The organism is Enterobacter sp. KBR-315C3_2022 (assembly GCF_041399425.1).
In the GTDB taxonomy this organism is placed as follows: domain Bacteria; phylum Pseudomonadota; class Gammaproteobacteria; order Enterobacterales; family Enterobacteriaceae; genus Enterobacter.
On record NZ_JBGKEB010000028.1, the window covers coordinates 1 to 46,351 of the forward strand.

General features: G+C 56.4%; 41 protein-coding genes and 1 rRNA gene. 25 read left to right on the forward strand and 17 right to left on the reverse strand.

Annotated elements, in window-relative coordinates:
• Nucleotides 1-127: 127 nt before the first annotated feature.
• Complete coding sequence (gene zapE, locus AB8804_RS20550; protein ID WP_371189784.1) at nt 128-1,252, reverse strand: cell division protein ZapE; 1,125 nt, start codon at nt 1,250-1,252, stop codon at nt 128-130.
• Nucleotides 1,253-1,441: 189 nt separating this feature from the next.
• Between zapE and zapG the strand changes: the two genes are divergently transcribed.
• The 3 genes from zapG (at nt 1,442) to degS (ending at nt 4,539) form a co-directional block, all read left to right on the forward strand.
• The gene (gene zapG / locus AB8804_RS20555; protein WP_371189785.1) at nt 1,442-1,840 is read left to right on the forward strand and encodes a Z-ring associated protein ZapG; all 399 of its coding nucleotides are present in this window, start codon (nt 1,442-1,444) and stop codon (nt 1,838-1,840) included.
• A 171-nt stretch (nt 1,841-2,011) separates the two neighbouring features.
• A complete protein-coding gene (degQ, locus tag AB8804_RS20560) occupies nt 2,012-3,379 on the forward strand; it encodes a serine endoprotease DegQ (RefSeq protein WP_371189786.1) in 1,368 nt (455 codons plus the stop codon).
• A 92-nt stretch (nt 3,380-3,471) separates the two neighbouring features.
• On the forward strand, nt 3,472-4,539 hold the full coding sequence (degS, locus tag AB8804_RS20565) for an outer membrane-stress sensor serine endopeptidase DegS (protein WP_371189787.1): 1,068 nt from the start codon (nt 3,472-3,474) through the stop codon (nt 4,537-4,539).
• Between the two features lie 55 nt (nt 4,540-4,594).
• Here the strand turns inward: degS and mdh are convergent, their stop codons facing one another.
• On the reverse strand, nt 4,595-5,533 hold the full coding sequence (gene mdh, locus AB8804_RS20570; RefSeq protein ID WP_371189788.1) for a malate dehydrogenase: 939 nt from the start codon (nt 5,531-5,533) through the stop codon (nt 4,595-4,597).
• A gap of 396 nt (nt 5,534-5,929) precedes the next feature.
• Between mdh and argR the strand changes: the two genes are divergently transcribed.
• From argR to yhcN (AB8804_RS20585), 3 genes are all read left to right on the forward strand, one after another.
• Nucleotides 5,930-6,400, forward strand: a complete 471-nt coding sequence (gene argR, locus AB8804_RS20575) for a transcriptional regulator ArgR (protein ID WP_014171847.1) — start codon at nt 5,930-5,932, stop codon at nt 6,398-6,400.
• Between the two features lie 377 nt (nt 6,401-6,777).
• Nucleotides 6,778-7,041 (forward strand): peroxide/acid stress response protein YhcN, encoded by a 264-nt coding sequence (gene yhcN / locus AB8804_RS20580; protein WP_371189789.1) that lies wholly within the window; start codon nt 6,778-6,780, stop codon nt 7,039-7,041.
• A 107-nt stretch (nt 7,042-7,148) separates the two neighbouring features.
• A complete protein-coding gene (gene yhcN / locus AB8804_RS20585; RefSeq protein ID WP_371189790.1) occupies nt 7,149-7,415 on the forward strand; it encodes a peroxide/acid stress response protein YhcN in 267 nt (88 codons plus the stop codon).
• Nucleotides 7,416-7,477: 62 nt separating this feature from the next.
• Here yhcN (AB8804_RS20585) and AB8804_RS20590 read toward each other — a convergent pair whose 3' ends face one another.
• The 5 genes from AB8804_RS20590 to aaeX form a co-directional block, all read right to left on the reverse strand.
• Nucleotides 7,478-7,750 carry a barstar family protein gene (locus tag AB8804_RS20590; protein ID WP_371189791.1) on the reverse strand — a complete coding sequence of 91 codons (273 nt, stop codon included), beginning with the start codon at nt 7,748-7,750 and terminating at the stop codon, nt 7,478-7,480.
• A gap of 24 nt (nt 7,751-7,774) precedes the next feature.
• On the reverse strand, nt 7,775-9,229 hold the full coding sequence (locus AB8804_RS20595) for an NAD-dependent succinate-semialdehyde dehydrogenase (protein ID WP_371189792.1): 1,455 nt from the start codon (nt 9,227-9,229) through the stop codon (nt 7,775-7,777).
• Nucleotides 9,230-9,314: 85 nt separating this feature from the next.
• On the reverse strand, nt 9,315-11,282 hold the full coding sequence (gene aaeB, locus AB8804_RS20600) for a p-hydroxybenzoic acid efflux pump subunit AaeB (protein ID WP_371189793.1): 1,968 nt from the start codon (nt 11,280-11,282) through the stop codon (nt 9,315-9,317).
• Between the two features lie 5 nt (nt 11,283-11,287).
• On the reverse strand, nt 11,288-12,220 hold the full coding sequence (gene aaeA / locus AB8804_RS20605) for a p-hydroxybenzoic acid efflux pump subunit AaeA (protein WP_371189794.1): 933 nt from the start codon (nt 12,218-12,220) through the stop codon (nt 11,288-11,290).
• A gap of 7 nt (nt 12,221-12,227) precedes the next feature.
• Nucleotides 12,228-12,431 (reverse strand): p-hydroxybenzoic acid efflux pump operon protein AaeX, encoded by a 204-nt coding sequence (gene aaeX / locus AB8804_RS20610; protein ID WP_003860416.1) that lies wholly within the window; start codon nt 12,429-12,431, stop codon nt 12,228-12,230.
• A gap of 179 nt (nt 12,432-12,610) precedes the next feature.
• Between aaeX and aaeR the strand changes: the two genes are divergently transcribed.
• Both aaeR and AB8804_RS20620 read left to right on the forward strand, forming a co-directional pair.
• Nucleotides 12,611-13,537 (forward strand): HTH-type transcriptional activator AaeR, encoded by a 927-nt coding sequence (gene aaeR / locus AB8804_RS20615; protein ID WP_371189795.1) that lies wholly within the window; start codon nt 12,611-12,613, stop codon nt 13,535-13,537.
• 223 nt (nt 13,538-13,760) lie between these two features.
• On the forward strand, nt 13,761-14,375 hold the full coding sequence (locus AB8804_RS20620) for a YagU family protein (RefSeq protein WP_371189796.1): 615 nt from the start codon (nt 13,761-13,763) through the stop codon (nt 14,373-14,375).
• Between the two features lie 49 nt (nt 14,376-14,424).
• On the opposite strand, the gene tldD is transcribed toward AB8804_RS20620, so the two are convergent.
• The 8 genes from tldD to csrD all read right to left on the reverse strand — a co-directional run bounded on the left by tldD (nt 14,425) and on the right by csrD (nt 26,688).
• Nucleotides 14,425-15,870: a metalloprotease TldD gene (gene tldD, locus AB8804_RS20625; RefSeq protein ID WP_371189797.1), complete on the reverse strand. Its 1,446-nt coding sequence runs from the start codon at nt 15,868-15,870 to the stop codon at nt 14,425-14,427.
• Between the two features lie 83 nt (nt 15,871-15,953).
• Nucleotides 15,954-19,751: an AsmA2 domain-containing protein YhdP gene (gene yhdP, locus AB8804_RS20630; RefSeq protein ID WP_371189798.1), complete on the reverse strand. Its 3,798-nt coding sequence runs from the start codon at nt 19,749-19,751 to the stop codon at nt 15,954-15,956.
• A gap of 43 nt (nt 19,752-19,794) precedes the next feature.
• Complete coding sequence (gene rng / locus AB8804_RS20635) at nt 19,795-21,264, reverse strand: ribonuclease G (protein WP_371189799.1); 1,470 nt, start codon at nt 21,262-21,264, stop codon at nt 19,795-19,797.
• Nucleotides 21,254-21,847 carry a nucleoside triphosphate pyrophosphatase gene (locus tag AB8804_RS20640; protein ID WP_371189800.1) on the reverse strand — a complete coding sequence of 198 codons (594 nt, stop codon included), beginning with the start codon at nt 21,845-21,847 and terminating at the stop codon, nt 21,254-21,256. Before AB8804_RS20640 ends, rng begins: the two co-directional genes overlap by 11 nt.
• A gap of 9 nt (nt 21,848-21,856) precedes the next feature.
• A complete protein-coding gene (gene mreD, locus AB8804_RS20645) occupies nt 21,857-22,345 on the reverse strand; it encodes a rod shape-determining protein MreD (protein ID WP_371189801.1) in 489 nt (162 codons plus the stop codon).
• Nucleotides 22,345-23,361 (reverse strand): rod shape-determining protein MreC, encoded by a 1,017-nt coding sequence (mreC, locus tag AB8804_RS20650; RefSeq protein WP_297116838.1) that lies wholly within the window; start codon nt 23,359-23,361, stop codon nt 22,345-22,347. The genes mreD and mreC overlap by 1 nt, the downstream gene beginning before the upstream one ends.
• Before the next feature lie 61 nt (nt 23,362-23,422).
• Entirely contained in the window at nt 23,423-24,466 is a 1,044-nt protein-coding gene (gene mreB / locus AB8804_RS20655) for a rod shape-determining protein MreB (protein WP_000913396.1), read from the reverse strand.
• A 281-nt stretch (nt 24,467-24,747) separates the two neighbouring features.
• The gene (csrD, locus tag AB8804_RS20660; protein ID WP_371189802.1) at nt 24,748-26,688 is read right to left on the reverse strand and encodes an RNase E specificity factor CsrD; all 1,941 of its coding nucleotides are present in this window, start codon (nt 26,686-26,688) and stop codon (nt 24,748-24,750) included.
• A gap of 183 nt (nt 26,689-26,871) precedes the next feature.
• Here csrD and AB8804_RS20665 point away from each other — a divergent pair, with 183 nt between their 5' ends.
• The 14 genes from AB8804_RS20665 (at nt 26,872) to AB8804_RS20730 (ending at nt 39,807) form a co-directional block, all read left to right on the forward strand.
• Complete coding sequence (locus AB8804_RS20665; RefSeq protein ID WP_371189803.1) at nt 26,872-27,846, forward strand: MDR family oxidoreductase; 975 nt, start codon at nt 26,872-26,874, stop codon at nt 27,844-27,846.
• 77 nt (nt 27,847-27,923) lie between these two features.
• Complete coding sequence (gene msrP / locus AB8804_RS20670) at nt 27,924-28,925, forward strand: protein-methionine-sulfoxide reductase catalytic subunit MsrP (protein ID WP_371189804.1); 1,002 nt, start codon at nt 27,924-27,926, stop codon at nt 28,923-28,925.
• On the forward strand, nt 28,926-29,525 hold the full coding sequence (msrQ, locus tag AB8804_RS20675) for a protein-methionine-sulfoxide reductase heme-binding subunit MsrQ (RefSeq protein ID WP_371189805.1): 600 nt from the start codon (nt 28,926-28,928) through the stop codon (nt 29,523-29,525).
• 234 nt (nt 29,526-29,759) lie between these two features.
• Entirely contained in the window at nt 29,760-30,212 is a 453-nt protein-coding gene (gene aroQ / locus AB8804_RS20680; protein WP_371189806.1) for a type II 3-dehydroquinate dehydratase, read from the forward strand.
• A gap of 21 nt (nt 30,213-30,233) precedes the next feature.
• Entirely contained in the window at nt 30,234-30,701 is a 468-nt protein-coding gene (accB, locus tag AB8804_RS20685; RefSeq protein ID WP_371189807.1) for an acetyl-CoA carboxylase biotin carboxyl carrier protein, read from the forward strand.
• 10 nt (nt 30,702-30,711) lie between these two features.
• Complete coding sequence (accC, locus tag AB8804_RS20690; protein ID WP_334405006.1) at nt 30,712-32,061, forward strand: acetyl-CoA carboxylase biotin carboxylase subunit; 1,350 nt, start codon at nt 30,712-30,714, stop codon at nt 32,059-32,061.
• 108 nt (nt 32,062-32,169) lie between these two features.
• The gene (locus tag AB8804_RS20695) at nt 32,170-32,412 is read left to right on the forward strand and encodes a YhdT family protein (RefSeq protein WP_371189808.1); all 243 of its coding nucleotides are present in this window, start codon (nt 32,170-32,172) and stop codon (nt 32,410-32,412) included.
• Nucleotides 32,402-33,853, forward strand: coding sequence for a sodium/pantothenate symporter (gene panF, locus AB8804_RS20700; RefSeq protein ID WP_371189818.1), 1,452 nt, complete (start codon nt 32,402-32,404; stop codon nt 33,851-33,853). The genes AB8804_RS20695 and panF overlap by 11 nt, the downstream gene beginning before the upstream one ends.
• Nucleotides 33,854-33,864: 11 nt before the next feature.
• Nucleotides 33,865-34,746 (forward strand): 50S ribosomal protein L11 methyltransferase, encoded by an 882-nt coding sequence (gene prmA / locus AB8804_RS20705; RefSeq protein WP_371189809.1) that lies wholly within the window; start codon nt 33,865-33,867, stop codon nt 34,744-34,746.
• 137 nt (nt 34,747-34,883) lie between these two features.
• Complete coding sequence (locus tag AB8804_RS20710; protein WP_371189810.1) at nt 34,884-35,624, forward strand: carbonic anhydrase; 741 nt, start codon at nt 34,884-34,886, stop codon at nt 35,622-35,624.
• 330 nt (nt 35,625-35,954) lie between these two features.
• Nucleotides 35,955-36,920, forward strand: coding sequence for a tRNA dihydrouridine synthase DusB (gene dusB, locus AB8804_RS20715; RefSeq protein WP_371189811.1), 966 nt, complete (start codon nt 35,955-35,957; stop codon nt 36,918-36,920).
• A 23-nt stretch (nt 36,921-36,943) separates the two neighbouring features.
• Complete coding sequence (gene fis / locus AB8804_RS20720) at nt 36,944-37,240, forward strand: DNA-binding transcriptional regulator Fis (protein ID WP_000462905.1); 297 nt, start codon at nt 36,944-36,946, stop codon at nt 37,238-37,240.
• 177 nt (nt 37,241-37,417) lie between these two features.
• Nucleotides 37,418-37,582 (forward strand): DUF2556 family protein, encoded by a 165-nt coding sequence (locus AB8804_RS20725; RefSeq protein ID WP_371189812.1) that lies wholly within the window; start codon nt 37,418-37,420, stop codon nt 37,580-37,582.
• Nucleotides 37,583-37,722: 140 nt separating this feature from the next.
• Entirely contained in the window at nt 37,723-39,807 is a 2,085-nt protein-coding gene (locus tag AB8804_RS20730; RefSeq protein WP_371189813.1) for a putative bifunctional diguanylate cyclase/phosphodiesterase, read from the forward strand.
• Here the strand turns inward: AB8804_RS20730 and envR are convergent.
• A complete protein-coding gene (gene envR / locus AB8804_RS20735) occupies nt 39,802-40,449 on the reverse strand; it encodes an acrEF/envCD operon transcriptional regulator (protein ID WP_371189814.1) in 648 nt (215 codons plus the stop codon). The two genes, AB8804_RS20730 and envR, sit on opposite strands and share 6 nt — an antisense overlap.
• A 381-nt stretch (nt 40,450-40,830) precedes the next feature.
• Here envR and AB8804_RS20740 point away from each other — a divergent pair, with 381 nt between their 5' ends.
• From AB8804_RS20740 to AB8804_RS20750, 3 genes are all read left to right on the forward strand, one after another.
• Nucleotides 40,831-41,970 (forward strand): efflux RND transporter periplasmic adaptor subunit, encoded by a 1,140-nt coding sequence (locus AB8804_RS20740; protein ID WP_371189815.1) that lies wholly within the window; start codon nt 40,831-40,833, stop codon nt 41,968-41,970.
• Nucleotides 41,971-41,981: 11 nt separating this feature from the next.
• The gene (locus AB8804_RS20745) at nt 41,982-45,095 is read left to right on the forward strand and encodes an efflux RND transporter permease subunit (RefSeq protein ID WP_371189816.1); all 3,114 of its coding nucleotides are present in this window, start codon (nt 41,982-41,984) and stop codon (nt 45,093-45,095) included.
• A 263-nt stretch (nt 45,096-45,358) separates the two neighbouring features.
• Nucleotides 45,359-45,580 (forward strand): lipoprotein, encoded by a 222-nt coding sequence (locus tag AB8804_RS20750; RefSeq protein ID WP_008502867.1) that lies wholly within the window; start codon nt 45,359-45,361, stop codon nt 45,578-45,580.
• Nucleotides 45,581-46,238: 658 nt separating this feature from the next.
• On the opposite strand, the gene rrf is transcribed toward AB8804_RS20750, so the two are convergent.
• Nucleotides 46,239-46,351, reverse strand: a 5S ribosomal RNA gene (gene rrf, locus AB8804_RS20755); the annotation flags it as partial.

Sequence of the window (46,351 nt, forward strand, 5' to 3'; positions counted from 1 at the left end):
CCCGGAGAGTGAGGCGGCTGAATATAGGTAACGAGTTGAAAAGAGTGGGAAAGGAGTACAGTAATATGGTCATGGAGGTATGACCATATTACTGGGGATCCCTCAGCCCACGGGGAGAGGGTGGCATTTACGGCATATGCTCACGCTTAAGATACTCTTCGCTCTGCATCTCCTGCAGGCGCGACAGGCAGCGCTGAAACTCAAACTTCAGCCGCTCGCCCTGATAGATCTCATATAAAGGGACTTCCGCGCTCACGGCCAGCTTGACGTGGCGTTCGTAGAATTCATCCACCAGCGCGATAAACCGGCGCGCTTCGCTCTCCATCAGCTTTGTCATTACGGGCACGTCAAACAGCATAACCGTGTGGAAGAGGCGCGACAGCGCAATGTAATCGTGCTGGCTGCGGGCGTCTACACACAGCGTGGCAAAGGAAACGGCAAGCGTTTGATTCTCCGCGCCCAGCGTTTGCAGCGGTCGGTGGTTAATCTCCAGCACGGGCGCGTTTTCGCGCTTAGCGCCCGCCAGAGCCAGCCAGAGCTTATCCATCTGCGCCGTGGTCTGCTCGCTCAGCGGTGAAAGCCACAGGTGCGCCTGAGTGAGCGTGCGAAGACGATAATCGACGCCTGCGTCCACGTTCATGATGTCGCAGTGCTGCTTGATGGCGTCGATAGCGGGCAGGAAGCGCGCCCGCTGCAAGCCGTTGCGGTACAGCTCATCGGGCGGAATGTTTGAGGTCGCCACCAGCGTAATGCCGCGCGCGAACAGGGCTTTCATCAGGCCGCCGAGCAGCATCGCGTCGGTAATATCGGAGACAAAAAACTCGTCGAAACAGAGCACGTCCGTTTCGGCCTTGAACCTGTCGGCCACAATCTCCAGCGGATCGCTTGTCCCCTGCAGCGCCGTCAGCTCTTCGTGTAGGCGCAGCATAAAGCGGTGAAAGTGCAGCCGTTGTTTACGCGTTCCCGGCAGGCTTTGGTAGAACATGTCCATCAGCCAGGTTTTACCGCGTCCGACGCCGCCCCACATGTATAAGCCGCGAGCCGGGGCATGTATCTGCGGCTCTTTTTTGCCGAGCAGCCGACCGAACGCGGCCTTTAGCCCACCGCCGTGCGCGGCTTCTGCGGGCCTGGCGGTGAGTTCATGATAAAGGGTGTCCAGGCGGTTAACCGCTTCACGCTGAACGTCATCCGGCTGGTGTGAGCCCTCGTTCAGGGCGTGTTGGTATCGCGATGCGGGGGACAGTCTTTGCATAATCTTATTGTTATTCCTTCAATTAAACCTCACCAGCGGGCGTGACTGGTGAAAAAAAGGCCGTTCTACACTACGCGATGATACGTCAGGATTCCACTTCTGCGGAAATAGCGGTTATAGTGGCATTATCAGGCACAGGCAGGAGCCGAGCCAACACCCTACGGAATCACAAGACAACGGGAGAAGTTCATGACCTGGGAATATGCGCTAATCGGTTTAGTGGTCGGCATTATCATTGGTGCCGTGGCCATGCGTTTCGGTAATCGCAAATTGCGTCAGCAGCAGTCATTACAGTACGAACTGGAAAAAAACAAAGCTGAACTGGAAGAGTATCGTGAAGAGCTGGTCAGCCACTTTGCCCGTAGCGCCGAGCTGCTGGACAACATGGCGACGGACTATCGTCAGCTGTACCAGCACATGGCAAAAAGCTCCAGCAGCCTGCTGCCAGAGATGACGGCGGAATCCAACCCGTTCCGCAACCGCCTGGCTGACTCTGAGGCCAGCAACGATCAGGCTCCCGTCCAGATGCCGCGCGACTACTCCGACGGCGCGTCCGGCCTGCTGCGCGGTGGCGCAAAGCGCGATTGATCGCACAACCCGAATAAATTTTACGGGCGCAGCCAAAGCGCCCGTCCTTTCTTCCCGCCTCCAGCTATTATTTAGTCAAACACCTCATTGTTCACCGGTTGAAAATTCAATAACATCAAGATGTTTTTGGGGCCGTTCTTCTTTCATTCCAGGTTACGAGAGTCCGCATCGATGAAGAAAAAAAACCAGCTGTTAAGCGCGTTAGCGTTAAGTGTCGGGTTATCTCTCTCGGCGTCCTTCCCCGCTTCAGCGGCGCTGCCCTCGCAGATCCCCGGCCAGGCTGCCATTCCAAGCCTCGCGCCGATGCTGGAGAAAGTGCTGCCTGCCGTGGTGAGCGTGAAGGTAGAAGGCACGGCGCCGCAGAGCCAGCGCGTGCCGGAAGAGCTGAAAAAGTATTTCGGTGACGAGTCGCCGGACGCGCAGGCGCAGCCTTTCGAGGGGCTGGGGTCGGGCGTGATTATTGATGCGGCCAAGGGCTATATCCTGACGAACAACCACGTTATCAGCCAGGCGGATAAAATCAGCGTCCAGCTTAATGACGGACGGGAATTTGACGCGAAGCTGATCGGCGGCGATGACCAGAGCGACATCGCGCTGCTGCAGGTGCAAAACCCCAGCAAGCTGACCCAGATTGCCATCGCGGACTCCGACACGCTGCGCGTGGGCGATTTCGCCGTCGCGGTCGGTAACCCGTTTGGCCTGGGCCAGACCGCCACCTCCGGCATTGTCTCCGCGCTGGGCCGCAGCGGCCTGAACCTGGAAGGGCTGGAAAACTTTATTCAGACCGACGCGTCGATTAACCGCGGCAACTCCGGCGGCGCGCTGCTTAACCTCAACGGCGAGCTGATCGGCATTAATACCGCCATTCTCGCCCCCGGCGGTGGCAGCATCGGCATTGGCTTCGCCATCCCCAGCAACATGGCCAAAACCCTCTCTGCGCAGCTCATCCAGTTTGGCGAGGTCAAGCGCGGGCTGCTGGGCATCAAGGGGATGGAAATGAGCGCCGACATCGCCAAAGCCTTTAACGTCAACGTGCAGCGCGGGGCGTTTGTCAGCGAAGTGCTGCCAAACTCCGGCTCGGCAAAAGCGGGCGTGAAGTCCGGCGATGTGATTGTCAGCCTGAACGGCAAGCCGCTCAGCAGCTTTGCCGAGCTGCGTTCGCGTATTGCCACCACCGAGCCGGGTGCCAAAGTGAAGCTGGGCCTGATTCGCGACGGCAAGCCGCTGGACGTAGAAGTGACTCTGGACAAGAGCACCTCCTCTTCCGCCAGCGCCGAGCTGATCGCGCCGGCGCTGCAGGGAGCGAGGCTCAGCGACGGGCAGCTCAAGGATGGCACAAAGGGCATCCGCGTCGATACCGTTGAAAAGAGCAGCCCCGCCGCGCAGGCTGGCCTGCATCAGGAAGATGTGATTATCGGCGTGAACCGCACCCGCGTGCAGTCCATTGCGGAAATGCGCAAGGTGGTGGAAAGCAAACCGGCGGTCATTGCCCTGCAGATCATCCGCGGCAAAGACACGCTCTACATTTTACTGCGTTAAGCATTTGCGACGCCGGACATCACCGCTGCGTGTGATGTCCGGATAACTCATGCTATGCTGCAAACCGTTCCTTTATTTACGATACGCGCATCATGCTTTCAAAGCTCTTTCGTTCTGTAGCCATCGGTTTGATTGTCGCTGGCCTGCTCCTGGTGGTTGTACCGTCATTACGGCAGTTTAATAAGCTGTCGGCGCCGCAGTTTGACAGTACGGATGAAACGCCAGCAACCTATAATCAGGCGGTTCGCCGCGCCGCGCCCGCGGTGGTGAACGTCTATAACCGCGGGCTGAACAGCTCGGCCCATAATCAGTTGGAAATCCGCACGCTCGGGTCCGGCGTGATAATGGACGATCGCGGCTACATTATTACCAACAAGCACGTGATCAACGATGCTGACCAGATTATCGTCGCCCTGCAGGACGGTCGCGTGTTTGAGGCCCTGCTGGTCGGCTCAGACAGCCTGACCGACCTGGCGGTGCTCAAAATTAACGCCACGGGCGGCCTGCCGACCATTCCGATTAACCGCAAGCGCACGCCGCATATTGGCGACGTGGTATTGGCTATCGGCAACCCTTACAACCTTGGGCAAACCATCACTCAGGGGATCATCAGCGCCACCGGCCGCATCGGCCTGAACCCGTCGGGTCGGCAGAACTTCCTGCAAACCGATGCGTCGATCAACCACGGTAACTCCGGCGGCGCGCTGGTCAACTCGCTGGGCGAGCTGATGGGCATTAACACCCTCTCCTTCGATAAGAGCAACGACGGCGAAACCCCGGAAGGCATCGGTTTCGCCATTCCGTTCCAGCTGGCGACCAAAATCATGGATAAGCTTATCCGCGATGGCCGGGTGATCCGCGGCTATATCGGCATCGGCGGGCGTGAGATTGCGCCGATGCACACCCAGGGCGGCGGCATCGATCAGATTCAGGGGATTGTGGTCAACGAAGTGGCGGCAGGCGGGCCAGCGGCGAACGCGGGCATTCAGGTGAACGATGTGATCCTGTCCGTGAACGGCGTTCCGGCGGTATCGGCGCTGGAGACGATGGACCAGGTGGCGGAGATTCGCCCGGGCTCCATTATTCCTGTTGAAGTCATGCGTAACGATAAGAAGCTGACGATACAGGTCACGATTCAGGAATACCCGGCCACCAACTGATAAGCATAAAAAAACGGAGCGATAAGCTCCGTTTTTTTTGCCGGGGAAGTGCGTTTTACTTGCTAACGAACTCTTCGCCCAGGGTGATATCTTTCTTCAGCGTATCCAGCATGCCTTCCATCGCGTTTTGCTCAAACGCGCTCAGCGTGCCAATCGATTTACGCTCTTCGATACCGTTTTTGCCCAGCAGCAGAGGCTGAGAGAAGAAGCGGGCGTGCTCGCCGTCGCCTTCAACATAGGCGCATTCAACAACGCCCTTCTCGCCCTGCAGCGCGCGGACCAGAGACAGACCGAAACGTGCAGCCGCCTGGCCCATAGACAGGGTTGCTGAACCGCCACCCGCCTTCGCTTCCACCACTTCGGTGCCCGCGTTCTGAATACGCTTGGTGAGATCGGCCACTTCCTGCTCGGTGAAGCTGACGCCTGGGATCTGCGACAGCAGAGGCAGGATCGTCACGCCTGAGTGACCGCCGATGACCGGCACTTCAACGTCCGTTGGCAGTTTGCCTTTCAGCTCGGCAACGAAGGTGTTAGAGCGGATGATATCCAGCGTGGTCACGCCAAACAGTTTGTTCTTGTCGTAAACACCGGCTTTCTTCAGCACTTCTGCCGCGATAGCCACGGTGGTGTTCACCGGGTTGGTGATGATGCCTACGCAGGCTTTCGGACAGGTTTCCGCGATTTGCTGCACCAGGTTTTTCACGATGCCCGCGTTGACGTTAAACAGGTCTGAACGATCCATGCCAGGCTTACGCGCAACGCCCGCGGAGATCAGCACCACGTCAGCACCCTGCAGTGCAGGACGCGCATCTTCACCGGAGAAGCCTTTGATTTTCACAGCTGTCGGGATGTGGCTCAGATCAACCGCCACGCCTGGGGTGACCGGAGCAATATCGTACAGGGAGAGTTCTGAGCCTGAAGGCAGTTGGGTTTTCAGTAGTAGGGCAAGCGCCTGGCCGATACCACCAGCAGCGCCGAGGACTGCGACTTTCATCCTAAACTCCTTATTATGGTTAACTTAAGTATCTGTAAATCCGTTGCGGCGACCATAATTCAGCAGGTAAATAATTACAATTTTCGTAGCTAAAGAATTTGAGGTCGCGCGTCTTTCACCTTCGCCAGAAGACTATCGGGCTACGGCAGCAACGCATTAAGAGGGGGTTACAATACACCCTGCTACGCCACCAAAACAACATCATTTTGATAACATTTAATTTACTTTTGAGCTTATTTTCGCAGCGTGAGCCAGGCATGTTTTCTGATAACGAAATCTGATAAAATCTTTCCCTTTCATAACATTATTTCAGCCTAAGCGCTGGCAGATAATTTGCATAAAAATTCATCCACATGCATAATAATGTTGTTTCTTTCGTCATATTCCGGGTGACTTATGCGAAGCTCGTCTAAGCAAGAAGATTTAGTAAAGGCGTTTAAAGCGCTGCTCAAAGAAGAGATATTCAGTTCTCAGGGAGAAATTGTTCAGGCGTTGCAGGAACAAGGCTTCGATAACATCAACCAGTCGAAAGTCTCCCGCATGTTAACCAAGTTTGGCGCGGTACGTACCCGCAACGCCAAAATGGAGATGGTCTACTGTCTGCCTGCTGAGCTTGGCGTGCCGACCACCTCCAGCCCGCTGAAGAATCTGGTGCTGGACATCGACTACAACGATGCCGTTGTGGTTATCCATACCAGCCCCGGCGCCGCGCAGCTGATTGCACGCATGCTGGACTCTCTGGGTAAGCCGAAAGGCATTCTCGGCACGATTGCCGGTGACGATACGATCTTCACCACGCCGGCCAACGGTTTCTCCGTAAAAGATCTCTACGAAGCGATTCTGGATCTGTTCGAACAGGAACTGTAATCGCCCTCCCCGCGGCGCCCTGCTGCGGGGATCGTTCTGCTCCCCTCACGTTTTCCCCTGTTTTATCCCGCCTTTGACTTTAACAAATAGTGCTTTTTACTGCCCATTAACATTGATTTGGTGAATGCTAAATCAAAAAAAAGCACAAAAAATCAAAGTCTGTTATCTCTATGAATTTCTTATGCTTTCCTCGAAAATCTGTTCAAATATCACCCATTTTAATGCCTTTTAGTTATAAAGAACTCGTTTAATAAAACGTGATAACCCACGAAACAATTAGTCTGGTATTAATTTTTAGCGTGACTAGTGTATACTTGATTTTGTGATGAGGGTCACGTAACAAGACCCCACAACAAAATTCGACGAGGAAAAAAATCATGAAAATCAAATCAACTGTAGCAGCCCTGAGCATCCTGTCCGTCCTGTCATTCGGCGCTTTCGCCGCTGACACCATTAACGCCGACCAGGCGCAGTCCCGCGAAGCTATCGGCACCGTGTCTGTTGGCGCAGTCGGAACCTCTCCGATGGATATGCATGAAATGCTTAACAAAAAAGCGGAAGAGCAAGGTGCGTCTTCTTATCGCATCATTGAGGCGCGCACCGGCGACCACTGGCACGCTACCGCAGAGCTGTACAAATAAGTTTTTGTAATACCTAAGACATCGTTCTCCACTCAGCGGCACCAGGCATAAAAAAAGCAGTTTACCCCTCCCTGCCGTTGAGGAAACCCTATTCAGGAGTAAAGACTATGAACATGAAATTAATCATCGCAACCCTTGGCCTGGCTTCCGCTATATCATTCGGCGCCAGCGCCGCCGTCCAGCAGGTTAATACCGAGCAGGCACAGAATTTACAGCCGATGGGCAGCGTCTCCGTAACCTCTATTACGGGTTCACCTATGGATATTCGTCAGGAACTTGCTGCGAAAGCAGAAAAGGCCGGGGCGAGCAGCTATCGCGTTACCGAACTGAACCAGGGCGACCACTGGCACGCGACGGCACAACTGTACAAATAAACCCTCGTCGTATCTCAACATACGACTTGCCCCTGAGCTTCCCGGCTCAGGGGCTTTTTTATTTAATGGCGCGCGTTAAAGCGTAGCTGCCCCTCCAGCTCCTCTTCCGCTTCATCAAACAGTAAAACCAGCGCGCCAAAGCGTCTGCGAAGCTTGTCCGGCAGATGGATAAACTCGATCTCCAGCGGTAACGGCAATTGACTCCCGGTGACAACATCCCAGAGCGTATCCAGATTGGTGACGCTTTCCCGGTCCAGGTTGAACGCCTTGATAAACTCGCGGTAAAAGTCTTCCTGACTGTCGATTTCATCAAAATCAAACGTATAAATTTTCATTGCCAGCCACCCCGTCTTCACCCGTCATAATCCCCCGATATGCAGGGTCTTCACTTCAAGAAACTCTTCCAGCCCCAGCACGGAGCCCTCGCGCCCGAGGCCGGACTCTTTCACCCCGCCGAAGGGACCTAATTCCGTTGAGACCGCGCACTCGTTAATGCCGATCATGCCGCTCTCAATCGCCTGCGACACGCGGAACACGCGGGACAAATTCTGGGTATAGAAGTAGGCCGCCAGCCCATAAGGCGTGTTGTTGGCTCGCATAATCACCTCATCTTCTGAAGTGAAGCGGAAGCAGGCGGCGACCGGGCCAAAGGTCTCTTCCTCGGCGAGCTTCATGCCTTCGTGACAATCGCCCAGCACGGTTGGCATCCAGAAGTTTCCGCCGAGCGCGTGCGGCTTCCCGCCCGCCAGCACGGTCGCGCCTTTGGCCACCGCGTCTTCGACGTGCTCTTTAACCTTGCTGACCGCCGATGGCTCGATCAGCGGGCCTACCACCACGCCCTCTTCCAGGCCGTTGCCGACCTTCAGCGCGTTCACCGCATCGGCAAGCTGGTTCACAAATTTGTCGTAGACCGTTTCCTGGATGTAGAAGCGGTTCACGCTGACGCACACCTGCCCCGCGTTGCGGAACTTGTTGGCAATCGCCCCTTTCACCGCGGCATCGATATCCGCGTCCTCAAAGACGATATAGGGCGCGTTGCCGCCCAGCTCCATCGACACTTTCTTCATCGTGTCGGCGGCGTTGCGCATCAGCGTTTTCCCCACCGCCGTTGAGCCGGTGAACGAAATTTTCCGCACGTCGTGGCTGGCCATAATCGCGTCGCTGATCTCAGACGTGTTGCCCGCCACGGCGTTGAGCACGCCGTCCGGAACGCCAGCCTGCTTCGCCAGGGCGAGCAGCGCAAAGGCGCTGAGCGGAGTGTTGTTTGCCGGTTTAATCACGCCCGTACAGCCTGCGGCCAGCGCGGGCCCCAGCTTGCGGGTCAGCATCGCCATCGGGAAGTTCCAGGGGGTAATGGCCGCCACCACGCCCACGGGTTCGCGGGTCGCCAGAATGCGGGAGCCGGGCTTGACCGGCGGGATAATTTCGCCATTTGCGCGCTTGGCCTGCTCTGCAAACCACTGAATGAAGCTGGCGGCATACTCGACTTCGCCTTCCGCTTCTTTGAGGGGTTTGCCCTGCTCGGTGGTCATAAGCCGCCCGAGCCAGCTTTTGTTTTCGATAATCAGCTCGTACCAGCGATAAAGTATGGCTGAGCGCTCCTTGGCGGTTTTCGCGCGCCAGGCCGGGAAGGCTTTGGTTGCGGCGGCAATCGCCTCCTCGGTTTCAGCTTTGCCCGCCTTTGCGACCTGAGTGATTACCTCACCGGTCGCCGGGTTCAGCACGTCAAAGGTGGTATTGAGCGTTTTCCAGATGCCGTTAACGAAATATCCATTCTGAAAAAGAATAGCGTCCTGAAGATTCTGGGTAGTCATGTGTTCTCCCTTCCTGAAGTAAGAGCCTGCTCAAATAAGTATAGCCATAAAAAAACCGACGCTTTTGGCGTCGGTTCCTGGCATGTCAGCTCTCGGTAAGGGCACTTTGATAGCGATGGAGCATCAGCACCAGCCGATCTACCGGCTCGGTAACCTGCTTAGGCGCTTCCCATATCCGCAGTTTTTCCTGATAAACATCGAGCTCTTCCAGCAGCTGTTTAAAGTAGCGGCGCCGCTTGTCGTCGCTGGAGGCCGACAGGACATGGTCGGCTGTGCGGCGCAGCTGGCGATGGTACGACGACAGGTCGTCATTGATCGGCACCGGCGCGTTGCGCAGGCGCTGGTGCGCGATAATCATGGTCAGCGCCAGGCGGAACTTGGCAATATCGCCCGGGAATTTGTTGAGCAGTAAAAACAGCTGCTGATACAGCGCGGGCAGGTGGTTCTCTTTACGCCGCGCGGTATTGGTGGTCATGGACGAGACGGCAGCGGAAACGAACTGGTTTAGCAGCACGCGGCCGGTCCGGGCCTGCGAGTTATCGCGCACCAGCAGAATCACCATCATCGCCAGGAAGCAGCCCACCAGCTGGCCCAGCGCGCTGTCGAGGAACTGGCTGAAGTGAAACGTCATCGGGTTATCCAGCACGAGAATATTGATGGTGCTCGCCAGCGCCCCGAGCGATCCCAGGCGGCGTTTTTGCACTTCGATACCGATAAAGAACGCCATCACCGCGAGGCTAATGCAGAGCAGCAGCATGCTCTGCTGGGTCGACGGCAGGATCACCAGGAAATAGAGGGCCCCGATCGGCAGCGCGGCTATCGTCCCATACAGAAAATCGATGGCGACCATGCGCGGGTTCGGCAGGCGCATCGCCAGCGAGGTCACGACGGCAATCATCACCATCGCGCCGCTGCCGGACGTCCAGCCGGTCCAGAGCCAGAACAGCGTGCCGAGCATGCAGGCCAGCGTGGTGCGCCAGAAGTTGACCATCGCGTGGTGGCGCTCGGCCGACTCCGCTTTGATCACCACTTCGCCCCGCAGGACCTCTTCTTCCGCGCTGCTGATCTTCGCGTTGCCTATCACGCCGCGCTTAAGCAGCAGGTAACGCGTTGCGGCGCCCACCCAGGTGTAGATGGTGACGGGCGTGTCGCGCTCGCCCGTCCAGGCAATCACCCGGCGCATGCGCTTCAGCTGCTTGTGTACGTCCTGCACCGTCTCGACCGGCTCTTCAAAGAGCTCGCGAAAGGTGTCCGTGACCACTTCAGGCCGCGTGTTTTGGATCAGGTAGGTTTCGCACGCCTGGGTAATAAGGGTTAAGGCAACGGTGTTAATCGCCTTCAGGCGGCGGTTGGCGCGCGCCCAGCGGGAGGACTCCATGTTCAGGTTGCTGCGCATCCCTTCCAGCGCCTGCGTGCGTCGCACCAGGCCGCTCCAGGCCTTATCCACCTCTTCGGTGTCGCCGTGCTTAATGCACAGCTGCATCAGCTTGTACTGATCGACAATCATCGCATCCAGTTCGAGATCGACTTCCTGCTTAATGGAGCGCGGTGAGAAAAGCAGATCCGCCACGATGGCACAGACGATACCAATCACGATTTCGCTGCAGCGCTCCAGGGCAAACTGCGGCGCGAGCAGCGGTTCGGCCTGAATAGTAATGATGATAATCAGCGCGGTATAGCCGGAAAGCCCCCAGGCGTAGGAGTTTTCGACCTTTACCAGCGAAGAGATCCAGGTACAGAAGCCCGCCCAGATGCAGCACACCATCAGCATCAGCAGCGGCGTGCGGATCATCAGAATAATAATGGTGAGCGCGGCGATACAGCCGATAAAGGTCCCGACGATGCGCAGCATCCCGCGGTAGCGGATCGCGCCGGAATAGGGTTCGCCCCCCGCGGCGAACGCCGGACCGGCCGCCACGATCGCCGCCGTCAGCACCGCCCAGCGGGGCGTTTCCAGCTGAAAGTGAAAGCCGACGAACAGCGCCAGCACGATGGCGCACGCCAGCTTAACGGCAAAGCGCAGGTGCTGGCTGGCGATGGTAAAAATGCCCATAGCGATTAACCAAACTCGCGCAGGCGGTGGGCGAGCTTGCGGAAGAAGGAGTCCTGGCTGGCATCCCGGTCTTTCTCGCCGGTAATCACCACGGTTGCCGTTGTTCCCGCAGGCCACAGGTTGCCCTGCTGCTCGTCGAGGTGAATACGCACCGGCACGCGCTGCGCCAGGCGCACCCATTCCAGGTTGGAGTCGACCGTTGCCATCCCCTTGCTGTCGCTGCTGCTGCTGGAGTTAGTGACGCCAGCCGCCACGCTATCGACGGTGCCCTTAAAAACGCGGTTGCTGCCGAGCGGGGTAATTTCCGCGCGATAGCCCCGACGCACGCCTTCCAGCTTCGTTTCTTCCATATAGGCCAGCACGTAGAAGGAGTTTTGCTTCACCAGCGCCACCGCGGTGGAACCGCGCGTGATGAACTCGCCGGCGTAAACGTTCAGGTTGGTCACCCAGCCGTCAGACGGCGCGCGGATCACGGTACGCTCCAGATCCAGCTTCGCCAGGTCGCGCGTGGCCTCGGCTTTCGCCAGCTGGTGCAGCACGGTTTGCAGCACGTTATTTGACTGGTCGATCTCTTCGCGGGACATCGCCTGAATGCCCAGCTGGTTGCGGCGTCCGGCTTCACGGCGTTTTTCCGATGCCAGCGCCTGGTAGTACGCCACGTCCGCATTCGCCTCTTCCAGGGCTTTCTGATAGCGAGGCTGGTCGATGGTGAACAGCACCTGATCCTTTTTCACCAGCTGGTTATCGTGGACGTTGACGGCAGTGATAAGCCCGGCGACGTCGGGCGCTATCGCCACCACGTCCGCGCTGAAGCGCGCGTCGCGCGTCCACGGTGATTCGGTGTAGTAAACCCAGGCGCGGAAAATCGCGATGAACGCGAGAATGACGAGCGCCATGGTGATGGCAGTGCGGGAGATTTTTCTTGTTAGCGTTTTCACATCAACCTCAAACAAACATGCGCGATATCAGGTAAAACAGGCAGCAATAGAGCGCGGTATTGAACAATGCAGGGTGCCAGACGAAATCATAGATCCCGGTAGGGACCAGCACCTTGCGCACCAGCCAGAAGATCGCCAGTGATAAAAGAAGCTCGAAAAATATCGGTGGGAACGACAAACCGAACACCACGATAACGGGAAACAGACTCATGTTGACCTTGATTAGAGAGAGTGCAGGCTTCAGAATTTTTAAGCCAGCGCCACCGCGGAGGAGCAAGAAAAGCCGGGCGAGAGTGGCGCAGCGATTATGTAATTAATAATATATTAACGTAACTGTTATGCTGTTATCTATAATATGTGATCTAAATCACTTTTAAGCCAGAGTGAACAATGGAACGTTTAAAACGCATGTCGGTGTTCGCCAAAGTGGTTGAACAGGGCTCATTTACCGCCGCCGCCAGGCAGCTGCAGATGAGCGTTTCATCCATCAGCCAGACGGTATCGAAGCTGGAAGATGAGCTACAGGTTAAGCTGCTCAACCGCAGCACCCGCAGCATCGGGCTGACGGAAGCCGGAAAGATTTACTATCAGGGCTGCCGCCGCATGCTTCACGAGGTGCAGGACGTTCACGAGCAGCTCTACGCCTTTAACAACACGCCCATCGGCACCCTGCGCATCGGCTGTTCTTCAACTATGGCACAAAATGTTCTCGCCGCCATGACCGCCGACATGCTGAAAGAGTATCCCGGGCTCACCGTTAATCTGGTAACGGGCATTCCCGCACCGGACCTGATTGCCGACGGGCTGGACGTGGTGATCCGCGTGGGCGCCCTGCAGGATTCCAGCCTCTTCTCTCGCCGCCTGGGCAGCATGCCGATGGTGGTGTGCGCGTCCAAAAGCTATTTGGCGCAGTACGGCATTCCGGAGAAGCCTGCCGATTTGAGCAACCACTCGTGGCTGGAGTACAGCGTTCGCCCGGATAACGAGTTTGAGCTGATCGCCCCGGAAGGGCTGTCGACGAAGCTTCTGCCGGTAGGCCGGTTCGTCACGAACGATCCGATGACCATCTCCCGCTGGCTGGTCGCGGGCGCCGGGATCGCCTACGTGCCGCTGATGTGGGTGATCAACGAGATCAACAGCGGCGAGCTGGAGATCCTGTTCCCGCGCTACCAGTCGGATCCGCGTCCCGTTTACGCGCTGTATACCGAAAAAGACAAGCTGCCGCTGAAGGTGCAGGTCTGCATTAATTACCTGACGGAATATTTTGTCGACGTCGCCGAGCTGTTTCAGGGAATGCGGGGAAGACGAAAAGAATAACCGCAGACATCGCTAATCCGCGTCGATCTATTTCATCAATTTATCCTGAATAACCCACGCGGTTATTCAGGCTCGTCCCGGTAACTATCAAAGATGGCGAATTGACACCCTGCCGCCGCCGTGTTTATCGTATAACCGTCTGTTAATCAGATGGTTATATTTTTGTTAACGATACAATGACTAAAATATATTTTCAGGATTTTGTTTAGACAAGGAATACAGGATGAATCTATTTGAACGAACCGCCCCGGCGCGCAGGCGCTACGGGCTCGCCGCGTTTATTGGCCTGATCGCCGGTATCGTCTCTGCGTTTGTGAAATGGGGCGCAGAGGTTCCGCTTCCACCGCGCAGCCCCGCGGATTTATTTACCGGCGCCTGCGGCCCCGAGCAATTAATTCGCGCGGCAAGCCAAATCGACTGCTCGCGTAATTTTCTTAATCCGCCGTATATTTTCCTTCGCGACTGGCTGGGCGTCGTCGATCCTAACGCGGCCGTCTACACCTTTGCCGGACATATATTTAACTGGGTTGGCGTGACGCATATTATTTTCTCTATCGTCTTCGCCGTTGGCTATTGCGTTGTGGCAGAAGTCTTCCCAAAAATTAAGCTCTGGCAGGGCCTGCTGGCCGGTGCGTTAGCCCAGCTTTTCGTCCACATGATCTCCTTCCCTCTGATGGGGCTGACGCCACCGCTCTTTGAACTGCCGTGGTACGAGCATGTTTCGGAGATTGTCGGGCATCTGATCTGGTTCTGGTCGATCGAGATCATTCGTCGCGATCTGCGCAACCGCATCACCCACGAGCCGGATCCGGAGATCCCGCTGGGAAATCCACGCTAAAAAAAATGGCGCTACCCGAAGGTAGCGCCATTTTTCATCACCGTTCCGATCAGGCCGTGCCGCCCACCGTCAGGTTATCGACCTTCAGCGTCGGCTGGCCGACGCCAACCGGCAGGCTCTGCCCTTCTTTACCGCAGACGCCCACGCCGTTGTCCAGCTTCAGGTCGTTGCCGACCATCGAGATCTGCTGCATCGCTTCGATGCCGGAGCCGATCAGGGTTGCCCCTTTCACCGCTTTGGTGACTTTGCCCTTCTCGATCAGATAGGCCTCTGAGGTGGAGAAGACAAACTTGCCGGAGGTGATGTCCACCTGACCGCCGCCGAAGTTTGGCGCGAAGATACCGTAATCCACGGATTCAATAATCTCCTGCGGCGTCGATTGGCCCGGCAGCATATAGGTGTTGGTCATGCGCGGCATCGGCAGGTGCGCGTAGGATTCACGGCGACCGTTGCCGGTTGGCGCAACGCCCATCAGGCGCGCGTTGAGCTTGTCCTGCATGTAGCCTTTCAGCACGCCGTTTTCAATCAGCACGTTGTACTGGCCCGGCGTCCCTTCATCGTCGATAGAAATCGAGCCGCGGCGGTCGAGCATCGTGCCATCATCCACCACGGTGCACAGCTCGGAGGAGACAAGCTGCCCCATCTGGCCGCTGAATACGGAGGTGCCGCGACGGTTAAAATCGCCTTCCAGACCGTGACCGACCGCTTCGTGCAGCAGCACGCCCGGCCAGCCTGCGCCGAGCACCACCGGGAATGACCCCGCAGGCGCCGCAACCGCACCAAGATTCACCAGCGCCATGCGCACGGCTTCTTTTGCCCACGCGTCCGCGCGCGCTTCGCCGTCCACGTCACCCAGGAACCAGTCATAGCCAAAACGACCGCCGCCGCCGCTCGAGCCGCGCTCGCGCTTGCCGTTGTCATCCACCTGCACGCTGATAGACAGGCGCACCAGCGGGCGAACGTCTGCGGCCAGCGTGCCGTCGGTCGCGGCAACCAGAATCAGCTCATACACGCCGCTCAGGCTGGCAGACACTTCCTGCACGCGTTTGTCCGCGGCGCGGGCAACTTTGTCCACGCGGCGAAGAATGTCGAGCTTCTCTTCCCGGCTCATGCTCTGCAGGGGATCGATGCTGGTATACAGCGCCGAGTGCTGGATCTCGCCCAGGGTTTTCACCCGGCCATCGCCCGCGTCACGCACGATGGTACGCGCGGCCTGAGCGCTCTGCTCCAGGGCCGCAAGGCTGATTTGATCCGCATAGGCAAAGCCGGTTTTCTCGCCGCTAACGGCGCGCACGCCGACGCCCTGGTCGATGTTGTACGAGCCGTCCTTGATGATGCTGTCTTCTAAAACCCAGGATTCGTGATAGCTCGACTGGAAATAGAGATCGCCGTAGTCGAGACGGCGTTCGGTCAGTTGACCAAGAATGGAGAACAGGTCCTGATGGCTCAGGCCGTTCGCTGCGAGCAAATGTTCACTTACCAGGTTCAGACTCATCGTATTGCTACTCGTTCGTTGCCGCTTGGGCGGTAAAAAATTCATATTTATTGAGAGTGAGGCAATTACCCGCCCACGTCAAATCATTGCTGTGCATCTTTGCGCGGCTGGCGCAGGACTTCATTAATCTGCGGCTTATCGATCGGGCCGGTGATCCGGTAGCGCAGAATAGAGACCTTGCTCCACAGCGGACCCAGCACTTTGCTGGCAGCAAACACCGCCGCGCCGACGATCGGGTTCACCACAAATGCTGCCGCCACGCCCACGCTGGCGGAAATTTCCGGCGCGACCACGGCCTCCATGTCCAGCTCGCGGCGCACGAGGTTCACCGAGCCTTTCATGGCGATATCCGCTTCCAGGCCATCCACCAGCGTGTCGTCGGTGTGCAGAACGCCGTCCTTGATCCACGCCGTGCTGCGGATGGAGTCATAGTAAAAGCCTTCGCTGAAGGTATCGCTGAAGTCAAAGCGCAGCTTGCGCAGCAGCGCATCAAAACTCAGCAGGCGCAGGATCTGCCCGGCGCGCCCGGTACTCACGTCGGCAATTTCACCTTTGCCAAAGCGGGTTTTCAAAATACCGTTGAGCGAGGCTTCGTCCGGCTTCCACGGGGCGTCACGCCAGTGAAGATCGTAATCGACGTCAAATGACGAGCCCCGAAGCGGCGTGCTGATGCCAAAGAAGTTGGCCGCAGCGTCCAGCTTGTTGCCCTTGATGTCGCCCTTCAGCGAGGTGCGCTGCTGGCCCGGCGCGTTCACCCACTCGCCCTGCGCGGTCAAGCGGCCAAATCCGGTATCGACCAGCCCGCCGGTGAGGCTTAGCGTGTTGCCCTTGATTGCGAAATCGCCGTCGATACGACCGTATTTCTGTCCCCACAGCCAGCATTCGGCGCAGCGCAGCTGGAGATCGGGCCAGCCGCTGAAGTCGATGCGGGCGTTGTTCGACGGCGCTGCGCTCGCTGCGGCGGCAGTCGTCGTGGCGGCCGTTGGGTTGTAATAGAGATAGCGGATTGCCGCCTGCCACGGCGCGCGATCGCGCAGGGTGAGCGTTCCGTTAATCTCCCGCCCCTGGGCCTCCACTTTCGAGCCGTTCGCGGTTGGCTGCGAAACCAGGCTCAGGTTGTTCCATTTCTGCCCGCCCAGCGTCAGGGCTGGCGTACGCACGGTAATGGTTTTCGGGAACGCCGCGGCCTGGTCTACGTTCTGCCCGACGCCCTTCTCGAAGAGCGCCAGCCATTCGGCGCCGTCCAGCGGCGGAAGGTTCAGCTCGACGCCCGACCGATCCGGCAGCGGCGGCGTGGTGCGGCTGTCGGTGGTCCAGATGGCTCTGTCGAGCGTCAGCTTGCGGCCGAGCAGCCAGCGGCTGTTGAAGTGGTTCGTCGCACCGGCGCTGCCGGTCACGGCAAAGCCGTTCAGGTTGCCATCGACGTTCACCTTCACCGGCAGGGACTGCCCGGCGCTTTTCTCCAGCGGCGAGGGCAGCCTGCTGCTGATGTTTTTCAGATCGCCCGTAATATCGACGCTATAGCGTGCGCCAGCGTGATAGGGGAGCTCGATAGCCACCTTGCCGTTCCACGAGGCCGCGCCGCCAATGGCCGCCTCTATCGGCTTCGGCAGCACGTTCATTTTGGCAGGCTGCCAGTTCGCGTCCATATTCACCGCGACCTGATAGGCCTTTTCGCCCTCGTTGGTCGTGAAATCGACGTCGATCGGCTGGTTAAACCAGGTGGCCTTCAGCGGCTCGCTTTTCAGGTTGCCGTTTACGAAGCTGAACTGGCCGCTGAGGTTTTTCAGGGTGCTGTCCAGCGGCTTAACGTACAGGCTGTTGTTATTCAGACGGACGTCGCCTCTGGCGGTGGTCATTTCGCCGTCCAGCGGAATGTCGAGATGTAAGCGAGCATTCACATCGCCATCCAGCTGCAGCTGCTCGAGCGTGGCGGCCAGCGAGTCCTTCAGCGGGGTCTCTTCAAAGTACGGGCCTACGGCGTTGCCCGGGCCGTTGATATCCGCGTCAATCAGCAGCTTTTCTTTGGAGTAATCCGGGATATTTGCCGTCAGGCCGCTGGCCGTGACTCCGCCCAGCGCAACGCTGTCGGTCTTCATCCACAGGCCGTCATTGATGAAGTTCAGCTCCATATCGAGGTTTTTCAGCGCGGGCCAGTCGGGCTGGAAGGCGAACGTGGCGTTGCGCAGCGGCACCAGCACCTGGAACTGGCCTTCGTTATGCTTGTAGGGGAACAGGTGCGGGTTGCCGCCGTACACCAGCGTGGCGTTGTCCGCCTGGCCGCCCTGGATCGCGCCGCTCAGGTAATCCACCAGCGCTTTGCCCATCAGGTTTTCCGGGAAATAGCGCCAGGCCTGGGAGCCGTCGTCAGTGCTGATGCCGGCCAGAATGCCCAGCCACGGCGCTTCACCCTCAGGCTGCAAGTAGCGGAAATCCCCGCGCGCATGTACCGCTTTGGCCTTCACATCAAGATGGCGGCCGTCCAGCTGGAAACCTTTATCGTTTTTCAGCCAGTTCAGCTCCGCGCGGCCTTTTTCGATTTCAAGCGGCGCGCGGAATACCGTTTCGTACGGCATTTTGGCGTCGGTCATTTCGGCCGTCAGCCTGCCGTTTTCAACGCTTCCTTCGAGCTTGCCGCTAAAATGCTCGGCGCCGGGCAGGAGCTTCCACTGTTTCCACGCCAAATTTTGCCACGAGGCGAGAAAGCGGGTTTTTTCCGTCGCCTGCAGCGGGATATCCAGCCCCAGCGCGTCGATCTTGCCGGTCGGCTGCGTCGCCAGCCAGATATCGCCCAGCTGAGGCGAGATTTTGGCCGCCATGGAGCGCAGCCCTTCGATGGCGTTGAGGTCCAGATTGCTGGCGCGGATGCGCAGCTCGTCGCTGCGCGTGTTGTTCTTCCCGCCAACGTCCTGTTCCGGCATCCAGGCGAGCGTCAACGCGCCGCGCGGCCAGGGCTTACCGTCCATGCTGATGCGGGTGTCAGGAATGGCAAACTGCCAGCCCTCTTTCTGTTTGGTCACGTGGGCGGTGAGGTTATCAACGGAGAGCTGGTGCGGGTTATTCTCCCCCTTCCAGCTTGCGCCTCCCTGCTTGAGCCAGATGTCTCCGCTGGCAAATTCGCCGTTCGTCAGCGTCATCCAGCCTTCAAGGCTGAAGCGGGCGGTCTCCAGCTGCATATTCTTTTGCACCCAGTCGCCCAGCCACGGCTTCACGTCTACGTCGTCGGCCTGCAGCCACACCCTGCCGTTATTCAGCAGGCCGTTGTCGTCACGGAGATCCATGCGCACCTGCATCACCCCGTGCTGGCCGTTCAGGCTGGAGAGGTTAACCTGCCCCTCGGCGCGGTGGCGATCTTTGCCGTTAAGCCACGTCAGCTGTGGGATCGCCAGCTCCGCACGCTCGCCGGAGAGGGTAATAAAGCTGATTTCGCTGTCGCGCAGATCGAAGTGATCGAACTGGCGCAGGAAAAGATCGCTGATGCGGTTGGTTTCAAGATCCTGACCGTTATCACCGCCTTTTAGCGGCGTGTTGGTCACAAGCTGAAGCTGATAAAACGTGAGGTCGCGAAACTGCCAGCGCAGGTGCAGCAGGCTTTGCCAGACGTCCAGCGCCAGGGTAACGCGTTTAATTTTTAGATGGCCGCCGTCTTTCAGGCTGGCGTTGATATCCCGCGCGTCGAGCGTCGGGCCGAAGTTCTGCCAGCTGGCGCTGATTTGGCTGACGTCCACCGGCACGCCGGTGGCGGATTCGATTTTCGCCAGCACCTGAGGGCGCCAGCTGTCCAGATGCGGCAGCACGAGACGTAGCCCACTTACCAGCAGCGCGACGATAACGACAAGCGTTGCCCCTGTAAGCAATAAAATCCCCGGCAATCGCCTCACGCGTCTCTCCTTGTCAGCCTTTAATCTCGCAGCGAACTGCGTTTTACATCATGACGACGTCAAACTGCTCCTGGTTGTAGAGCGGCTCAATTTGTACTTTTACCTGTTTGCCGACAAAGATTTCCACTTCCGCCAGCGCGTGCGACTCTTCGCCCTTCAGCGCTTCCGCCACCGCAGGAGAAGCATAGACCAGGAAACGGTCGGAGTCGTAGGCGTGGTGAACGCGAACGATTTCACGCATGATTTCATAGCAGACGGTCTCTACCGTCTTTACCGTGCCGCGTCCGTGGCAGGTAGGGCACTCGTTACACAGCACGTGCTCCACGCTTTCGCGGGTGCGCTTGCGGGTCATTTCCACAAGGCCGAGCTGCGAGAAGCCGTTGATGCTGGTCTTCACGCGGTCTTTGCTTAGCGCCTGTTCCAGCGAGTGCAGCACGCGGCGGCGGTGATCTTCATTATTCATATCGATAAAGTCGATGATGATAATGCCGCCCAGATTGCGCAGGCGAAGCTGGCGCGCAATGGCCTGCGTCGCTTCGATGTTGGTGTTGAAAATGGTGTCGTCCAGATTGCGATGGCCGACGAATGCCCCGGTGTTGATGTCCACGGTGGTCATCGCTTCGGTCTGATCGATGATCAGATAGCCGCCGGATTTCAGCTCAACCTTACGCTCCAGCGCGCGCTGGATTTCGTTTTCGACATCAAAGAGATCGAAGATCGGCTGGCGGCCAGAGTAGTGCTCCAGCAGGCCGGGCATCTCCGGGATGTATTCAGCGGTAAACTCCAGCAGCGCCTCGTAGGTCAGGCGGGAGTCCACGCGAATGCGGTCGAGCTGCGCATCGGCAAAATCGCGCAGCACGCGCTGCGCCAGCGCCAGCTCGCCGTACAGCTGGTAGCGGGTCTGGTTGCGCTTTTTGCGCTCCATCACCTTGGTCCAGACGCGCTTCAGATAGGCGGCGTCAGACGCCAGATCCTCTTCGCTGATCCCTTCCGCCGCGGTGCGAATGATAAATCCGCCCTGCTCATCGCAGTACGCGCTCACTACCTTCTTCAGGCGCTCGCGCTCGTTTTCGCTTTCGATACGCTGCGACACGCCCACGTGGGAGGCGCCCGGCATGAAAACAAGGTAGCGGGAAGGCAGGGTGATGTCGGTGGTCAGGCGTGCGCCCTTGGTGCCGAGAGGATCTTTCACCACCTGCACCATCAGATCCTGGCCCTGGCGCACCAGCTCGGAGATATCGCGCACGGCGAACTGCTTTTGCTCTTCGCCCGCCACGCATTCGGTATGCGGCATGATATCGGAGGCATGTAAAAATGCCGCCTTATCGAGTCCAATATCTACAAAAGCCGCCTGCATACCCGGCAGTACCCGACTGACACGACCTTTGTAGATATTGCCTACTATTCCGCGCCGCGCTTCACGCTCAATATGAATTTCCTGAAGAATGCCACCGTCAATGTAGGCCACACGGGTTTCCGATGGCGTTACGTTTACCAACAATTCAGCCGTCATAATTATCCCTTCCCTCACGCAGTGAGTTAAAATTGCTCAGCAACTCATACGTTTCCACCAGCGGTAAGCCGACTACGGCGTGATAGCTGCCATTTATCTTCCTGACAAAACAGCCACCCAACCCTTGAATACCGTATGCACCTGCTTTATCCATTGGTTCGCCGCTGGCAATGTAAGCGGCGATCTCGTCATCGGTCAGCACTCTGAACGTCACGTCCGTCACCACCAGGCAGTCCAGCACGTTCTGGCTGTCCGCCAGCGCAACGGCCGTCATCACCTGGTGCGTTTGCCCGGACATGCTGCGCAGCATGCGCGCCGCGTGTTCGGCATCGTGCGGCTTCTCTAACACCTCACCGTTAAGAATAACGATGGTATCGGCTCCCAGCACCGGCAGATCGCGCGGCGTTTGCGCCACGCCTGCCTGCGCTTTCTCACGCGCAAGGCGGGAAACGTACTGCTGAGCGCTTTCGCCCTGCGCACGCTTCTCTTCAATGCCGGTGACGATACGTTCAAAAGACACCCCGAGCTGGGTCAGGAGTTCCTGACGGCGCGGAGAGCCGGAAGCAAGATACAAAGACGTCATAGAAACCTTTTATTGCACGGCAAACTGCTGGCGGATCTTACGCATCAGCAGGAACAGCCACGGCCAGAGCGCACCGTTAACTACACTACTCCAGAACACTTCCGGTCGGAAAGAGACGTTGATCACTAAAAACTCTGCCCAGAAAACAACGATATCGGCAGCAAGCGACAACAGCATCACCACCAGAGCCTGTTGCCAGAGCGCGAGGTTGCGAAAGAGCTGGAATTTGAGTGCGACGAGGTACGCAATAATGCTCATGGATAAGGCGCGAACGCCCAGCGTAGAGCCACTAATGAGATCCAGTATGGCACCCATCACAAAACCTGTGCCGACATTTACGCGGTGCGGCAGGGCAAGGATCCAGTAGAGCAGAATGAGCAGCACCCAGTTTGGCCGGAAAACGAGAAGGTCGTCCGGCCAGGGCATCACCTGCAGCAGCAGTGCAATAAGGAACGAGAGCCAGATGACCCAGCGTCCCTGGCTACGATAGCTGGCCACTACTGCCCTCCTGAAGAGAGCTGCGGCGGTGGCGGCGCATCCCGCGTCGGCTGCGTGATACCCGTAGCAGGAGCCGGAACCGGCGCCGGTGGCCCCATCGAGTCAGGCGGCGGAAGAACCTGCGGCATCATCTGCATCAGGCGCTCGTTGGCCACGCGATGCACGTCTTCCGGCGTCATCGGGTTCGTTCCGTTACGGTCCGCTCCCCACAGCAGCAGCAGGTAGCGAAGACGCTGCAGGCCAGCCGTTGGGCGCGCCTGAATCACGGTATACGCGCGCTGGGTATCGAGCTTAACAGAGGAAACCACCCCAACCGGATATCCTTCAGGGAAACGTCCACCCAGACCGGAGGTCACCAGCACGTCGCCCACGCGAATATCCGTGTTGGCAGGCAGATGCTCAAGCTGAAGATCGTCCGTGCAGCCGTTACCCGCCGCAATGACGCGGATGTCGTTACGCAGCACCTGGATAGGCAGCGCGTGGGTGGCATCGCAAATCAACAGCACGCGGCTGGTCAGTTTGGCAACCGCCACAACCTGGCCCACAACGCCTTTATCGCTGATGACGGGCTGACCTTCGTACACGCCGTTGACGCTGCCTTTGTCGATCACAACCTGATCGCTGTAGGGGTCATTGACGGTCGAGATCACCTGCGTAACCATTTTCTGCTCATCCTGACGCAGCGGTGAGCCAAGCAGTTCACGCAGGCGCGCGTTCTCCTGCTTGTATTGCCCCAGCATCAGCAGCTCGCTGTTTTTCAGCAGCAGCTCCTGGCGTAATGCCCGGTTTTCGAGTTCGAGCTGATCGCGTGAAGACAGCGTTTGAGAAACGGAGTCGAGCAGTTCACGGGGACCATTTGATACAAAGTAGAAAGGACTGACGGCGGTATCCATGTACGTTCTGATTTGGCTGAACGTACCGAGGCGGCTATCGGCAATAATGACGCCAAGCGCAACCAGAACCGCCAGGATAAGGCGAAACTGTAGCGATGGGCCACGGCTAAAAATTGGCTTCATAGGCTATGCGTATTCTCGCGTCAGAGAGAAAGGGTAGCGATGCGCTACCCTTTCACAATGACTACTCTTCGCTAAACAAGTCGCCGCCGTGCATGTCGATCATTTCCAGCGCCTTGCCACCACCGCGGGCGACGCAAGTCAGTGGATCTTCTGCAACTACGACAGGAATACCTGTCTCTTCCATTAACAGGCGGTCGAGGTTACGCAGCAGCGCGCCACCACCGGTCAGAACCATACCGCGCTCGGAGATATCGGACGCCAGCTCTGGTGGGCACTGTTCCAGCGCAACCATTACCGCGCTCACGATACCGGTCAGCGGCTCTTGCAGCGCTTCCAGAATTTCGTTGGAGTTCAGGGTGAAGCCGCGTGGAACGCCTTCTGCCAGGTTACGACCGCGAACTTCGATTTCGCGCACTTCATCGCCTGGGTAGGCAGAACCGATTTCATGCTTAATACGCTCTGCGGTGGCTTCACCGATCAGAGAGCCGTAGTTACGGCGAACATAATTGATGATGGCTTCGTCGAAGCGGTCGCCGCCGATACGCACCGAGGAGGAGTACACCACGCCGTTCAGGGAGATAACGGCGACTTCAGTGGTACCACCACCGATATCCACCACCATAGAACCGGTCGCTTCTGATACAGGCAGACCTGCACCAATTGCAGCAGCCATTGGCTCTTCAATCAGGAAGACTTCACGCGCGCCTGCGCCCTGAGCGGACTCACGGATAGCGCGGCGTTCAACCTGGGTTGCACCAACCGGCACGCACACCAGCACGCGCGGGCTTGGGCGCATGAAGCTGTTGCTGTGAACCTGCTTGATGAAGTGCTGAAGCATTTTTTCAGTCACGAAGAAGTCAGCGATAACGCCGTCTTTCATTGGGCGGATGGCGGCGATGTTGCCTGGGGTACGGCCCAGCATCTGCTTCGCGTCATGACCCACTGCGGCAACGCTTTTCGGCGAGCCAGCACGATCCTGACGAATGGCCACAACGGAAGGCTCATTCAATACGATGCCTTGTCCTTTTACATAGATAAGGGTATTCGCGGTACCCAGGTCAATGGACAGGTCATTGGAAAACATGCCACGAAATTTTTTCAACATACTAAGGGATAATCCTGAAAGCTGGGGCGGATAAGAAAATCCGCTTACTTTACCAACCACACACAGCAGCGACAAGGCGCAAAAATCAGCTGCTACGGTGAAAATTAGTGCAGTACGTTACCTTTGTTACAAATTCATCCCCTGAATCCCTCAGGGCTGAGCAAACAGTCGCGTCCCTCACTTTCATTTGTAACCCGTTAAAGGTCGTTCACTGGCATTTTGCTCGACATACTCAAAGCTACAGGCGCGATATTCTACGTGAAAACAACATAAACGGCAGGTCAAACAGAGTATCTTTGCAAATATTTTTTCACATTGGTGTCAAGTGGCTGTGAGGCGGCAAAAAAATCCCCCTGACCGCCGGCAACACCACGCGCCGTCAACGTCTGCCATTCGCTTCTGGCGCGCACGCCCGTAGCGAATACTTGCGTTTGCGTTCCCTTGCAGGCTTCTACCAGGCTCTGAACCAGCAGCTGGTTTTCCGTCCGTTTCTCGATATTTCTTACCAGTCCAGGATGAAGCTTTAATAATTCCACATCCAGCTCCTGGATCCACGTGGTGCTGACCAGCGTTAACCCCGCCTGCGTGACCGCTACGCGAGCGCCGAGCGCATTGATCAGACGCACCACCGGACGTAACCGGCTGATGTGTTGACCCACATCTGCCTCTGCAAGTTCAAAAATAATACGTTTGCGTTGCGATTTTTCGCATTGCATTAATATATCGCGCAGCCAGCGCTGAAAACGCGGGCGAATCAATGATTCGACGGTGATCTGTAATGCAAGGTTCTCTTCGGGCCAGAAAGATAAAAACGGAATAAGGCGGGTAATTTGCTGGCGGTCATACTCTTCGGAAAGCCCGAATTGCAGCACCATTGGCAGATATTCGGCAGAAATAACCTCCTCCGTGCCGTCAAAAATACGGCACATCAGCTCCCGATGGTGCACGTCACCCTTTATTGTTACCGCCGGTTTCTGATAAATGCGGGGTCCACCGCGATTCAGCATTTGCTCAATCAACGTACGCCAGCGCACGTTGCCGCGCCCTTTTTCCGGCAGCGAGTCGTCGTAAATGGCCCAGCCGTTCGCACCCTGCAGTACGGCGTTGCGGGTGGCGGCCTCGGCATGTTCCATCACCTGCTCGGTGCTCTGCCCACCGCGCCAGGCGCAAATGCCGATATGAACCATGTCGTCCCGGTCCAGCATCTTGCTTTGCGGTAAACCATCCACCGCCTTCAACAGCTGGCTGGCGATGCTCTCGGACTCCTTCAGCGTCCGGTGCGGCAGCAGCACGGCAAAATCGCTGCGGCGGTAGCGCGCCAGCAGCGAGCCGGGATAGCGCATCATAAAGGTCGACAGCAGGTTGATCAGCGTAAAGAGGTTTTCTTCCGTGGCGCGCTCTCCCCACGTGTCGCGCAGCAGGTCAAAATCAGGCAGGCGAACGATCATCACCACGCCGTGCGCGCCGACTTTTTCAGGATCTTCCAGCAGCGTCGCCAGCTGGTTATCAAAGAAGAGGCGGTTGTTCAGGCCCGTTTTGTTGTCCTGCGCGGCATAAGAGCGGATCAGGGTGTCCATGCGGCTGCGCTGCTCGCTGGCAAACTGGATGTCGGACAGCAGCACGTCCAGCGCGCTGCTGGTGCGGGACGGCCATTCATGCACCGAGCCGCGCACCTGCGGACCGCGCTCGCCGTTCAGAATACGGATGGAGCGCGTTTCCAGCAGCTCCTGCCCGGAGAGCTGCCGCCGCTGCCAGCGGACCGCAAGAAATATCAGCAGCACGATAAACCCGACGGCAACCGTCAGCGGCGCGGTGGTCATCAGCGAGCGGAAATAGCTCGCCATCGGGTCGAGGTAGACCACGTGAATCGACATGCCGGGATGTTTAAGTGACGGGACCGTCACGTCGCGATACTGATTAATCGTCCCCGCGGGGCGATAGCTTGTCTGTCGGGCGTGGCTGAAAACCGTCTTGTTGCCCTGCATAACGTCGATCTGGACAATATCAACAGGCACCATCATCTCATCCAGCTCGTGCGAGAGCGCCGGAAGCGACGTGGTTATTAAGCGAGAATCAATGATTGAGGCAACCGACTGGACGCGATTCATCAGCTTGTCCTGAATCGCAATGTAAAAACTGAGTGAACATCCCATCAGCGTGACAAATATCGTAAGCCCCGTCAGCAGAGTGGTAAAAGCTGAGAACTTCGTCGTTAATCGCATCCTTGAGATTACTCCGTGAGTTGATGGGAAAGCTAGTAAGCACTAACTTGCATTTAAGACGCGACATACTACCAAACCTGGTGTATCTGGCAATTTATTGCGTTAAATCGGCATAGCGTTTCACTTAGCGAGTATAGTCTTCAGGAAATATTTTCCAATCATCAAACCTAGTGAGGACCCCGTATGCAGGCTTTGATCTTAGAACAGCAGGACGGCAAAACGCTGGCCTCGGTGCAAGCCGTTGAGGAGAGCCGCCTGCCGGAAGGCGACGTTACCGTCGACATTGACTGGTCCAGCCTAAACTATAAGGATGCGTTGGCCATCACGGGCAAAGGTAAAATCATCCGAAATTTCCCTATGGTGCCGGGCATCGACTTTGCGGGCCGCGTTCACGCGAGTGAAGATCCGCGCTTCCACGTCGGGCAGGAAGTTCTGCTCACCGGCTGGGGCGTAGGGGAAAACCACTGGGGCGGGCTGGCCGCGCAGGCGCGCGTGAAGGGCGACTGGCTTGTGCCGATGCCAGCAGGTCTTGACGGCCGTCGGGCGATGATTGTCGGTACCGCCGGGTTTACCGCCATGCTGTGCGTGATGGCGCTGGAAGATGCCGGCGTGCGTCCTCAGGACGGCGAGATTGTTGTCACCGGCGCCAGCGGCGGCGTGGGCAGCACGGCGGTTACGCTGCTGCATAAGCTCGGCTATCAGGTTGCTGCCGTGACGGGCCGTGAAAGCACGCACGACTACCTGCGCCAGCTGGGTGCCAGCCGCATTCTGGGGCGCGACGAGTTTGCCGAAACCCGCCCGCTGGAGAAACAGGTCTGGGCCGGCGCGGTGGATACCGTGGGCGACAAAGTGCTGGCCAAAGTGCTGGCGCAGATGAACTACGGCGGCTGCGTGGCGGCCTGCGGCCTGGCGGGCGGTTTTGCGCTGCCCACCACCGTGATGCCGTTCATTCTGCGCAACGTGCGCCTGCAGGGCGTGGATTCGGTGATGACTCCCGCCGCGCGTCGGGCAGAGGCCTGGGAGCGCCTGGTGCGCGATCTGCCTGAGGCATTCTTCACGCAAAGCGCTACGGAAATTACGCTCGAGCAAGCGCCTGAATATGCGGCGAAAATCATGGACAACCAGTTCCACGGCCGCGCGCTGGTGAAGGTTGCCTAATCTTCAAATTTTCGTGACATATTCGCGCTAACCCCTCTCCTCCGTCATGCTTAGAAAAACGCATGACGGAGGATGCCATGAAAACCCGAAAACTGACGGAAGCCGACGTAACGTCCGAATCTGTCTTTATGCTGCAACGTCGCCAGATCCTGAAAATGTTAGGGATCAGCGCCACCGCCCTGACGCTGCCCCCTGCGGCCCATGCCGATCTGCTCGACTGGTTTAAAGGCAACGACCGCCCGAAAGCCCCTTCCGGCGCCCCGCTCACCTTCACCAAACCCGCCCAGTGGCAAAACACGCTGGCGCTGACGCCGGAAGATAAAGTCACCGGCTATAACAACTTCTACGAATTTGGCCTCGATAAGGCCGATCCGGCCGCCAACGCGGGCGGTATGAAAACCGATCCGTGGACGCTGAAAATCGACGGCGAAGTGGCGAAGCCGCTCACGCTTGATCACCACGACCTCACGACCCGCTTTCCGCTGGAAGAACGCATCTACCGCATGCGCTGCGTGGAAGCCTGGTCAATGGTGGTGCCGTGGGTCGGCTTCCCCCTGCACAAGCTGCTGGCGATGGCAGAGCCCACCAGCAACGCCAAATATGTCTCGTTCCAGACGCGATACGCGCCGGACGAGATGCCGGGACAGAAGGATCGCTTTATCGGCGGCGGGCTTCAGTATCCATACGTCGAAGGGCTGCGGCTCGATGAAGCCATGCATCCCCTCACGCTGCTGACCGTGGGCGTCTACGGCAAGGCGCTGCCGCCGCAGAACGGCGCGCCGATCCGCTTAACCGTGCCGTGGAAATACGGTTTCAAAGGGATTAAGTCTATCGTCAGCATTAAGCTGACCCGCGAACGTCCGCCAACCACCTGGAACCTGGCCGCGCCCGACGAGTACGGTTTCTTCGCCAACGTGAATCCGCACGTGGATCATCCCCGCTGGTCGCAGGCTACCGAGCGGTTTATTGGTTCCGGCGGCGCGCTGGACGTTAAGCGCCAGCCGACCCTGCTGTTCAACGGCTACGCTGACGAGGTGGCGTCTCTGTATCGCGGGCTGAATTTACGGGAGAACTTCTAGGTGCGCTTAACTGCAAAGCAGATAACCTGGCTTAAGGTGCTGCTGCACCTGGCCGGATTGCTTCCCTTCATCTGGCTGTTTTGGGCCGCCAGCCAGGGCTACTTCAGCGCCGATCCGGCAAAAGATATCCAGCATTTTACCGGTAGGATGGCTCTGAAATTTTTACTCGCCACCTTGCTGGTCACTCCGCTGGCGCGTTACGCTAAACAGCCCCTGCTGATACGCACTCGCCGCCTTTTAGGGCTATGGTGCTTTGCCTGGGCGACGCTGCATTTGACCAGCTACGCGCTGCTCGAGCTGGGCATTAACAATCTGGCACTGCTTGGCCGCGAGCTGGTGTCGCGCCCTTACCTGACGCTGGGTATTATCAGCTGGCTGATTTTACTTGCGCTCGCGCTGACGTCGACGCAGTATGCGCAGCGGAAACTGGGCAGGCGCTGGCAACTGCTGCACAACTTCGTCTATCTTGTCGCGATCCTCGCGCCGGTCCATTATCTCTGGTCGGTGAAGATTTTGTCCCCGCAGCCTGTCCTCTACGCGCTGGCGGCGTTGGCGCTTTTAGCCTGGCGTTACAAGAAGTTCCGCCAGTGGTTTAGATAGTTCCCGAAAGTGTGCGTTTTCCCGCAGATTACCTGACAACCGCGAATCTTTTTCGGATAGCGGTTGATAATCTTCCCTGATAAGACCAGTATTTAGCTGCCAAATGCTACGAAATCGTTATAATGTGCGACTTCGGTTTTCCGGACAGCGGTTTTCAGCCCCTGAAAGGGTGACAATCGCGCATTGAAGGTATATTTTGTTTTTTACCGGAAAATCGCAGGAGATAGCGACATTATGGCTGATAAGTTTCAAATCTTAGTTTTAAACGGACCGAACCTGAACATGCTCGGCACCCGTGAGCCGGAGAAGTACGGCACGCTAACATTAGGCGAAATTGTTAACCGTCTGCGCACGGAAGCAGCGTCGCTGAATGTGGATTTGGACCATTTTCAGTCAAACGCGGAGTACGCAATCATCGACCGTATTCATCAGGCTAAAGACACTGTGGACTATATCCTGATCAATCCGGCCGCGTTTACGCACACCAGTGTTGCTATTCGCGACGCACTGCTCGCGGTGAGCATCCCGTTTATCGAGATCCACCTCAGCAACGTGCACGCCCGAGAGCCGTTCCGCCACCACTCTTATCTGTCAGACATCGCTGCTGGCGTTATCTGTGGTCTGGGCGCTGACGGTTATTCATACGCTTTACAGACAGCGGTAAAACGCCTGTCACAATCACACTAAACAAGAGTACGGAACCCACTCATGGATATTCGTAAGATTAAAAAACTGATCGAGCTGGTTGAAGAATCAGGCATCTCCGAACTGGAAATTTCTGAAGGCGAAGAGTCTGTACGCATCAGCCGTGCAGCCCCAGCCGCTAGCTTCCCGGTCATGCAGCAAGCTTACGCTGCGCCGATGATGCAACAGCAGCCTGCGCTGGCTGCAGCCGTTGCACCAGCAGCAGAAGCCGCACCTGCAGCAGCTGCAGAAATCAGTGGCCACATCGTACGTTCCCCAATGGTTGGTACTTTCTACCGCACCCCGAGCCCGGATGCGAAAGCGTTCATCGAAATCGGTCAGAAAGTCAACGCAGGCGATACCTTGTGCATCGTTGAAGCCATGAAAATGATGAACCAGATCGAAGCTGACAAGTCAGGTACTGTGAAAGCGATTCTGGTCGAAAGTGGTCAGCCGGTAGAATTTGACGAGCCGCTGGTCGTCATCGAGTAACGAGGCGCACATGCTGGATAAAATTGTTATCGCCAACCGCGGCGAGATCGCACTGCGTATTCTTCGTGCCTGTAAAGAGCTGGGCATCAAGACCGTGGCCGTGCACTCAAGCGCGGATCGCGATTTAAAACACGTATTGCTGGCGGATGAGACGGTCTGTATTGGCCCGGCTCCGTCCGTAAAAAGCTATCTGAACATCCCGGCTATCATCAGCGCCGCTGAAATCACCGGCGCGGTGGCTATTCACCCGGGCTACGGCTTCCTCTCTGAGAACGCCAACTTCGCCGAGCAGGTTGAGCGCTCTGGCTTTATCTTCATCGGCCCGAAAGCCGACACCATTCGCCTGATGGGCGACAAAGTGTCTGCTATTACCGCGATGAAGAAAGCCGGTGTTCCAACCGTACCGGGCTCTGACGGCCCGCTGACCGACGATATGGATGCTAACCGAGCCCATGCTAAACGCATTGGCTACCCGGTGATCATCAAGGCGTCCGGCGGCGGCGGCGGTCGCGGCATGCGCGTTGTGCGCAGCGACGCCGAACTGGCGCAGTCCATCTCCATGACCAAAGCGGAAGCTAAAGCGGCTTTCAGCAATGACATGGTGTACATGGAAAAATACCTGGAAAACCCACGCCACATCGAAATACAGGTGCTGGCTGACGGTCAGGGTAACGCGATCTATCTGGCAGAACGCGACTGCTCCATGCAGCGTCGTCACCAGAAGGTGGTCGAAGAAGCGCCAGCGCCGGGCATTACCCCGGAACTGCGTCGCTACATCGGCGAGCGCTGCTCCAAAGCGTGCGTGGATATCGGCTATCGCGGCGCGGGTACGTTCGAATTCCTGTTCGAAAACGGCGAGTTCTACTTCATCGAGATGAACACCCGTATTCAGGTTGAACACCCGGTTACCGAAATGATCACCGGCGTTGACCTGATCAAAGAACAGCTGCGCATTGCAGCCGGTCAGCCGCTGTCCATCAAGCAGGAAGAAGTGGTGGTGAAAGGCCATGCGGTAGAATGCCGTATCAACGCCGAAGACCCGAACACCTTCCTGCCAAGCCCGGGTAAAATCACGCGTTTCCACGCGCCGGGCGGCTTTGGCGTGCGCTGGGAATCTCATATCTACGCCGGTTACACCGTACCGCCGTATTATGACTCCATGATCGGTAAGCTCATCTGCTACGGCGAAAACCGTGACGTGGCGATTGCCCGCATGAAAAACGCCCTGCAGGAGCTGATCATCGACGGTATCAAAACCAACGTCGATCTGCAGATGCGCATCATGAGCGACGAGCACTTCCAGAATGGTGGAACCAACATCCACTATCTGGAGAAAAAACTCGGTCTGCAAGAGAAGTAAGCTTGCAGCGACGCTAAAAGGCCGGTTAATCCGGCCTTTTTTATTTCTGGGGGGAGCCATGCCCCATCATGTACAATCCTCGCTTTCTTCATCCACAAGGGACAAAAAATGGACAAGCGTTTTGTTCAGGCCCATAAAGAAGCGCGCTGGGCGCTGTGGCTGACCCTTCTCTATCTTGCCGCATGGTTAGCGACCGCTTACTTACCTGACTCCGCCATCGGCATCACCGGCCTGCCGCACTGGTTCGAAATGGCCTGCCTGCTGGTACCGCTGATATTTATCCTGCTGTGCTGGGCAATGGTGAAATTTATTTATCGCGATATTCCACTGGAGGACGATGATGCAGCTTGAGGTCATTCTGCCCCTTATCGCTTACCTGATCGTGGTGTTTGGTTTATCCGTTTATGCCATGCGTAAAAGATCGACCGGCGCCTTTCTGAACGAGTATTTCCTGGGAAGCCGCTCAATGGGTGGCGTGGTGCTGGCGATGACGCTGACCGCGACCTATATCAGCGCCAGTTCGTTTATCGGCGGCCCCGGTGCAGCGTATAAATACGGATTAGGCTGGGTGCTGCTGGCGATGATTCAGCTGCCTGCCGTCTGGCTCTCGCTGGGCATTCTGGGTAAAAAATTTGCTATTTTGGCTCGTCGCTACAATGCCGTAACGCTCAACGATATGCTGTTTGCCCGCTATCAGAGCCGGCTGCTGGTATGGCTGGCAAGCCTGAGCCTGCTGGTGGCCTTTATCGGCGCGATGACGGTACAGTTTATCGGTGGGGCGCGCCTGCTGGAAACGGCCGCGGGGATCCCGTACGAAACGGGCCTGATTATCTTCGGGGTGAGCATCGCGCTGTACACCGCCTTTGGTGGATTCCGCGCCAGCGTGCTGAACGATACGATGCAGGGGCTGGTCATGCTCATCGGCACTATCGTCCTGCTGGTCGGCATCGTTCACGCTGCGGGCGGCCTGACGCACGCGGTGGAAACGCTCGAAACCATCGATCCGAAGCTGGTTTCTCCGCAGGGTGCGGATGACATTCTTTCGCCAACCTTTATGACCTCATTCTGGGTGCTGGTCTGCTTTGGCGTGATTGGCCTGCCGCACACCGCCGTGCGCTGCATCTCTTATAAAGACAGCAAAGCGGTACACCGGGGGATCATTATCGGGACGATCGTTGTCGCCATTTTGATGTTTGGTATGCATTTGGCCGGGGCGCTGGGACGCGCGGTTATTCCCGACCTGACCGTGCCCGATCTGGTGATCCCAACGCTGATGGTAAAAGTGCTTCCACCGTTTGCCGCCGGGATTTTCCTGGCTGCGCCGATGGCGGCGATTATGTCGACTATTAACGCACAGCTGCTGCAAAGTTCCGCTACGATCATCAAAGATCTCTATTTGAATCTTCGCCCCGAGCAGCTCGATAATGAGCGACGCCTCAAGCGTATGTCGGCGGTGATTACGCTGGTGTTAGGCGCGCTGTTACTGTTAGCCGCGTGGCGTCCGCCGGAGATGATTATCTGGCTCAACCTGCTCGCGTTTGGCGGCCTGGAGGCCGTCTTCCTGTGGCCGCTGGTGCTTGGCCTCTACTGGGAGCGGGCCAATGCGGCGGGTGCGCTAAGCGGTATGATCGTCGGCGGCGTACTGTATGCCGTTCTCGCGACGTTTAAGATTCAGTACCTGGGCTTCCATCCGATTGTGCCTTCGCTACTGTTAAGTTTACTGGCGTTTGTGGTCGGGAACCGTTTCGGTCAGCCCGTACCGCAGCCCGCTATGATTTCTACTGATAAATAAAGAGTTTTGCCATGCCGTGGATCCAACTGAAACTGAATACAACCGGCGCCAATGCCGAAGAGCTGAGCGATGCGCTGATGGAGGCCGGTTCGGTCTCTATCACCTTCCAGGACACGCATGACACGCCGGTCTTCGAGCCGCTGCCGGGCGAAACGCGCCTGTGGGGCGATACCGACGTTATCGGCCTGTTCGATGCCGAAACCGATATGAAAGAGGTGGTTGCCATTCTGGAAAACCATCCGCTGCTGGGCGCAGGCTTTATGCATAAAATCGAGCAGCTCGAGGACAAAGACTGGGAGCGCGAGTGGATGGATAACTTCCACCCGATGCAGTTCGGCAAGCGCCTGTGGATCTGCCCAAGCTGGCGCGACGTGCCTGACGAAAATGCGGTAAACGTGATGCTCGACCCGGGCCTGGCGTTCGGCACCGGCACGCATCCAACCACCTCCCTCTGCCTGCAGTGGCTGGACGGCCTGGATCTCGACGGTAAAACCGTGATCGACTTCGGCTGCGGCTCTGGGATCCTCGCGATCGCCGCGCTGAAGCTCGGCGCAGCAAAAGCCATCGGGATCGACATCGATCCGCAGGCTATTCAGGCCAGCCGCGATAATGCCGAACGTAACGGCGTCTCCGACCGTCTGGAGCTGTATCTGCCGGATGCACAGCCAGAAGCCATGAAAGCCGATGTGGTGGTCGCAAACATTCTGGCAGGCCCACTGCGCGAGCTGGCACCGTTAATCAGCGTGCTGCCCGTTGAGGGCGGTCTGCTGGGGCTTTCCGGTATCCTGGCAAGCCAGGCCGACAGCGTGTGTGAAGCCTATGCCGATCTCTTTGCCCTCGACCCGGTCGTGGAAAAAGAAGAGTGGTGCCGCATCACTGGCCGTAAAAAATAAGCTTTTGGCGTGGTCATCTGACCACGCCTTTCTCCCCCCGATATTTCTCCCGACTTCTTCCTATCTCCGTTAAAATAACCACACAAATCATAATGATAATCGTTGATTTGAATATAAAAATTCATAGGAAGAATATAATGAAACACTTTACTGGCAAGGTAGCGCTGCTGGCGCTGAGCATTCTCTCGACGTCGGCCTACGCCTCGCACTGGAGCTATGAAGGCGAAGGGTCACCGGAACACTGGGGCGAACTGGACGACGCATACAGGATGTGTCAAACCGGGATGAATCAATCGCCTGTCAACATCGATTCCACCGTGAAGGCCCATATCTCTCCACTGCAAACGCACTACAGCGACGGTCCCGTTACGCTGACGAACAACGGCCACACCATCCAGGCGGGTGAAAAAGCCGAGACCCGCGACAGCATTACCCTCGATAAGCAAAGCTGGACGCTGCAGCAGTTCCATTTCCACGCGCCGAGCGAAAATACCGTGCACGGTAAAAAGTATGCGATGGAGATGCACCTGGTGCATAAAAACGACAAGGGCGAGCTGGTAGTTGTCGCGGTAATGTTCGATAAGGGCGCGGCAAACGCCGAGCTTGAAAAGCTGTGGCGCGTGATGCCCGAGCAGGCTGAGAAAAACGTCTCCATTACAGAGAGCCTCGATCTGAACAAGCTACTGCCAAAAGACAAAACCTACTGGCGCTTTAGCGGCTCTCTGACCACCCCGCCGTGCTCCGAAGGCGTGACCTGGGTCGTCCTTAAGCAGCCGCTGACCCTCTCTGCTGAACAGCTGGCGAAATTCACCCACACCATGCATCACGATAATAACCGCCCGGTACAGTCGCTGCACGGCCGCCTGGTTGTTGAATAACGCACATTTTTTGCGCTGAGATCATGTTCTAAAATGCGGCTCAGATTGCAATGAAGCGAGATATTCTGCTGCTAAAAACAGCAGAATATCCCGATTGAGCGATTCATTTTTTCAGAAATGTTGAGAAGTTACGGGAAATTGTAAGCGCACACAAAACCACCATTCCATCATAACATAATGATTTAAATGGTGAATAATTTCACACCACGGACCCATGCGGCGATTCCTTGATCTACCGCAGTGGATTGTTCAAAGTTTGGCCTTTCATCTCGTGCAAAAAATGCGTAATATACGCCGCCTTGCAGTCACAGTATGGTCATTTCTTAACTCATGCGCATCGGACACCACCAGCTCAGAAATCGCCTGATCGCAGCCCCTATGGCAGGTATTACCGACCGGCCGTTCAGGACGCTGTGCTACGAGATGGGAGCAGGATTAACCGTTTCCGAGATGATGTCGTCTAACCCGCAGGTATGGGAAAGCGATAAGTCCCGTTTACGGATGGTGCACATTGATGAACCCGGTATTCGCACCGTGCAAATTGCCGGAAGCGTGCCGGAAGAGATGGCAGACGCCGCGCGTATCAACGTGGAAAGTGGTGCCCAGATTATTGATATCAATATGGGGTGCCCGGCCAAGAAAGTGAATCGCAAGCTTGCAGGTTCAGCCCTTCTGCAATACCCCGACCAGGTGAAGTCGATCCTGACGGCGGTTGTCAGCGCAGTGGACGTTCCTGTTACGTTAAAGATTCGCACGGGTTGGTCGCCGGAACACCGTAACTGCGTAGAGATTGCCCAACTGGCCGAAGACTGTGGCATTCAGGCCCTGACCATACATGGACGCACTCGCGCCTGTTTGTTCAACGGCGAAGCTGAATACGACAGCATTCGGGCAGTTAAGCAGAAAGTTTCCATTCCGATTATCGCGAATGGCGACATTACTGACCCGCTTAAAGCCAGAGCTGTGCTCGACTATACGGGAGCTGATGCTCTGATGATAGGACGTGCCGCTCAGGGAAGACCCTGGATCTTTCGGGAAATCCAGCATTATCTGGACACTGGAGAGCTGCTTGCTCCCCTGCCTCTGGCAGAAGTTAAGCGCTTGCTTTGTTCGCACGTTCGGGAATTGCATGACCATTATGGCCAGGCAAAAGGGTACCGAATTGCGCGTAAACACGTTTCCTGGTATCTCCAGGAGCACGCTCCAAATGACCAGTTTCGGCGCACATTCAACGCCATAGAGGATGCCAGCGTACAGCTGGAGGCGTTGGAGGCATACTTCGAAAATCTTGCGTAATGAAATAAAGAGCTGACAGAACTATGTTCGAACAACGCGTAAATTCTGACGTACTGACCGTTTCCACCGTTAACTCTCAGGATCAGGTGACTCAAAAGCCCCTGCGTGACTCGGTTAAACAAGCACTGAAGAACTATTTTGCTCAATTGAACGGTCAGGATGTTAATGACCTGTATGAGCTGGTATTGGCTGAAGTTGAACAGCCACTGTTGGACATGGTGATGCAATACACCCGCGGTAACCAAACCCGCGCTGCGCTGATGATGGGTATCAACCGTGGTACTCTGCGTAAGAAATTGAAAAAATACGGCATGAACTGATACTCATCAGCTAACTGCTTGTTTAAAAAGGCGCTCTTCGGCATGGGGAAGCGCCTTTTTTATCGCCCTCACGCTGTGTGTCAAGACAATGTAAACCTTCACGTTCCCTGCTTTTCAACGCCCGTTATTCGTGTATATTTCCACCACCTTACAGGCTATCTTCTCCCGGAATGGCACATGATTCGTAAATACTGGTGGCTGGTCGTTTTTGCTCTCTCCATTTTCCTTTTCGATGCGCTATTAATGCAGTGGATTGAACTGATGAGCACCGAAACCGATAAGTGCCGTAATATGGACTCCGTTAATCCCCTCAAACTGGTGAATTGTTCAGACCTCAACTGAACGGCGAACGTCGCCTAAAATCCCGCTATCACCCACTAAAAACGGGGATTTAAATCCCTTTTAGTCATTATCTGACGATGATAATGTCTCAGCCCTTCTCCACCGCTCTCGCTTAGCCTCTCATACGAGTTCAACAGACTATGCTGGTAAGCCAATACAACCCAATCCTCGTCGTTATCTCTTTCGTTGTGGCGATCCTTGCCGCCTATACCGCGCTAAACATGGCCGCACGCGTGGCCGGAAGCCAGGGCACCACCGCGCGCGTCTGGCTTGCGGGCGGCGGCATCGCGATGGGGATCGGCGTGTGGGCAATGCACTTCATCGGCATGCTGGCGATGGACCTCTCCATGAGCATGAGCTACAGCACCGGCCTGACGGTTTTCTCGATGGTCATCGCCATCGCCTCGTCAATGTTTGCCCTGTGGCTTGTGAGCGGCGAACGCCTGCGCTTGCGGCGGCTGATCCCGGGGGCGATGGTGATGGGGTGTGGCATCGCGGCCATGCACTACACCGGGATGGCCGCGCTGGAAGTTACGCCGGCTATCGTCTGGGATAAAACGTGGGTGGCGATTTCGGTTGCCATCGCCCTTGCTGCCTCGCTGACCGCGCTGTGGCTGACCTTTCGTTTGCGCCACGAGGCGGCGCAGGTCGCGCTGATGCGTCTGGGGGCCGCGATCACCATGGGGATCGCCATCGCCGGCATGCACTACGCGGGTATGAAAGCCGCGCAGTTTCCAGCGTCAACCTTGGTTCACCATCACGGCATCAACGGTAGCTGGCTTGCCGTTCTGGTGAGCGTCATGGCGCTCTCCATTTTGGGCATTACGCTGCTGGTCTCCATGCTGGATGCCCGCCTTCAGGCCCGCACGTCGCTGCTGGCCTCTTCGCTGGCGGAAGCTAATCGCGAGCTGGCTCAGCTCGCCCTGCACGATACGCTGACGCGGCTTCCTAACCGTATTCTTCTGGAAGACAGATTAGATCAGGCCATCAGCAAAGCCGACCGTGAGGAAAACCGCTTTGCGCTGATGTTTATGGATCTCGACGGCTTTAAGGCCGTCAATGATGCCTACGGCCATGACGTCGGCGACAAGCTTTTGGTCGCGGTTACCCGGCGGCTTCTGCTGCCGCTCAAAGGGCAGTACACGCTGGCGCGTATCGGCGGAGACGAGTTTGTCCTGCTGGCCGAGACGGACACGCCGGATGATGCTGCCTCGCTGGCCAGCGCCCTGGTACGCGCCGTTGACAGCCCGTTCAACATTGAGCCCTATGAGCTGATGGTCACGCTCAGCATAGGCATAGCCCTCTATCCTCACGATGGAAAAAATGAACGTGAGTTGATGTTTAACGCCGACGCCGCGATGTATCACACCAAGCATATGGGCCGTAACGGGTATCACTTTTTCCAGCCGTCGATGAACACCCTGGCGCAGACAAGCCTACAGCTGATGAACGATCTGTGGATGGCGGTGGATCGCGACGAGCTACGCTTGCTCTACCAGCCGAAATTCCACGCGCCAGCCGGGCCAATACTGGGTTTTGAAGCGCTGCTGCGCTGGCAACACCCCAAGCAAGGACTGCTGACGCCGGACCAGTTCCTTCCCCTGGCGGAAAAAACCGGGCTTATTATTCCCATTGGCAACTGGGTCATCAATGAAGCCTGCCGCCAGCTGCGCGAGTGGCATCTTCAGGGGCATGCGGGCTGGTCGATGGCGGTGAACCTTTCGACGCTGCAGTTTGAGCAACCGTCACTGGTCAAGACCGTGCTGGACTGCCTTGCCCGCCACGCAATTCCACCTGAAACGCTGATCCTTGAGGTGACTGAAACCACCGCCATGAGCAACCCTGACGAAAGCGTGCGGGTGTTGACCGAGCTGACGCAGGCAGGCGTAAAAGCGTCAATAGATGACTTTGGGACGGGCTATTCGAGCCTGCTTTATCTCAAGCGACTGCCTGCCTGCGAGCTCAAAATCGATCGTGCCTTTGTGAAGGAGCTGAGCGGGGAAAGTGAGGATGCGACTATTGTGTCGGCGATCGTTGCCCTGGCAAAAACGCTGAACCTAAAAGTGGTCGCTGAAGGGGTAGAAACCGTGGAGCAGCAGGCGTTTCTGACGGAGCTAGGCTGCAATACGCTTCAGGGATATTTATTGGGTAAACCGATCTCCGCCAAAACCGTTGAGGAACTCTGTCGTAACGGAGAAGTGTTCCACTCTAAAACGTCATCATGATGCCGCGTCGCAAACCTCTGGCGACACTCGCGCGCTCTGCAGCGTCGCCAGAATGTAATCCACCAGCGCAGGCGCCTGATGGTAAAGATTAAAGCTCTCGCTATTCATTAACCAGTTTTTAATGATTCCACTAAAAAAACCGCGGAAAGCAATCATCGTCAGTTCAATATTGACGTGTGGTGAGATAACTCGCCTGGAGATGCATCTTTCCAGCGTGGCGCGAAAATGTTCATCATTAAGCCCAATACGCTTTCGTATTTCATACTCTGAAATCATATCGCTATGAAATTCACACTTATGATAAAGGATTTGCAAAAGGGAACACTGGCGTGGTTCTCGCGCAATGTACTGCAAGGCAGTGATAAATTGCTCACGAAGGATCATCAGGGGATTATCATTTTCCGGCAGCGCCAACCGGTCTCTAATAATGTCGCGTAACGGCAGCTGCTGCTCCCATATGGCGTTAAAAATTTCCGATTTGCTGGAAAAATGCCAGTATACGGCTCCACGGGTCACGTTGGCCGCATCGGCAATATCTGTCAACGTGGTGTTCGCCACGCCGCGCATAGCAAACTGTTCAATGGCAGCCTCAATCAGCTGTTGTCGGGTCTTTTGTGCTTCATCTTTCTTTTTACGTGCCATAACCGTTGCTCATGACTGAGTGAAATAACATTTATTAATACGCGGCGTGTATTGATAAAAAAAGTATCCATCATAAACCGCTTTATATTTGCACAAAAAAAGTCAATTACCGAAATGCATAATTAAGGCGAATATTTATGATTCGATCAATTCACCAAAAGAATGCATGCCGGCTAATTACTGCAACAGCCTGACATAAATATCGCGGAGAATACACCGGGTGCGATTCTGATTTTGTCTGTGACACCCTCTCTTCGCACTTATAAATCAAAAAATATCAAACAGCCTGATTATTATACGCAGCTACATTTTTATTTGTCTTCCAGGCCCTCTCTCCGATTCTCGGCGAATATCGGTTCATGGGTATTTAAAGGAAAAAAAATGACGAAACACTTCAGGCTATTACCCTTAACCAGCTTATTTGTCTTTGCAACACTTCTTGGGGGATGCGACGAGCAGGGAAACGCGCAGCAGCACGCCCCCGCTCCGCAGGTCAGCGTGCATGTGATTAAGAGTGGACCCTTGGCCGTTACCACTGAACTGCCGGGCAGAACGGATGCTTTTCGCGTTGCAGAAGTACGTCCACAGGTGAGCGGTATCATCCTGCGTCGTAACTTCGAAGAAGGCAGTGACGTCAAAGCCGGCGAGTCTTTGTATCAAATCGACCCTGCGACGTATCAGGCTGCATATGACAATGCGAAAGGCGAGCTGGCTAAGGCTCAGGCCGCGGCTAACATTGCGCACCTGACCGTGAAGCGCTACCTGCCGCTGGTGGGAACACAGTACGTCAGCAAACAAGAGTACGATCAGGCGGTCGCCACCGCGCAGCAGGCGGATGCGAGCGTTGTAGCCGCCCAGGCTGGCGTGGAAAGCGCACGTATCAATCTCGCCTATACCAAAGTGACGTCTCCTATCGACGGACGTATCGGTAAATCCAGCGTGACCGAAGGTGCTCTGGTCACTAACGGCCAGTCTACCGCTCTTGCAACCGTTCAACAGCTCGATCCGATTTATGTCGACGTGACGCAGTCGAGCAACGATTTCATGCGTCTGAAGCAGACGAGCCTGCAAAAAGGCAATGCCGCCAGCACCGTTGAGCTGCTCATGGAAAACGGTCAACCCTACCCGCTAAAAGGCACGCTGCAGTTCTCTGACGTTACCGTAGATGAAAGCACCGGATCCATTACGCTGCGCGCCATTTTCCCTAATCCTCAGCATATGCTTCTGCCAGGCATGTTCGTGCGGGCCCGTATCGACGAAGGTACGCAGCCCGATGCTATTCTGGTTCCCCAGCAGGGCGTCACCCGCACGCCGCGCGGAGAGGCTACCGTTCTGGTTGTGAATGATAAAAATCAGGTTGAGTTGCGCACCGTAGAAGCGCCACAGGCGATCGGAGATCGCTGGCTGGTCACCGAAGGTCTGAAAAATGGCGATCGCGTAATTGTGAGCGGTTTACAAAAAGTTCGACCTGGCGTCACCGTGGTGGCAACGCCTGATACCGCTGCTAAACCAGCCAGTTAAGGGACGATAACATGGCTAATTTCTTTATTCAGAGGCCCGTTTTCGCCTGGGTACTCGCCATCATACTGATGATTGCAGGCGGGCTGGCCATCCTAAAGCTGCCCGTTGCACAGTATCCAACCATCGCTCCACCTGCCGTTGCCGTAACGGCAACGTATCCTGGCGCGGATGCCCAGACGGTGCAGGATACGGTGACGCAGGTTATCGAACAGAATATGAACGGTATCGATAACCTGATGTATATGTCGTCAACCAGCGACTCCGCAGGTAACGTAACGATTACCCTGACGTTCCAGTCGGGCACCGATCCTGATATCGCTCAGGTCCAGGTGCAGAACAAACTGCAGCTGGCGATGCCGCTTCTGCCACAGGAAGTTCAGCAGCAGGGTATCGGCGTGGAGAAATCCAGCAGCAGCTTCCTGCTGGTGGCGGGTTTTGTTTCAGACAATAAAAGTCTCACCCAGGATGATATCTCCGACTATGTTGCGTCGAACGTAAAAGATGCAATCAGCCGGACTTCCGGCGTCGGCGACGTTCAGCTGTTTGGCGCGCAGTATGCAATGCGCATCTGGCTCGACAGCAATGCGATGAATAAATACCAGCTCACCCCGCTGGACGTTATCAATCAGCTGAAGACCCAGAATAACCAGATTGCTGCCGGTCAGCTGGGCGGTACGCCGTCCGTTCCGGGGCAGCAGCTAAACGCCTCAATCATTGCCCAAACTCGCCTGAAATCACCGGAGGAATTTGGCCGCGTAACGCTGAAAGTGAACCAGGACGGATCGATGGTTCATCTGAAGGATGTGGCACGCATTGAGCTGGGTGGCGAGAACTACAACATGGTCACCAAGATCAACGGCCAGGCTGCAACGGGTCTTGGGATTAAGCTGGCAACGGGTGCGAACGCGCTTGATACTGCAGCAGCCATCAAGAGCAAGCTCGCCCAACTGCAGCCCTTCTTCCCGCAGGGGCTGAAAGTTGTCTACCCTTACGACACCACGCCGTTCGTGAAAATTTCTATTCATGAAGTGGTGAAGACGCTGTTTGAGGCGATCATCCTCGTCTTCCTCGTGATGTATTTGTTCCTGCAAAATCTGCGCGCAACCCTGATCCCTACGATTGCGGTGCCTGTCGTACTGCTCGGCACCTTTGCCGTGCTGGCGGCGTTCGGCTTCTCAATCAACACCCTGACGATGTTCGGCATGGTGCTGGCGATAGGCCTGCTCGTGGATGACGCCATCGTTGTCGTCGAGAACGTCGAGCGCGTAATGGTCGAGGACAAGCTGCCGCCAAAAGAGGCAACGCAAAAATCAATGGAGCAGATCCAGGGCGCGCTGGTCGGTATTGCCATGGTGCTCTCGGCGGTCTTTATCCCAATGGCCTTTTTTGGCGGCTCAACGGGGGCGATTTACCGTCAGTTTTCCCTGACGATCGTTTCGGCCATGGCGCTCTCCGTGCTGGTTGCGCTGATTTTGACGCCTGCGCTGTGCGCTACGCTACTTAAACCGGTTTCAAGCGAGCACCACGAGAAAAAAGGCGGCTTCTTTGGCTGGTTTAACGCGCTTTTCGACAGAAGCGTTGAGCATTACAGCAACAGCGTCAGCGGGATTTTACGTAAAACCGGGCGCTATCTGTTGGTTTACGTGATCATCGTCGGCGGTATGGCGGTACTCTTCCTGCGCTTACCGACCTCTTTCCTGCCCGAAGAGGATCAGGGCGTCTTTATGACGATGGTGCAGCTGCCCGCGGGCGCGACGCAGATGCGAACCCAGCAGGTGCTCGACCAGGTGCAGAATTATTATCTGAACAAAGAAAAGGCCAACGTTGAATCTGTCTTCACCGTGAACGGTTTTAGCTTCAGCGGTCAGGGGCAAAACGCCGGTATCGCTTTTGTGAGCCTTAAGCCATGGGAAGAACGCCCGGGTGAAGAGAACGGCGTAGAAGCGATTGTTGGCCGCGCTACGAAAGCCTTCAGCCAGATAAAAGATGGCCTCGTGTTTCCGTTTAACCTGCCGGCGATTATCGAGTTGGGCACCGCAACGGGCTTCGATTTTGAACTGATCGATCAGGCAAACCTTGGGCATACACAGCTTACGCAGGCGCGTAATCAGCTGCTCGGTATGGTGAGAGAACATCCTGACCTGCTGGTGCGCGTACGTCCTAACGGCCTTGAAGATACGCCGCAGTTTAAGCTCGATATCGATCAGGAAAAAGCGCAGGCGTTGGGCGTCAGCGTTTCCGATATCAACCAGACCGTCTCGACCGCGCTGGGCGGAACGTATGTGAACGACTTTATCGATCATGGACGCGTGAAAAAGGTGTATGTTCAGGCAGATGCCCAGTTCCGCATGCTGCCAGGCGATATCAATACGCTGTACGTGCGCAGTGCTAATGGCGAAATGGTGCCTTTCTCTGCATTCAGCAGCGCGCACTGGGTGTATGGTTCACCGCGTCTCGAACGTTACAACGGTATGCCTTCGATGGAAATTCTTGGCGAATCCGCACCGGGCAAGAGTACCGGTGAAGCAATGGTGATGATGGAAAGCCTGGCATCTAAGCTGCCTTCCGGCATCGGCTTTGACTGGACGGGAATGTCTTATCAGGAACGGCTTTCTGGCAACCAGGCGCCCGCGCTTTACGCCATTTCACTGATCGTCGTGTTCCTGTGTCTGGCGGCCCTTTATGAAAGCTGGTCCATTCCGTTCTCCGTGATGCTGGTTGTGCCGCTGGGCGTGATTGGCGCATTGCTTGCCGCTTCGCTGCGCGGATTAAACAATGACGTCTATTTCCAGGTCGGCCTGCTAACAACCATTGGTTTATCCGCCAAGAACGCCATTTTGATCGTTGAGTTTGCGAAGGACCTTATGGATAAGGAGGGCAAGGGAATCATCGAAGCAACGCTTGAAGCTTCGCGGATGCGTCTGCGTCCTATCCTGATGACGTCTCTGGCATTCATTCTTGGGGTTCTGCCGCTGGTAATCAGCAGCGGCGCGGGTAGTGGCGCGCAAAACGCCGTTGGTACTGGCGTTATGGGGGGAATGCTTTCCGCCACCCTACTGGCTATCTTCTTCGTGCCCGTCTTCTTTGTGGTTGTCCGCAGAAGGTTTACCAGCCACAAAGAGTAGTGCATTTCGAAAAGGCGCCTGGTGCGCCTTTTTATTTTGCTTTCCACGCAAGTAATTCATTTGCCATCTTATTTGAAAATCCCAGTTCATTATTCTTTCAGTAATTTATTGAGTAGCCGTTTTTTCTCCATCATTTTTACAATCAACATATTTTGAGATTATTCCTCGTACTGCGGTATCTGACTCAGTGGTAAAATAACAGACAATTCGTTGATAGCCCTTTTGGCTCTGGCGCGAAGGTAAGAACACACTGAGGTAACATCATGAAAAGATTCATTTCCGTTGCACTTCTTGCTGCGCTCCTTGCTGGCTGCGCGCATGACTCCCCATGTGTACCGGTATACGACGATCAGGGCCGCCTGGTCCATACCAATACCTGTATGAAAGGCACGACACAGGATAACTGGGAAACGGCAGGCGCTATCGCAGGTGGAGCTGCTGCAGTGGCAGGCCTGACGCTCGGCATCGTCGCCCTGACCAAGTAAGTATCCGTTTTAAAAGCGCGGCGAAATCCGCGCTTTTGTTTTTTTAAATAGTACGCGCAGGAATGCTTAATAAAAAAGAGATAGCCGTTATAAAAGCATTATAAATACCAATCATCTTTCTTTTGTATTTTCTCTTCACCTCTATTCATCGTGACCCTCTCCACATACTAATTCTGCCTGCCAATATTCAAGTCTAAAAATGTCTTTCGTTTATATTCCATTCCACGGCAACGTTTACTCTAATTTCTTGCCCGGGCTGCATTATGAAAGGAAGATGATATCTAGGTGATGCTGATCCCAAGACCGGACGCTCTGACCTCTGCAATTTCGATTCATTTCACTGCGCTTAACGTGGAAATCATCCCTCCAGAGTCTCAGACCTTTCCTTGCGGGCAACGTGAGGTAGCTCGTTCGCTCGGTTGGTCCACCATGGCAAGAACGGTGGCCGAGAGAATGATCATTATGAGTGTCGCTAGATAATAGTCAGACAGTTGCCACCTAACGAGTTCTTTGCGCATCCGAAGCCAAGGCCGTCTTGTTGTAGATGACCCACGGATCGCTTGCCTCCCGGTGACAGTACGCAAGTCGGGCCACAATTTTATCTGATGCATAAACGCAAAAAGGCCATCCTTTCGGATGGCCTTCTCACTTATTTGATGTCTGGCAGTTCCCTACTCTCACATGGGGAGACCCCACACTACCATCGGCGCTACGGCGTTTCACTTCTGAGTTCGGCATGGGGTCAGGTGGGACCACCGCGCTAAAGCCGCC

Coding starts and splice junctions, on each gene's coding strand:
- zapE (WP_371189784.1), bottom strand. CDS start 1,252: ATGCAAAGACTGTCCCCCGCATCGCGATACCAACACGCCCTGAACGAG.
- zapG (WP_371189785.1), top strand. CDS start 1,442: ATGACCTGGGAATATGCGCTAATCGGTTTAGTGGTCGGCATTATCATT.
- degQ (WP_371189786.1), top strand. CDS start 2,012: ATGAAGAAAAAAAACCAGCTGTTAAGCGCGTTAGCGTTAAGTGTCGGG.
- degS (WP_371189787.1), top strand. CDS start 3,472: ATGCTTTCAAAGCTCTTTCGTTCTGTAGCCATCGGTTTGATTGTCGCT.
- mdh (WP_371189788.1), bottom strand. CDS start 5,533: ATGAAAGTCGCAGTCCTCGGCGCTGCTGGTGGTATCGGCCAGGCGCTT.
- argR (WP_014171847.1), top strand. CDS start 5,930: ATGCGAAGCTCGTCTAAGCAAGAAGATTTAGTAAAGGCGTTTAAAGCG.
- yhcN (WP_371189789.1), top strand. CDS start 6,778: ATGAAAATCAAATCAACTGTAGCAGCCCTGAGCATCCTGTCCGTCCTG.
- yhcN (WP_371189790.1), top strand. CDS start 7,149: ATGAACATGAAATTAATCATCGCAACCCTTGGCCTGGCTTCCGCTATA.
- AB8804_RS20590 (WP_371189791.1), bottom strand. CDS start 7,750: ATGAAAATTTATACGTTTGATTTTGATGAAATCGACAGTCAGGAAGAC.
- AB8804_RS20595 (WP_371189792.1), bottom strand. CDS start 9,229: ATGACTACCCAGAATCTTCAGGACGCTATTCTTTTTCAGAATGGATAT.
- aaeB (WP_371189793.1), bottom strand. CDS start 11,282: ATGGGCATTTTTACCATCGCCAGCCAGCACCTGCGCTTTGCCGTTAAG.
- aaeX (WP_003860416.1), bottom strand. CDS start 12,431: ATGAGTCTGTTTCCCGTTATCGTGGTGTTCGGTTTGTCGTTCCCACCG.
- aaeR (WP_371189795.1), top strand. CDS start 12,611: ATGGAACGTTTAAAACGCATGTCGGTGTTCGCCAAAGTGGTTGAACAG.
- AB8804_RS20620 (WP_371189796.1), top strand. CDS start 13,761: ATGAATCTATTTGAACGAACCGCCCCGGCGCGCAGGCGCTACGGGCTC.
- tldD (WP_371189797.1), bottom strand. CDS start 15,870: ATGAGTCTGAACCTGGTAAGTGAACATTTGCTCGCAGCGAACGGCCTG.
- rng (WP_371189799.1), bottom strand. CDS start 21,264: ATGACGGCTGAATTGTTGGTAAACGTAACGCCATCGGAAACCCGTGTG.
- AB8804_RS20640 (WP_371189800.1), bottom strand. CDS start 21,847: ATGACGTCTTTGTATCTTGCTTCCGGCTCTCCGCGCCGTCAGGAACTC.
- mreC (WP_297116838.1), bottom strand. CDS start 23,361: ATGAAGCCAATTTTTAGCCGTGGCCCATCGCTACAGTTTCGCCTTATC.
- mreB (WP_000913396.1), bottom strand. CDS start 24,466: ATGTTGAAAAAATTTCGTGGCATGTTTTCCAATGACCTGTCCATTGAC.
- csrD (WP_371189802.1), bottom strand. CDS start 26,688: ATGCGATTAACGACGAAGTTCTCAGCTTTTACCACTCTGCTGACGGGG.
- AB8804_RS20665 (WP_371189803.1), top strand. CDS start 26,872: ATGCAGGCTTTGATCTTAGAACAGCAGGACGGCAAAACGCTGGCCTCG.
- msrP (WP_371189804.1), top strand. CDS start 27,924: ATGAAAACCCGAAAACTGACGGAAGCCGACGTAACGTCCGAATCTGTC.
- aroQ (WP_371189806.1), top strand. CDS start 29,760: ATGGCTGATAAGTTTCAAATCTTAGTTTTAAACGGACCGAACCTGAAC.
- accB (WP_371189807.1), top strand. CDS start 30,234: ATGGATATTCGTAAGATTAAAAAACTGATCGAGCTGGTTGAAGAATCA.
- accC (WP_334405006.1), top strand. CDS start 30,712: ATGCTGGATAAAATTGTTATCGCCAACCGCGGCGAGATCGCACTGCGT.
- AB8804_RS20695 (WP_371189808.1), top strand. CDS start 32,170: ATGGACAAGCGTTTTGTTCAGGCCCATAAAGAAGCGCGCTGGGCGCTG.
- panF (WP_371189818.1), top strand. CDS start 32,402: ATGCAGCTTGAGGTCATTCTGCCCCTTATCGCTTACCTGATCGTGGTG.
- prmA (WP_371189809.1), top strand. CDS start 33,865: ATGCCGTGGATCCAACTGAAACTGAATACAACCGGCGCCAATGCCGAA.
- AB8804_RS20710 (WP_371189810.1), top strand. CDS start 34,884: ATGAAACACTTTACTGGCAAGGTAGCGCTGCTGGCGCTGAGCATTCTC.
- dusB (WP_371189811.1), top strand. CDS start 35,955: ATGCGCATCGGACACCACCAGCTCAGAAATCGCCTGATCGCAGCCCCT.
- fis (WP_000462905.1), top strand. CDS start 36,944: ATGTTCGAACAACGCGTAAATTCTGACGTACTGACCGTTTCCACCGTT.
- AB8804_RS20725 (WP_371189812.1), top strand. CDS start 37,418: ATGATTCGTAAATACTGGTGGCTGGTCGTTTTTGCTCTCTCCATTTTC.
- AB8804_RS20730 (WP_371189813.1), top strand. CDS start 37,723: ATGCTGGTAAGCCAATACAACCCAATCCTCGTCGTTATCTCTTTCGTT.
- envR (WP_371189814.1), bottom strand. CDS start 40,449: ATGGCACGTAAAAAGAAAGATGAAGCACAAAAGACCCGACAACAGCTG.
- AB8804_RS20740 (WP_371189815.1), top strand. CDS start 40,831: ATGACGAAACACTTCAGGCTATTACCCTTAACCAGCTTATTTGTCTTT.
- AB8804_RS20745 (WP_371189816.1), top strand. CDS start 41,982: ATGGCTAATTTCTTTATTCAGAGGCCCGTTTTCGCCTGGGTACTCGCC.
- AB8804_RS20750 (WP_008502867.1), top strand. CDS start 45,359: ATGAAAAGATTCATTTCCGTTGCACTTCTTGCTGCGCTCCTTGCTGGC.